General features: G+C 74.7%; 49 protein-coding genes and 1 pseudogene (1 of these 50 only partly in view). 47 read left to right on the plus strand and 3 right to left on the minus strand.

Annotation, left to right across the window (positions count from 1 at the left end):
- From HC251_RS10380 to HC251_RS10485, 22 genes are all read left to right on the plus strand, one after another.
- Positions 1-1,566, plus strand: the 3' portion of a protein-coding gene (locus tag HC251_RS10380; protein WP_219945216.1) for a penicillin-binding transpeptidase domain-containing protein. The gene continues 654 nt to the left of window position 1, outside the view; 1,566 of the gene's 2,220 nt are visible here — the last part of the coding sequence; its start codon lies off the left edge, out of view; its stop codon occupies positions 1,564-1,566.
- Positions 1,563-2,975 (plus strand): UDP-N-acetylmuramoyl-L-alanyl-D-glutamate--2,6-diaminopimelate ligase, encoded by a 1,413-nt coding sequence (locus tag HC251_RS10385; protein WP_219945217.1) that lies wholly within the window; start codon positions 1,563-1,565, stop codon positions 2,973-2,975. Before HC251_RS10380 ends, HC251_RS10385 begins: the two co-directional genes overlap by 4 nt.
- A complete protein-coding gene (gene mraY, locus HC251_RS10390) occupies positions 2,972-4,024 on the plus strand; it encodes a phospho-N-acetylmuramoyl-pentapeptide-transferase (protein WP_219945218.1) in 1,053 nt (350 codons plus the stop codon). Before HC251_RS10385 ends, mraY begins: the two co-directional genes overlap by 4 nt.
- Positions 4,025-4,061: 37 nt before the next feature.
- Complete coding sequence (gene ftsW, locus HC251_RS10395; RefSeq protein ID WP_219945219.1) at positions 4,062-5,246, plus strand: putative lipid II flippase FtsW; 1,185 nt, start codon at positions 4,062-4,064, stop codon at positions 5,244-5,246.
- 1 nt (position 5,247) lies between these two features.
- Positions 5,248-6,387: a glycosyltransferase gene (locus HC251_RS10400; RefSeq protein WP_219945220.1), complete on the plus strand. Its 1,140-nt coding sequence runs from the start codon at positions 5,248-5,250 to the stop codon at positions 6,385-6,387.
- Positions 6,388-6,463: 76 nt separating this feature from the next.
- Positions 6,464-7,924: a UDP-N-acetylmuramate--L-alanine ligase gene (gene murC / locus HC251_RS10405; RefSeq protein WP_219945221.1), complete on the plus strand. Its 1,461-nt coding sequence runs from the start codon at positions 6,464-6,466 to the stop codon at positions 7,922-7,924.
- Positions 7,921-8,862 (plus strand): UDP-N-acetylmuramate dehydrogenase, encoded by a 942-nt coding sequence (gene murB, locus HC251_RS10410; RefSeq protein ID WP_219945222.1) that lies wholly within the window; start codon positions 7,921-7,923, stop codon positions 8,860-8,862. Before murC ends, murB begins: the two co-directional genes overlap by 4 nt.
- Positions 8,859-9,674 (plus strand): cell division protein FtsQ/DivIB, encoded by an 816-nt coding sequence (locus HC251_RS10415; RefSeq protein ID WP_219945223.1) that lies wholly within the window; start codon positions 8,859-8,861, stop codon positions 9,672-9,674. The genes murB and HC251_RS10415 overlap by 4 nt, the downstream gene beginning before the upstream one ends.
- 122 nt (positions 9,675-9,796) lie before the next feature.
- A complete protein-coding gene (gene ftsZ, locus HC251_RS10420) occupies positions 9,797-10,888 on the plus strand; it encodes a cell division protein FtsZ (protein ID WP_219945224.1) in 1,092 nt (363 codons plus the stop codon).
- A gap of 180 nt (positions 10,889-11,068) precedes the next feature.
- Entirely contained in the window at positions 11,069-11,734 is a 666-nt protein-coding gene (locus HC251_RS10425) for a polyphenol oxidase family protein (RefSeq protein WP_219945225.1), read from the plus strand.
- The gene (locus tag HC251_RS10430; protein ID WP_219945226.1) at positions 11,731-12,411 is read left to right on the plus strand and encodes a YggS family pyridoxal phosphate-dependent enzyme; all 681 of its coding nucleotides are present in this window, start codon (positions 11,731-11,733) and stop codon (positions 12,409-12,411) included. Before HC251_RS10425 ends, HC251_RS10430 begins: the two co-directional genes overlap by 4 nt.
- Before the next feature lie 21 nt (positions 12,412-12,432).
- Positions 12,433-13,062, plus strand: a complete 630-nt coding sequence (locus HC251_RS10435) for a cell division protein SepF (protein WP_219945227.1) — start codon at positions 12,433-12,435, stop codon at positions 13,060-13,062.
- 9 nt (positions 13,063-13,071) lie between these two features.
- Complete coding sequence (locus HC251_RS10440) at positions 13,072-13,338, plus strand: YggT family protein (protein ID WP_219945228.1); 267 nt, start codon at positions 13,072-13,074, stop codon at positions 13,336-13,338.
- Between the two features lie 62 nt (positions 13,339-13,400).
- Positions 13,401-14,498 (plus strand): DivIVA domain-containing protein, encoded by a 1,098-nt coding sequence (locus HC251_RS10445; RefSeq protein WP_219945229.1) that lies wholly within the window; start codon positions 13,401-13,403, stop codon positions 14,496-14,498.
- A 76-nt stretch (positions 14,499-14,574) separates the two neighbouring features.
- The gene (locus HC251_RS10450; RefSeq protein WP_219945230.1) at positions 14,575-15,387 is read left to right on the plus strand and encodes a hypothetical protein; all 813 of its coding nucleotides are present in this window, start codon (positions 14,575-14,577) and stop codon (positions 15,385-15,387) included.
- A gap of 82 nt (positions 15,388-15,469) precedes the next feature.
- Entirely contained in the window at positions 15,470-16,192 is a 723-nt protein-coding gene (locus HC251_RS10455) for a TraR/DksA C4-type zinc finger protein (protein ID WP_219945231.1), read from the plus strand.
- A gap of 10 nt (positions 16,193-16,202) precedes the next feature.
- The gene (gene lspA, locus HC251_RS10460; protein WP_219945232.1) at positions 16,203-16,793 is read left to right on the plus strand and encodes a signal peptidase II; all 591 of its coding nucleotides are present in this window, start codon (positions 16,203-16,205) and stop codon (positions 16,791-16,793) included.
- Positions 16,790-17,728, plus strand: a complete 939-nt coding sequence (locus HC251_RS10465; RefSeq protein WP_219945233.1) for an RluA family pseudouridine synthase — start codon at positions 16,790-16,792, stop codon at positions 17,726-17,728. The genes lspA and HC251_RS10465 overlap by 4 nt, the downstream gene beginning before the upstream one ends.
- 149 nt (positions 17,729-17,877) lie before the next feature.
- Positions 17,878-19,191: an ABC transporter substrate-binding protein gene (locus tag HC251_RS10470; RefSeq protein WP_219945234.1), complete on the plus strand. Its 1,314-nt coding sequence runs from the start codon at positions 17,878-17,880 to the stop codon at positions 19,189-19,191.
- Positions 19,192-19,282: 91 nt separating this feature from the next.
- Positions 19,283-20,173, plus strand: coding sequence for a carbohydrate ABC transporter permease (locus tag HC251_RS10475; RefSeq protein ID WP_219945667.1), 891 nt, complete (start codon positions 19,283-19,285; stop codon positions 20,171-20,173).
- Positions 20,174-20,232: 59 nt separating this feature from the next.
- A complete protein-coding gene (locus tag HC251_RS10480) occupies positions 20,233-21,102 on the plus strand; it encodes a carbohydrate ABC transporter permease (RefSeq protein ID WP_219945235.1) in 870 nt (289 codons plus the stop codon).
- Between the two features lie 19 nt (positions 21,103-21,121).
- A complete protein-coding gene (locus HC251_RS10485) occupies positions 21,122-22,351 on the plus strand; it encodes an ABC transporter ATP-binding protein (protein ID WP_219945236.1) in 1,230 nt (409 codons plus the stop codon).
- A gap of 48 nt (positions 22,352-22,399) precedes the next feature.
- Here the strand turns inward: HC251_RS10485 and HC251_RS10490 are convergent, their stop codons facing one another.
- Complete coding sequence (locus HC251_RS10490; RefSeq protein WP_219945237.1) at positions 22,400-22,843, minus strand: Rrf2 family transcriptional regulator; 444 nt, start codon at positions 22,841-22,843, stop codon at positions 22,400-22,402.
- A 422-nt stretch (positions 22,844-23,265) separates the two neighbouring features.
- Between HC251_RS10490 and HC251_RS10495 the strand changes: the two genes are divergently transcribed.
- The 6 genes and pseudogenes from HC251_RS10495 to HC251_RS26215 form a co-directional block, all read left to right on the plus strand.
- Complete coding sequence (locus tag HC251_RS10495; RefSeq protein ID WP_219945238.1) at positions 23,266-24,366, plus strand: alkaline phosphatase family protein; 1,101 nt, start codon at positions 23,266-23,268, stop codon at positions 24,364-24,366.
- Between the two features lie 85 nt (positions 24,367-24,451).
- Positions 24,452-24,994, plus strand: a complete 543-nt coding sequence (locus HC251_RS10500) for a bacterial proteasome activator family protein (protein ID WP_219945239.1) — start codon at positions 24,452-24,454, stop codon at positions 24,992-24,994.
- Positions 24,995-25,141: 147 nt separating this feature from the next.
- Positions 25,142-28,777 carry a DNA polymerase III subunit alpha gene (gene dnaE / locus HC251_RS10505; protein ID WP_219945240.1) on the plus strand — a complete coding sequence of 1,212 codons (3,636 nt, stop codon included), beginning with the start codon at positions 25,142-25,144 and terminating at the stop codon, positions 28,775-28,777.
- A gap of 177 nt (positions 28,778-28,954) precedes the next feature.
- A complete protein-coding gene (locus tag HC251_RS10510; RefSeq protein ID WP_219945241.1) occupies positions 28,955-29,623 on the plus strand; it encodes a hypothetical protein in 669 nt (222 codons plus the stop codon).
- 42 nt (positions 29,624-29,665) lie between these two features.
- Positions 29,666-30,289 (plus strand): nitroreductase family protein, encoded by a 624-nt coding sequence (locus HC251_RS10515; protein WP_219945242.1) that lies wholly within the window; start codon positions 29,666-29,668, stop codon positions 30,287-30,289.
- Between the two features lie 771 nt (positions 30,290-31,060).
- Positions 31,061-31,285, plus strand: a pseudogene (locus HC251_RS26215) (transglycosylase family protein); the annotation flags it as partial.
- Positions 31,286-31,474: 189 nt separating this feature from the next.
- On the opposite strand, the gene HC251_RS10525 reads toward HC251_RS26215, so the two are convergent.
- Positions 31,475-31,966, minus strand: coding sequence for a nitroreductase family deazaflavin-dependent oxidoreductase (locus tag HC251_RS10525; protein WP_219945243.1), 492 nt, complete (start codon positions 31,964-31,966; stop codon positions 31,475-31,477).
- Between the two features lie 64 nt (positions 31,967-32,030).
- Between HC251_RS10525 and HC251_RS10530 the strand changes: the two genes are divergently transcribed.
- Together HC251_RS10530 and HC251_RS10535 are read left to right on the plus strand one after the other, a co-directional pair.
- Positions 32,031-33,956, plus strand: a complete 1,926-nt coding sequence (locus HC251_RS10530) for a 2-oxoacid:acceptor oxidoreductase subunit alpha (RefSeq protein WP_370651279.1) — start codon at positions 32,031-32,033, stop codon at positions 33,954-33,956.
- On the plus strand, positions 33,956-34,984 hold the full coding sequence (locus tag HC251_RS10535; protein ID WP_219945244.1) for a 2-oxoacid:ferredoxin oxidoreductase subunit beta: 1,029 nt from the start codon (positions 33,956-33,958) through the stop codon (positions 34,982-34,984). Before HC251_RS10530 ends, HC251_RS10535 begins: the two co-directional genes overlap by 1 nt.
- Before the next feature lie 40 nt (positions 34,985-35,024).
- Here HC251_RS10535 and HC251_RS10540 read toward each other — a convergent pair whose 3' ends face one another.
- Positions 35,025-36,236: a DUF1015 family protein gene (locus tag HC251_RS10540; protein WP_219945245.1), complete on the minus strand. Its 1,212-nt coding sequence runs from the start codon at positions 36,234-36,236 to the stop codon at positions 35,025-35,027.
- 241 nt (positions 36,237-36,477) lie between these two features.
- Here HC251_RS10540 and HC251_RS10545 point away from each other — a divergent pair, with 241 nt between their 5' ends.
- The 17 genes from HC251_RS10545 (at position 36,478) to HC251_RS10625 (ending at position 57,642) form a co-directional block, all read left to right on the plus strand.
- A complete protein-coding gene (locus HC251_RS10545) occupies positions 36,478-36,972 on the plus strand; it encodes a hypothetical protein (protein WP_219945246.1) in 495 nt (164 codons plus the stop codon).
- A gap of 19 nt (positions 36,973-36,991) precedes the next feature.
- A complete protein-coding gene (locus HC251_RS10550) occupies positions 36,992-39,481 on the plus strand; it encodes a hypothetical protein (protein WP_219945247.1) in 2,490 nt (829 codons plus the stop codon).
- Positions 39,482-39,511: 30 nt separating this feature from the next.
- Positions 39,512-40,276, plus strand: coding sequence for an HAD-IIA family hydrolase (locus tag HC251_RS10555; protein WP_219945248.1), 765 nt, complete (start codon positions 39,512-39,514; stop codon positions 40,274-40,276).
- Between the two features lie 56 nt (positions 40,277-40,332).
- Positions 40,333-40,953 carry a phasin family protein gene (locus tag HC251_RS10560; protein WP_219945249.1) on the plus strand — a complete coding sequence of 207 codons (621 nt, stop codon included), beginning with the start codon at positions 40,333-40,335 and terminating at the stop codon, positions 40,951-40,953.
- Between the two features lie 66 nt (positions 40,954-41,019).
- Positions 41,020-41,829: a TlyA family RNA methyltransferase gene (locus tag HC251_RS10565; protein WP_219945250.1), complete on the plus strand. Its 810-nt coding sequence runs from the start codon at positions 41,020-41,022 to the stop codon at positions 41,827-41,829.
- On the plus strand, positions 41,826-42,665 hold the full coding sequence (locus HC251_RS10570; protein ID WP_219945251.1) for an NAD(+)/NADH kinase: 840 nt from the start codon (positions 41,826-41,828) through the stop codon (positions 42,663-42,665). Before HC251_RS10565 ends, HC251_RS10570 begins: the two co-directional genes overlap by 4 nt.
- An 80-nt stretch (positions 42,666-42,745) precedes the next feature.
- The gene (locus tag HC251_RS10575) at positions 42,746-44,377 is read left to right on the plus strand and encodes a DNA repair protein RecN (protein ID WP_219945252.1); all 1,632 of its coding nucleotides are present in this window, start codon (positions 42,746-42,748) and stop codon (positions 44,375-44,377) included.
- A gap of 71 nt (positions 44,378-44,448) precedes the next feature.
- Complete coding sequence (gene steA / locus HC251_RS10580) at positions 44,449-45,645, plus strand: putative cytokinetic ring protein SteA (protein WP_219945253.1); 1,197 nt, start codon at positions 44,449-44,451, stop codon at positions 45,643-45,645.
- Between the two features lie 28 nt (positions 45,646-45,673).
- Complete coding sequence (locus HC251_RS10585; RefSeq protein ID WP_219945254.1) at positions 45,674-46,822, plus strand: copper transporter; 1,149 nt, start codon at positions 45,674-45,676, stop codon at positions 46,820-46,822.
- Positions 46,819-48,477, plus strand: coding sequence for a lipid II flippase MurJ (locus HC251_RS10590; RefSeq protein ID WP_219945255.1), 1,659 nt, complete (start codon positions 46,819-46,821; stop codon positions 48,475-48,477). Before HC251_RS10585 ends, HC251_RS10590 begins: the two co-directional genes overlap by 4 nt.
- On the plus strand, positions 48,474-50,732 hold the full coding sequence (locus tag HC251_RS10595) for a hypothetical protein (RefSeq protein ID WP_219945256.1): 2,259 nt from the start codon (positions 48,474-48,476) through the stop codon (positions 50,730-50,732). Before HC251_RS10590 ends, HC251_RS10595 begins: the two co-directional genes overlap by 4 nt.
- Entirely contained in the window at positions 50,729-51,580 is an 852-nt protein-coding gene (locus HC251_RS10600) for a hypothetical protein (protein WP_219945257.1), read from the plus strand. Before HC251_RS10595 ends, HC251_RS10600 begins: the two co-directional genes overlap by 4 nt.
- The gene (locus HC251_RS10605) at positions 51,577-54,003 is read left to right on the plus strand and encodes a hypothetical protein (protein ID WP_219945258.1); all 2,427 of its coding nucleotides are present in this window, start codon (positions 51,577-51,579) and stop codon (positions 54,001-54,003) included. Before HC251_RS10600 ends, HC251_RS10605 begins: the two co-directional genes overlap by 4 nt.
- A gap of 34 nt (positions 54,004-54,037) precedes the next feature.
- Entirely contained in the window at positions 54,038-55,717 is a 1,680-nt protein-coding gene (locus tag HC251_RS10610; protein WP_219945259.1) for a CTP synthase, read from the plus strand.
- Between the two features lie 4 nt (positions 55,718-55,721).
- Entirely contained in the window at positions 55,722-56,291 is a 570-nt protein-coding gene (locus HC251_RS10615; protein WP_219945260.1) for an NUDIX domain-containing protein, read from the plus strand.
- Positions 56,288-57,247 carry a site-specific tyrosine recombinase XerD gene (locus HC251_RS10620; protein WP_219945261.1) on the plus strand — a complete coding sequence of 320 codons (960 nt, stop codon included), beginning with the start codon at positions 56,288-56,290 and terminating at the stop codon, positions 57,245-57,247. Before HC251_RS10615 ends, HC251_RS10620 begins: the two co-directional genes overlap by 4 nt.
- 77 nt (positions 57,248-57,324) lie before the next feature.
- Complete coding sequence (locus tag HC251_RS10625) at positions 57,325-57,642, plus strand: TraR/DksA C4-type zinc finger protein (RefSeq protein WP_219945262.1); 318 nt, start codon at positions 57,325-57,327, stop codon at positions 57,640-57,642.
- The last annotated feature ends 29 nt before the right edge of the window (positions 57,643-57,671 follow it).

Below are 57,671 nucleotides of genomic sequence, written 5' to 3' on the forward strand. Positions count from 1 at the left end.
TCGGTGCCGGGTCGCTTCTCCATCCTCGCCCGCACCGTGGACGACGACGTCGCCGCCGCCGTCGCCGAGCTCGACCTCCACGGCATCGGGACCTTCCAGGAGTACGAGCGCATCAACCCCTCCGAGGACATGGCCCGCTCCATCGTGGGAGGGGTCACCGAGGACGGGGCCGACGGCACCTCCGGCCTCGAGCTCCAGCTCGACGAGGCCCTGACCGGCACGCCCGGCGAGGTCGTCTACGAGAAGGCCAAGGTGCCCGGGGGTGGCACCATCACCGGCACCCGCCGCCACATCGAGCCGGCCCGCCCCGGCGCCGACGTCACCCTCACCCTCGACCAGGTCCTCCAGTACGAGGCCGAGAGGGTCCTGGCCGACCACCTCGAGCGGGCCGGGGCCATGGGCGGCACCGCCATCATCAGCCGCCCCTCGACCGGTGAGATCCTGGCCATGGCCAACCTGGCCGAGACCGACGAGGGCGGCTTTGCCCCGACGCCCGACAACGTGGCCCTGACGTCGGTGTACGAGCCCGGGTCGGTCAACAAGATCATCACCGTGGCCGCCGCCATCGAGCTGGGGATCGTCACGCCGGACACCACCATGTTCGTCCCCGACAGCCTGCAGGTCGGCGACCACGAGTTCACCGACTCGCACCCGCACGAGACCACCGAGTGGTCGGTGACCGACATCTTGGCCACGTCGTCGAACGTGGGCACGATCATGCTGGCCAAGGAGGTCGGGACGGCGCGCATGGACGAGTTCCTGCGCCGCTTCGGCTTCGGCACCGACACCGGCCTCGGGTTCCCGTCCGAGTCGGCCGGCATCATGCTGCCGCCCGAGGAGTGGGACCGGCAGAGCACGGCGATCGGCTCGATCCCCATCGGGCAGGGCGTCGCCGTGACCGCCCTCCAGATGCTGCAAGCGTTCAACGTGCTGGGCAGCGACGGGACCTACGTCCCCGCCCGCCTGGTCCGGGCCATCACCGGTCCCGACGGCGAGGCCCAGACCGTCCCCTCGGGTGAGCCGCGGAGGGTCGTCTCCCCGGAGACGGCGGCGGCCGTCCGGGCCATGATGGCCCAGGTGGTCTCGCGGGGGACGGGCCAGACGGCCGCCATCCCGGGGTACTCGATCGCCGGCAAGACGGGGACCGCCCGCAAGCCCCAGGCCGGGGGTGACTACGAGGACGAGGAGGGCCAGATGCACTACATCGCCACCTTCGCCGGCCTGGTGCCCGCCGAGAACCCCGACCTGTCGATCATCATCGTGGTCGACGAGCCCGACCCCTCCCGCTCGATCTACGCCGCCGACGTGGCCGCCCCCGCCTTCGCCGACCTGGCCCGCGTCGCCCTGCGCCGCCTGGGGATCCCGCCCTCGGCCGGGGGCGACGTCACCGACGTGCCGGACATGAGCGAGTCGGCCCGGGCGATCGACGACACCCCGGTCCCGGGGGTCCCCCGCCGCGAGGACGAGGGCGCCGAGGCCGACCCGGCGGGGACCGTCGCCGAGGACGACGAGCCGGTCGAGGGGGCCGGCGACGGCGACCCCGACGACCCTGTGGACGGCGGGTGAGCGAGCGCACCCTGGCGGGCGTCGTCGAGGCGGCCGCGACGGTCGGACCGGCGGAGCTCGTGGGGGACCCCGACGTCGTCGTCACCGGGACCACGCACGACTCGCGGGCGGTCCGGCCCGGAGACCTCTACTGCTGCGTGCCCGGCGCCCGCACCGACGGCCACGACCACGCCCCGGCCGCCGTCGCCGCCGGTGCCGTCGCCCTCCTGTGCGAGCGACCGCTCGGGCTGGGGGTGCCCGAGGTGCGGGTCCCGTCGGTGCGACGGTCCATGGGGCGGGCGGCCGCCGTCGTCGCCGGCGACCCGTCCCGCCGGCTCGTCGTGCTCGGCATCACCGGGACCAACGGCAAGACCACCGTCGTCCACCTGCTCACCTCGATCCTCGAGGCGGCCGGGTGGCCGGCAGCCACGATCGGCACGCTCACCGGTGCCCGGACCACCCCCGAGGCGCCCGAGCTCCAGGCCCGGCTGGCCGAGGCGCTCCGCGACGGGGCCCGGGCCGTCGCCATGGAGGTCTCGTCCCACGCCCTCGACCTCCACCGCATCGACGGCACCCACCTGGCTGTGGCCGGGTTCACCAACCTGAGCCCCGACCACCTCGACCACCACGGCACGATGGAGGCCTACTTCGGCGCCAAGGCCCGGCTCTTCACCCCCGAGCTGACCGAGCGGGCGGTGGTCTGCATCGACGACTCCCACGGCCGGCTCCTGCGCGACAGCGCCCAGGTGCCCACCCTCGGCGTCGGGCTCGACGACGTCGACGACCTCCGCCTCGGCCCGACCGCCAGCCGGTTCCGCTGGCGGGGCCACGAGGTGGAGGTGCCGCTCGTCGGCCGGTTCAACGTGCGCAACGCCCTCGTCGCCGCCGAGGTGGCGGTGGCGGCGGGCGTCCCCGAGGACGCCGTCGGGCGCGGCCTCGCCGCCGCGCCCCCGGTGCCGGGGCGGATGGAGGCGGTCGACGCCGGCCAGGACTTCGCCGTGATCGTCGACTACGCCCACACCCCCGACGGCATCGAGCAGGTCATCGCCACCCTCCGGGAGGTCTCCCCGGGGCGGATCACCATCGTCTTCGGGTGCGGGGGCGACCGCGACGCGACCAAGCGGCCGCTCATGGGCGAGGCGGCGGCGGCGGCCGACCTCGTCGTCCTCACGTCGGATAACCCGAGGAGCGAGGACCCAGGTGCGATCATCGAGGCCGTGCGAGCTGGCATCCCCTCCGACACCGCCCTCGTCGTCGAACCGCAGCGGGAGCTCGCCATCGGACGGGCGCTGGCCGCAGCCTCGCCCGGCGACACCGTCCTCCTCGCCGGCAAGGGACACGAGACGACCCAGGACCTCGGCGACCGGGTCGTCCCCTTCGACGACCGGGCCGTGGCCCGCCGCCTGCTCGTCGAGGGGGCCGGCCGGTGATCGCCCTCCTCATGGCCGCCGGCGTCGGCCTGGCCACCTCGCTCGTCGGGACCCGCTTCCTCATCGTGTGGCTGCGCCAGCGGGGGATCGGCCAGCCGATCCACGAGGACGTCCCCGACGCCCACCGCACCAAGGCCGGCACGCCGACGATGGGCGGCATCGCCATCGTCGCCGGGGCGACCATCGGCTACCTCGTCTCCCACACCCGCCCGGGCATGTCGTTCTCGACCTCCGGCATCCTCCTCGTCCTGCTCGTGATCGGCGCCGGGGTCGTCGGCGGCCTCGACGACTGGATCAAGGTCTCCCAGGAGCGCAACCTGGGGCTCTCCAAGGCGGCCAAGAGCATCGGGCTCCTGTCGGTGGCGATCGGCTTCGCCGTCGCCGCGGTGGCCTTCACCGACGTCCACACGAACCTGTCGTTCACCCGCTTCGACAACTTCGAGGACCTCGACCTGGGGCCCGTGCTCTGGGTCGTGTGGGCGGTCCTGCTCATCGTCGGCTGCACCAACGCCGTCAACCTCACCGACGGGCTCGACGGCCTGGCCGGGGGGTCGGCCATCTCCGGCTTCGCCGCCTTCACCGTGATCGCCTTCTGGGCCTACCGGAACAACGGCCAGCCCGGGGCCCTCGCCAACTACCAGGTCCCCGACGCCCTCGACGTCGCCACCGTGGCCGCCGCCCTCGCCGGCGCGACCACCGGGTTCCTCTGGTGGAACGCCACCCCGGCGCGGATCTTCATGGGGGACACCGGGTCGCTCGCCATCGGCGGCGGCCTGGCCGGCATGGCGCTGCTCCTCAACACGCACCTGCTGCTCCCGCTGATCGGCGGGCTGTTCGTGTTCGAGACGCTGTCGGTGATCGTCCAGGTCGCCGGGTTCCGCCTGTTCAAGAAGCGGCCCTTCCGCATGGCCCCGATCCACCACCACTACGAGTTCGCGGGCTGGCCCCAGACGACGATCATCGTCCGCTTCTGGATCCTCGCCGGGCTGTCGACCGCCATCGCCCTCGGCCTCTACCTCGCCGACTTCATCCATCTCACCGGCCAGTGAGCGCCACGCCCGTGATCGAGACGCCGGAGGCCACCCCGTGACCGTCGCCCTGCACCGCCCCGGCGCCGCCCGCCGCCCGGCCCGGACCGTCGACCGCACCTGGTCGCCCCCCGGGGCGCGCACCGGGACCTCGACGATCCTGCTCGCCCTCGTCGCCGTGCTCGTCCTCTTCGGGCTGGTGATGGTGCTGTCGTCCTCCTCGCTCGTGGCCCTGGAGGAGACCCGCTCGACGTGGTCCTACGCCAGCCGCCAGGCCGTCTGGGCCCTGCTCGGCATCGTGGGGATGGGCGCCGCCGTCTGGTCCGACCGGCGGCTGTGGCGGCGGTGGTGCCGGGTCGCCCTGCTCGGCGTCGTCGGGCTGCTGCTCGTCGTGTTGGCCGTGGGGCCCCGGATCAACGGCGCCCGCCGCTGGATCGCCCTCGGCCCGATCCAGCTGCAGCCCTCGGAGCTGGCCAAGGTCGCCGTCATCTGCTTCGTGGCCGACCTGCTGGCCAAGCGCAGCCGCGAGGTCCACGACCCCCGGCGCGCCGTGTGGCCCGTCGTCGGCGTCCTGGGCGTCGTGTGCGGGCTCATCCTGCTCCAGCCCAACCTCGGCACCACCCTGGTGATCGTGACCGTGGCCCTGGCCATGCTCCTGGCGTCGGGGGCCACCATGCGCCCCCTGGTCGTCGTGGGCGGGGTCGTGGTGGCCGCCGCCGGCCTGCTGGTGTGGTTCGAGCCCTACCGCCGCCGCCGGCTCTTCGCCATGTTCGACCCGTGGTCGAACGCCTCGACCACCGGGTACCAGGCGATCCAGGCCAACGTGGGCCTGGCCGACGGCGGTCTCACCGGCCTGGGCCTGGGCCAGTCGCGGGCCAAGTGGGGGTACCTGCCGTTCGCCCACACCGACTTCGTGTTCGCCATCATCGGCGAGGAGCTCGGGCTGATCGGGGCCCTCGCCACCGTCGCCCTCTTCGTGGCCATCGCCTTCGTCGGCGTGCGTGCCGCCCTCCAGGCGTGCGACCGCTTCAGCACGCTGGTGGCGGTCGGCATCACGACGTGGCTCGTGGCCCAGGCGTTCCTCAACATCGGCGTCGTCATCGGGCTGCTGCCCAACACCGGCGTCCCGCTGCCGTTCGTCTCCTACGGCGGCAGCTCGCTCCTCGTCACCATGGTCGCCGCCGGGATGCTCCTCAACATCGCCCGCCACCCGCGGGCCGAGCTGCCGGACGGCGGGCGCTGAGGTGGCGACCCCCGAGAACACGACCCGCGTCCTGATCGCCGGGGGCGGCACGGCCGGCCACCTCGTCCCCGGCCTGGCCGTGGCGGCCGCGCTGGTCGACGCGGGGGTGGCGCCCGAGGAGATCCACTTCGTCGGGTCCAACCGGGGCGTCGAGGCCCGGATGGTGCCGGCCGCCGGGTTCGCGCTCGACGAGGTCCCCAGCCGGGGCCTGCCCCGCTCGATCGGCCCGGCCACGCTCAAGGCGGCGTGGGGCCTGCTCGGCGCCGCCCGCCGCGGTATCGCCATCGTCGGCGCCCGCCGCCCGGGCGTCGTGGTGTCGCTGGGCGGCCACGCCGCCCTCCCGGGGGTCGTGGGGGCCGTCGCCCGTCGGGCGCCGCTCGTGCTGATGGAGCAGAACGTCCGGGCCGGGGCGGTCAACCGCCTCCTCGCCCGCTTCGCCCGGGCCAGCGCCGTGTCCTTCCCCGGCACCGACCTGCGCCGGTCCCGTGTCACCGGCAACCCCCTCCACGCCGACCTGGTCGCCGCGGCCGAGGCCCGCCGCGGCCCCGGGGGGGCGGCGGCGCGCGACGCGGCCCGCCGGGAGCTGGGCCTGCCCCTCGACCGCACCGTCGTCCTGGTCACCACCGGCTCGCTCGGCTCGAAGCGGGTCAACGACGCCGTCCTGGGCCTGGTCGAGCGGTGGGCCGGGCGCGACGATGTCGCCATCCGCCACGTCACCGGCCGGCGCGACCACGACGCCGTCCTCGCCGCCGCCCCGCCGCCCGGCGCCGCCCTCCAGCACGACGTGGTGGCCTACGAGGACCGCATGCCGCTCGCCCTGACCGCCGCCGACGTCGCCGTCACCCGGGCCGGTGCCGGCACCTGCACCGAGCTGGCCGCCTTCGGCGTTCCGGCGATCATGGTGCCCCTGCCGATCGCCACCCGGGACCACCAGGCGGCCAACGCCGGGGTCCTGGCCGCGGCCGGGGCGGCCGTGGTCGTGCCCGACGCCGAGCTCGACGTCGACCGGCTCGAGGCCGAGCTGGCGCCCCTCGTCGCCGACGCCGGACGCCGGGAGGCGATGGCCACGGCCATGGCCGGCCAGGCCCGCCTCGACGCCGCCGCCCGGGTCGCCGAGGTCATCCTCGAGGTCGCCCGGTGACCCGCCCGCCCGACGCCGGGACGATCCCGGGCGCCCGGGCGCCCGGATCGGTCCCCCGGACGACGGGGGTGGGGCGATGACCGGCGCGACCGACCCGACCGACACCGGCGCGCTCGACCTCGACGGGCCGCCGCTGCACGTCCACATCGTGGGCGTGGGCGGCGCCGGCATGCGCGCCATCGCCACCGTGCTGGTCGCCATGGGGCACCGGGTCACGGGCTCGGACATGAAGCCGTCGCCCGGGCTCGACCGCCTCCGGGCGCTGGGCATCGACGTCCACGTGGGGCACCGGGGCGAGCAGGTGGGCCACGCCGACCGGGTCGCCGTCTCGACCGCCATCCCGGCGTCCAACCCCGAGGTCGTCGCCGCCCACGAGGCGGGCATCCCGGTGCTGAGCCGGGCCCAGGTCCTGGCGGCCATCACCCGGGTCCGCCGCACCCTCTCGGTGTCGGGCACCCACGGCAAGACGACCACCACGACGATGCTCGCCCTGATCCTGGTGGAGGCTGGCCTGTCGCCCTCGTTCATCATCGGGGGCGACGTGAACGAGATCGGCTCCGGGGCGGTGTGGGAGGACGGGGAGCTGTTCGTCGTCGAGGCCGACGAGAGCGACGGGACCTTCACCGAGCTCGCCAGCCACCTGGCGGTGGTCACCAACGTCGAGGCCGACCACCTCGACCACTACGGCGACCTGGCCGGCATCGAGGCCGCCTTCGACCGGTTCGTCACCGGCGCCGACGTGGCGGTCGTGTGCGTCGACGAGCCCAACGCCGCCGCCCTCGCGGCGCGCCACGGCACCACCACCTACGGCACGGGCGAGGGGGCCGACTACCGCATCGTCGACGTCTCCGTCGACCGGGTCGGCACCCGGTTCGCCGTCGAGCACCACGGCGACGTGCTCGGGCGGATCGACCTGCCCATCCCGGGCCTGCACAACGCCCGCAACGCCACCGCCGCCCTCGTCGCCGCCCTCCTCGTCGGGGCCCCGTTCTCGGCCGCGGCGTCGGCCCTCGGCCGCTACGCGGGCGTGGCCCGGCGCTACCAGTTCCGGGGCCGGCTCGACGGCATCACCTTCGTCGACGACTACGCCCACAACCCCGGCAAGGTCGCCGCGGTCGTCGGCACCGCGGCCCAGGGCGGGTGGGGGCGCGTCGTCGTCGTGTTCCAGCCCCACCGCTACTCGCGCACCGAGGACCTGTGGCGCGACTTCGGCCCCTCGTTCGCCGGTGCCGACCTGGTCGTGATCACCGACGTCGACGGGGCGGGGGAGCAGGCCCGGCCGGGCGTGACCGGCCAGCTGATCGTGGACGCCATCGCCGCGTCGGACCCCGGGCGCGACGTCGTCTACCTGCCCGACCGCACCACGCTCGCCGCCGAGCTGGCCGAGGTGCTGCGGCCGGGCGACCTGTGCCTGTCGCTCGGCGCCGGCGACATCACCGGCCTGGCCGACGAGGTCCTCGCCGCCCGGGCCCGGTCCGACGCCGACGCCGCCGGGCCGGCCGCCGACGACGGTGAGCCCGACGGGGGGACCCGATGAGCCCCACCGGCACCGCGGTCGACCGCGCCGCCGCCGTGCTCGGCGACCGGGCCCGCCCCGACGCCGACATCGGCGCCCTCACGACCTACCGGGTCGGCGGGCCGGCCGCCCTCCTCGTCGAGGCGGCCGACGAGGCCGACCTCGTCCTCGTGGCCCGCGCCGTCGCCGCCAGCGAGCTGCCCACCCTCGTCATCGGGAAGGGGTCCAACCTGCTGGTGGCCGACGCCGGCTTCCCCGGCATCGCCGTCGTGCTGGGCCCCGGTCTGGCCACGGTGGAGGTCGCCGGCACGGTCGTCCGGGCGGGCGGGGCGGCCAGCCTGCCGGTCGTGGCCCGCCGCTCGGCCGCCGCCGGCCTCACCGGCTTCGAGTGGGCGGTGGGCGTGCCGGGGTCGATCGGGGGCGCCGTCCGCATGAACGCAGGCGGGCACGGCTCGGACATGGCCGCGACCCTGCAGAGCATCCGCGTCGTCGACCTGTCGGCGGGGGAGGATGGTGCGATGCCGGCGACGCTCCCCTCCACCCAGCTGGCGCTGGGCTACCGGACGTCGAACGTCGCCCCCTCGCAGGTGGTGGTCGGGGCCGACATCGCCCTGGCCCCCGGCGACCGGGCCACGGCCGAGGCCGAGATCGCCGCCATCGTCCGCTGGCGCCGCGAGAACCAGCCCGGGGGGCCCAACGCCGGGTCGGTCTTCACCAACCCGCCGGGCGACTCCGCCGGCCGCCTCGTCGACGCCGCCGGGCTCAAGGGCCTGCGGCGGGGGAGCGCGGCGGTGTCCGACAAGCACGCCAACTTCATCCAGGCCGACGCCGGCGGCTCGGCCGACGACGTCTTCGCCCTCATGGTCGAGGTGGCCCGCCGGGTCGAGGCCGCCCACGGCGTCCGCCTCCACCCCGAGACCCGCACCGTCGGCCTGACCTGGCCCGAGGACCTCTCGTGAACGGGTCGCGGACCGAGGTGCGCGAGTGGCGGCCCCCGACCGAGGCGGTCGCGGCCACGCCCCACCCCCGCATCCGCGCCCGCCGGGCCGAGGTCGCCCGGGGCCGGGGTCGGCGCCGCATGCGGCGCGTCACGGCCCTCCTCGGCGTGATCTGCGCCGTCGTGTGGACCCTCGTCGGGCTCCGCAGCCCGCTGCTCGACGTCGACCGGGTGCAGGTCGTCGGGGCCGAGCGCACCGACGTCGCCGCCATCGAGCGGGCCGGGGGCGCGACGCGGGGCACGCCGATGATCGAGGTCGACCTGGACGGGGCCCGCCGCGGGGTGGCCGCCCTGCCGTGGATCGACGAGGTCCGCACCACCCGGCTGTGGCCGGGCACCATCCGCATCGTCGTCAGCGAGCGCACCGAGGTCGCCACCGTCGCCCACGACGACGGGTGGGCCCTCCTCGACGCCGAGGGTCGGGTCCTGGCCGTCGTCGAGGACCAGCCCGACCTGCCCGCCCTCGCCGGCGAGCGGGCGGCCGCGCCCGGGGCGACGCTCGATGGCGACGACCGGGCCGCCCTCGCCGTCCTCGGCGCCCTGCCGGGGTCGCTGCGGCGGGCGGTCGAGGGCACCGACCAGGGGCGCGACGGCCTCGAGCTGGTGCTCGACGACGGCTTCCGGGTGGTCCTGGGCGACGCCCGCCAGCTGGCCGCCAAGGCCCAGGCCGCCGTGGCCGTGCGCCAGCACGCCGCCCCCGCGGGCGACGCCTGCCGCATCGACGTCCGCGTCCCGACCGCCCCGGTCTTGACCACGGGGAGGGGCTGTGCGTAGGGTCTCGACCGCTACAAGAACTTTACATAACCCTATACCTCGACTCGAGGTCGAGGGTGACACCTCGATGGTCGGCCCGTGTGGCCGACCGTCCCGCGCGTCCCGAGAACGGAGCTTCCCCCATGGCCGGTAATCCGCAGAACTACCTGGCGGTCATCAAGGTCGTCGGCGTCGGTGGTGCCGGGTGCAACGCCGTCAACCGGATGATCGACGCCGGGCTGAAGGGCGTCGAGTTCATCGCCGTCAACACCGATGCCCAGGCGCTCCTGATGAGCGACGCCGACGTCAAGCTCGACATCGGGCGCGACCTCACCCGCGGCCTCGGCGCCGGGAGCGACCCCGACGTGGGGGCGGCGGCGGCCGAGTCGCACCGGGCCGAGCTCGAGGAGGTCATCAAGGGCGCCGACATGGTCTTCATCACCGCCGGCGAGGGCGGCGGCACCGGCACCGGCGGCGCGCCGGTCATCGCCGAGATCGCCAAGTCCCTCGGCGCCCTGACCATCGGCGTGGTGACCCGCCCGTTCGGCTTCGAGGGCCGGCGCCGCTCGGTCCAGGCCGAGCAGGGCGTCCAGAAGCTGAAGGAGCGGGTCGACACCCAGATCGTCATCCCCAACGATCGCCTGCTCACCGTCTCCGACGACAAGACCTCGGTGGTGAACGCCTTCAAGATGGCCGACGAGGTCCTCCTCCAGGGCGTCCAGGGCATCACCGACCTGATCACCACGCCGGGCCTCATCAACACCGACTTCGCCGACGTGAAGATGATCATGAGCAACGCCGGCTCGGCGCTGATGGGCATCGGCTACGCCTCCGGCGACGGCCGGGCCCTCAACGCCGCCCGCAACGCCATCTCGAGCCCGCTGCTCGAGGCGTCCATCGAGGGCGCCCGCGGCATCCTGCTGAGCATCACCGGCGGGAGCGACATGGGCCTGTTCGAGGTGAACGAGGCGGCCGAGGTCATCCACGGCGTGGCCCACCCCGACGCCAACATCATCTTCGGCACCGTGATCGACGACGACATGGGCGACGAGGTGCGGGTCACGGTCATCGCCGCCGGGTTCGACCGGTGGGAGGAGGGCCGCACCCGGCCCCGCACCCACGAGATGGAGGAGTCGAGCGGGCCCGTGCCCGTGACCGACCTCTTCGGCGGCGCCGACGACGAGACCGACGGCGACGGCGACGACGACTTCGACGTGCCCTCGTTCCTCCGGTAGGCAGGGCCCGATGAGGGCCCGAAGCCAGGTCGCAGACCGGCTCCTCACCTTCGCTCTGGTCGGACCGGACCCCTCCGCGCCGCGGCGGGCTGCGCTCGCCGGCTCGATCCGACCCAGGCGGGGTGGAGGGGCTGCCGCCAGCGCGGAACGGACTCGACAGGCACGGCACGAAGGATCCCCGTGGCACTCCGCCCCCACCACCTGACCACGACGCGCGCCGCGGGGGACCTGGCCGTCACCGGGCCGCCGGCCGAGGTCGCCGCCCGCCGGCGGGCGGTCGTCGACCTGCCGTGGACCTGGCTGACCCAGGTCCACGGGGCCGCCGTCGTCACCGTCACCCGGCCCGGCCAGCACGCCGGGGCCGAGGCCGACGCGGCGGTGACCGCCGTGCCCGGCGCCGCCCTCGCCGTCACCACCGCCGACTGCGTGCCCGTGGTGCTGCTCGGCGCCGAGGGCCGCGCCGTGGGCGTCGCCCACGCCGGCTGGCGCGGTCTCCTGGGCGGGGTCGTCGGCGCCGCCGCCGAGGCCATGGCCGCCCTGGGGGCACCCCCGGTCGAGGCGGTGCTGGGCCCGTCGATCTGCGCCCGCCACTACGAGTTCGGCGCCGCGGACCTCGACCGGGTCGCCGCCCGCTGGGGCGACGAGGTGCGCGCCACCACCACCGACGGGCGGCCCGCCCTCGACGTCGCCGCCGGCGTGCGGCGAGCCCTGGCCGAGGCCGGGGTCGAGACGGTGACCGCGGCTCCGTCCTGCACCGCCGAGGCCCCCGGTGACTACTGGTCGTTCCGCGCCCGGGGCGACGCCGGCCGGATCGCGACGGTGGCGTGGCTGGAGGAGGAGGCGTGATCCCCGTCGCCGTCACGGCCGAGGAGGTGGGGGCCCGCATCGCCCGGGTCCGCACCCGGATCGAGCGGGCGGGCGGCGACCCGGCCGCGGTCACCGTCGTCGGGGTGACGAAGGGCTTCGACGCCACCGCCGTCCACGCCGCGGTGGCCGCCGGGCTGGTGGACCTGGGGGAGAGCTACGCCCAGGAGATGGTCACCAAGGTCGACGCCGAGGAGGCGGTGCGCTGGCACTGGGTCGGCCGCCTGCAGCGGAACAAGGTCCGCCAGGTCGCCGCCCACGTCGCCCTGTGGCACAGCGTCGACCGGGCCGCCCTGGGGGCGGAGATCGCCCGGCGCGCCCCCGGCGCTGCCGTCCTGGCCCAGGTGAACACCTCGGGCGAGGGGACCAAGGGCGGGTGCCCGCCGGGGGAGACCGCAGCCCTGGTGGCCGACCTCCGGGCCGAGGGGCTCGACGTGCGCGGGCTGATGACGGTGGCGCTCCGTGGTCCCGAGGGGGCGACGGCGTGCTTCCGGACCCTCCGCGGGCTGGCCGACGACCTCGGCCTCTCCGAGAGGTCGATGGGCATGTCCGACGACCTCGAGGCCGCGGTGGCCGAGGGCGCGACGATGATCCGCGTCGGCACCGCCCTGTTCGGGCCGCGGGCGCAGGGCGCGGGCCCCGCCGCGATCGACGGTTAGGCTCCGATCCCAGGAGGTCAGATGGCGACCATGTGGCGCAAAGCGATGCTGTACCTCGGGCTCGGACCCGACGAGGAGTACGACGACTACGACCCCGGCTACGACGACCCGGCCCCGGCCTCGGGCACGGTGCGCCAGTCGCCGGCGTCGTCGCCCATGCTCCACGAGCCCGAGCCCCACCCGCAGCAGTCCGCGGTGGGCGCGGTGCGACCCATGGCCCCGGCCCGGCCCGAGTCGGGCCCGTCGGACTTCGCCACCCAGGTCGGTGGCGGGATGGGCGGCGGCATGGGTGGGGGCATCGGTGCGGTGACGCCCAGCTCCGGCCTGGGGGGCGCCCGCCCCCGGCCCAAGGTCGTCCGCCCCATGCCCGTGGCCTCGACGGCCCGGCCCCGGGTGGTCGTGCCGACCTCGTTCAACCAGGCCCAGACCCTCGCCGACACCTTCAAGGGCGGTCAGCCGGTCGTGATGAACCTGCGCCAGGCCGACCGCGAGGTCTCCCGCCGCCTCATCGACTTCTCCAGCGGCCTCTGCTACGGGCTCGGCGGACGCATGGAGAAGCTCGACGGCCAGGTGTACCTCGTCAGCCCGACGAGCGTCGAGGTCACCGAGGACGAGCGCCAGCGCCTGCGCGACCGTTCCTACGAGGACTGACCCCGCCCCGTGGGCGCCCTCACCTCGATCCTCTGCATCGCCAGCCTGGCGGCCATGCTCGTGCTGCTGGCCGCCGTCGTCACCAGCTGGTTCGCCGTGCAACCGGGCACGGCCCTCGAGTCGGTGGCCCGCGCCCTGCGGGGGGTGACCGAGCCCGTGCTGGCGCCGCTGCGCGGCATCCTCCCCCAGCCCCGGCTCGGCGGCGCCCCCATCGACGTGTCGCCCGTCGTCGTGATGGTCGCCCTCTCGGTGCTGCGCCTGCTCCTGGGCTGCTGACGCCCGGGGGAGGCGCCCACGGGTCGGTTCGCGGCGGGCCCCCGGTGACTACGATCCCTCGGATGGACATCTCCTCCGGCCTCTCCGGCACCAAGGAGTTCCGCATCGTCAAGCGGGGCTACGACCCCGACGAGGTGAACGCCTTCCTCGACCAGATCGCGCTGGGGGTCGGCGAGCTGAAGCGGAAGCTGGCCGACGCCGAGGACGCGGCCAAGGCCGCCCGGCGGGCGGCGGAGTCCACGCCCCCGCCGGCGCCGGCGCCGGCCCCGGCCCAGGACGCCGAGGCCGAGGAGATCCACCGGGCCCTGATCCTCGCCCAGCGCGCCGCCGACGAGGAGGTGCGCAAGGCCACCGAGGAGGGCGAGTCGCTGGTGGCCTCGGCCCGGAAGCAGGCCGAGGAGCTGCGCGCCGACGTCGAGGCCGAGCTGGCCCGCCGGCGCGACGAGGGCCGGGCGGGGCTGCTCGCCGAGATCGAGGAGCTCGAGCGGGTCCGAGACTCGCTGTCCAGCGACGTCACCGTGCTGGAGCGCCACGTGGAGGAGCAGCGCGAGGTGGTGCAGGCCGCCATCGGCGAGCTCCAGTCGCTGCTGGACCACCCCGAGGCCTTCCGGGTGGCCACCGAGACCGGCGTGAGCACGACCTCGCCCCCGATCGATCGCGATCCGACCCCTGCGCCCGCGCCGGTGCCCGACGACGTGGCCCCCCCGACCGGGGAGGCCGAGGGGGTGGACCTGCCCGGGAAGGCCGACCTGTCGGCTGCCCTGGAGGACGCCGACGACGAGGCGCCCGAGCCGCCTCCGCCGGCGCTGCGCTCCGACGGTGCCCCCCCGGCGCCGCCGGCGGCGACCGACCGCCCGCCGCCGCCGGCCGAGGAGACCGTCCGGATCGGGTCGCCGCCCCCGCCCCCGCCCCCGCCGGCCCCCGATCTGTTCTCGGGTCCGCGCGGGGGTGACGAGGACGACCGGGACCTGGGTCCGCCCACCGAGGCCGTCGCCACGGTCGGGGCCGCCGACCCCGACGAGGACGCCTTCCTCGCCGAGCTCCGCAAGGCGATGCTCGACGACGAGCCCCTCGGGCCCCGGGACGCGTCGATGCCGGGTGGCCCCGACGACGACGCCGCGGGCGGTCGCGCCCGCCCGCGGTTCGGCCGCCGGCGGTAGCCGCCGCCCCGGGGGCAGGGATCGCCCCGCGCGGCGGCGAAAACAGGGTGCGTCCATCGTCCCCTGAGAGGTCATCGTGCTGGTCGTCTGCGCCCTCGCCCTCGTCGCTGCTGCTGCGTTCTTCCTCGTCGTCGGTCTGGCCGGTGGCGACATCGGCGACCTCTACCTGTCGATGGTGCTGTGCGTCGCCTCGCTGGTCGTGGTCGCCGTCTCGGCCCGGGTGAGCCGGGCTCGCCCGGAGCCCGCGTCCGACGGCGCGCCCCATCCGCTGCCCCCGGCGGGTGACGACCCGACGCCGGAGCCGTCGGCCCGTCCCGTCCTGGCCCTGGCCACGGCGGGGGCACGGGGCTCCGGCGGCGCCGAGGAGGCGTCGATCTGGGCCGCCGGCCCGAGCGCTCCGCCCGACCTGGCGCCGGCGTCGGGCTCGGCCCCGGCGGGTGCCGGCGCGCCCGACGGCGCCCCTCGACCTGGGCCCGAGCCTCAGGCCGAGCCCGAGCCCGAGCCTGCGCCTGAGGTCGAGCCCGCGGCGGCGACCGTCGACGTCACCGACGCCCCGTTCCCGATCGCCGACTACGACGCCCTCGACGCCGCCCAGATCCTCCCCCTCGTGCCGAAGCTGTGGCCCGAGGAGGTCCCGGTCGTCGCCGAGCGCGAGCGCACCACCCGGGCTCGCCCCGCTGTCCTCGACGCCCTGGCCGAGGCGGCCGGCGACCCGGCGCTGGCCTTCCCGATCGCCGAGTACGAGAGCCTCGACACCGAGCAGATCACCGGGCTGCTGGCCCGGCTCGACGCCGCCGATCTGGCGACGGTCCAGGTGGCCGAGCGCTGCGGACCGGCCCGGGCCGGTGTCCTGGTGGCGGTGGCCGACCAGCTCGCCGCCCGGAAGTAGGCACCCGCTGCCAGAGGCATCCGCGCCGGCCCGGGCGTGGGTGGGTAGGCTGCGGCACCTTTGCTCCGGTCGGAAGGGTGTCATGGCCTCGTCACGCAGCGCACGCACCGCCAAGGCCGCGCCCGTGCCCCGGGCCACGGGGGGCCGGGCGACGTCGGCCAAGAAGAAGGCGGCCACGAGCGCCGCGGCGAAGCCGGCCCCGACGAAGGCCGCGGCCAAGAAGGCGCCGGCGAAGAAGGCCGCGAGGGCCGCAGCGAAGACGGCGCCGGCGACGAGGGGCCCCGCCACGAAGGCCCCGGCGAAGAACGCAGCGGCGAAGAAGGCGGCGGCGAAGGACGCAGGGGGGAGGAAGGCGGCCGCCAAGAAGGCGCCCGCCAAGAAGGCCCCGCCGGCGAAGGCGCCGGCGCGTCGGGCGGCCGGGCGGCGCTCGCCGTTCTCGGCCGCCTTCCTGCGGGCGCAGCGGGCGGCCCTCGAGGAGGAGCGGGCCACCTACGTCAACCAGGCCGAGACGCTCCGGGCCGAGGCCGACTCGCTCGTCGCCGACATCGACCCCGGCGACGTCCAGTTCGACGAGGAGTCGGGCGAGGGCGACACGCTGGCTGTCGAGCGCGAGCGCGACCTGGCCCTGTCCGCCCAGGCCCGCCAGGCGGTCGAGGAGATCGACCACGCCCTGGCCAAGTTCGACCTCGGCACCTACGGCATCTGCGAGGTGTCCGGCGAGCCGATCCCGACCGAGCGGCTCGAAGCCATCCCCTGGGCCCGCGAGAAGGTCGAGTACAAGGTCGGGGGGCTGGGCCGTCGCTGAGCCAGGCCCGATGAGGGCGGAGGACGAGGCCCCCGCGCCCGCCCGGCCCCGGCGCGCCCGGCGGCCGCACGTGGCGCGCGCCCCGTTGGTCGCCGCCGTCGGCGTGGGGCTCCTCGTCGTCGACCAGCTGTCCAAGCACTGGGCCCTCAACCGGCTGTCCGACGGCCGCGTGGTGGAGGTGGTGGGCTCCCTCCAGCTCCTCCTCACCTGGAACACGGGGGCGTCGTTCAGCATCGGGTCCGACCTCGAGCTGGGGCCCTACATCGCCCTCCTGGCCCTCGTCGTCGTGGCGTGGCTCCTCTGGTCGGGGCACAGCGCCACCCGGCTCGGCGCGGTGGCGGCGGGCATGGTCACCGGCGGCGCCCTCGGCAACCTGGTCGACCGCGCCCTGCGCAGCGGCCCGGCGGGCGCCGAGGCCGGCTTCCTGGGCGGCGCGGTCGTCGACTTCATCGACCTCCAGTGGTGGCCGATCTTCAACGTGGCCGACGTCGGTGTGGTCGGCGGCGCCCTCCTCCTGGTGCTCGCCTCCGTCATCCACGGCGACCCCCACGACCAGCGCGCCGCCCGCGGCGACGGACCGGACGGGGCGGGCGGGTCGTGAGCACCCGCGCCGAGGTGGTGCCTCCCGCCCTCGGGGGCCAGCGGATCGACCGGGTCGTGGCCCTGGTGGCCGACGTGTCGCGGGCCGAGGCGGCCGCCCTCGTGGTCGGGGGCTCGGTGCGCATCGACGACCAGCCGGTCACCAAGGTGTCCGAGCGCGTCGCCGAGGGGAGCACCGTCGAGGTCGACGTCGACGACGCCGTCGTCGACACCGCACCCGGGCCCGACCCGGCGGTCGAGGTGCGCACGGTGCTGGTCGACGACGAGGTCATCGTGGTCGACAAGCAGCCCGACCTCGTCGTCCACCCCGGCGCCGGCCACTCGTCGGGGACGCTCGTCGGCGGGCTCCTGGCCCGGTTCCCCGAGCTGGCCGGCGTGGGGGACCCGGAGCGACCCGGCATCGTCCACCGCCTCGACCGCGACACCTCGGGCCTGCTCGTCGTGGCCCGGACGCCCCGCGCCTACGAGAGCCTGGTGGCCCAGCTGAGCGCCCGCACCGTCGAGCGCCGGTACCTCGCCCTGGTCGCCGGGCACCCCGACCCCGCCCGGGGGCTGGTCGACGCGCCCCTCGGCCGGTCGCCCCGCCAGCCCACCCTGATGGCCGTCCGGGCCGACGGCAAGGAGGCGCGGACCCGCTACCAGGTGCTCGAGCGGTTCGCCGACCCCAGCCCGGTGGCCCTGGTCGAGTGCCGCCTGGAGACGGGGCGGACGCACCAGATCCGGGTCCACATGCGGGCCATCGAGCACCCGATCGTCGGCGACCCCCGCTACGGGGGCGGTCGGACCCGGGTGACGTGCCCGCGCCCGTTCCTGCACGCCGCCGACCTGGCCTTCCTGCACCCGGCGACGGGGGAGCGGGTGGCGGTGACCTCACCCCTCCCGACGGACCTCCGCTCCGTGCTCGAGGGCCTGCGGAGCGTGGCGTCGGGGGGCTGATCGGCCCCCGACCGCCGGTCCGCGCCGGTGGGGAGGTTTGCCTCCCCCGTCAGGGGGAACCGTGGCACCCGTCGGCGTGACGCCCGCCACGTCGGTGGCGTCGCCGGCCCCGCCGCACCCGCCCCGGGCCGACCCCTCCGGAGCCCTCGTTGCCCGCACCCCCGCCCCGATCTCGTCGACCGCACGGCCGCCGCCTCCTCGCCGTCGTCGTGGCGGCCGGCCTGGCCGTGGCGGCCACCGCGTGCGGCGGCGGGGACGAGGGCGGCACGCCCGTCCTCAAGTGGTACGCCCGCGACGAGGCCGGCGGCATCTTCGGGGCCGCCATCGAGGACTGCAACGCCGCCGCCGAGGGCCGCTACCGGATCGAGCTCCAGGCCCTGCCGTCCAACGCCGACGAGCAGCGCGAGCAGCTGGTGCGCCGCCTGGCCGCCGGGGACTCCGACATCGACCTGATGAACATGGACGTCATCTGGACCGCCGAGTTCGCCAACGCCGAGTGGATCCTCCCGTGGCCCGAGGACCAGGTCGAGGAGGCGACCGAGGGGCGGCTCGACATCGCCGTCGAGAGCGCGACCTACGAGGACACGCTGTACGGGATCCCGCTCAACACCAACGCCCAGCTGCTCTGGTACCGCACCGACCTCACCGAGGAGCCGCCGGCGACGTGGGACGAGATGCTCGCCGCCGCCGACGAGCTCGAGCAGGAGGGCAAGCCCCACGTCATCTGGGAGCAGGGCCAGCGCTACGAGGGCCTCGTGGTCTGGTTCGCCTCGCTCCTGGCGTCGGCCGGTGGGGCCATCTTGAACGAGGAGGGCACCGAGGTCAGCCTGGACGACGGGCCCACCCGCCGGGCCCTCGAGGTGCTGTCGGAGTTCGCCCGCTCGTCGCACGCCCCGCCCGCGCTGGCCACCGCCCAGGAGGACCAGGGCCGCCAGGGGTGGGAGTCGGGCAGCGCCGCGTTCATGGTGAACTACGGGTTCGTCTGGCCCAGCGCCAACGAGCTGGCGCCCGACATCGCCGAGAAGATGGCGTGGGCGCCGTTCCCCTCCGTCGAGCCCGACGTCGACTCCACCGTCGTGGCCGGTGGGTTCAACATCGGCATCGGCGCCTACGGCGACCACCCCGACCTCGCCGTCGAGGCCGCCACCTGCCTGGCCAACGAGGAGAACCAGACCCGCAACGCTCAGGACGCCGGGCTGCTGCCCGTCACCGAGGCCCTCTACGACGACCCCGAGGTCACCGAGGCCGAGAACGACGCCGGCATCAAGCTCTTCCCCTACGCCGCCGAGATGAAGGAGGCCCTCGACCGGGCCACCCTCCGGCCCCGCACGCCGTTCTACAACGACGTCTCGCTGGCGATCATCAGCATCTTGCACCCTGCGTCCGACATCGATCCGGAGGCCGACGTGGACAGGCTGCGCGAGGCCATCGAACAGGCCCTGGAGGGGGAGGGGCTCTTGTGACCGGCACCCACCAGGCCGTCCCGCCCGTCGGCGCGGAGGAGGAGCGGTGACGGCGACGACGCCCACGGCGGCCACCGCGGCCCGGGCGGGGATGGCGAAGAAGGGGACCTCCGCCCGGGCCCGGTCGGAGCGGAAGCTGGGCTGGATGCTCTGCGCCCCGGCCGTGTTCGTGATGCTGCTGGTGACCGCGTACCCGATCGCCTACGCCGTCTGGCTCTCGATGCAACGCTACGACCTGCGCTTCCCCGAGGAGCGCGGGTTCGTCGGCGTCGACAACTACGAGGCCGTGCTGGGGAACTCCCTGTGGTGGCGGGACCTGGCCAACACGGCGATCATCATGGTCATCTCGGTGGCGATCGAGCTGCTGCTCGGCTTCGCCCTGGCCTTCGTGATGCACCGGGCCCTCTTCGGGCGGGGGCTGGTGCGCTCGTCGATCCTCGTCCCCTACGGGATCATCACCGTCGTGGCCGCCTTCGCCTGGCGGTTCGCCTTCGACCCCACCACCGGCTTCGTCAACGGCATCACCGGGCTGGAGAACAGCTGGTTCACCGAGACGTGGAGCTCCTACCTGGTCATCATCCTCGCCGAGGTCTGGAAGACGACCCCGTTCATGTCGCTCCTGCTGCTGGCCGGGTTCACCCTGGTGCCGGACGACGCCGTCAAGGCGGCGCGGGTCGACGGTGCCTCGGCGTCGTACCGCCTGCGCAAGGTGATCATCCCGCTGATGAAGCCGGCGATCCTGGTGGCGCTGCTGTTCCGCACCATGGACGCCTTCCGGATCTTCGACTCGGTGTTCGTCATGACCCGGGGCGCCCAGGGCACCGAGAACGTGTCGATCCTCGGATACAAGACGCTCGTCAGCCGGCTGAACCTGGGGCTGGGGTCCGCCGTCTCGGTCCTGATCTTCGCCTGCGTGCTGATCATCGCCTTCCTGTTCGTCAAGGGCTTCGGCGCCAACCTGTCCCAGCAGAGGGGTGAGTAGATGAAGGACGAGTCTGCGAAGCCGACCCGCTCAGGGCGGCGGGCGGGGTCGGAGGACTGATGGCGGCGCCCGGCTCGAGGGAGGCCAAGGACAAGGTGTTCTGGGGCTTCGGCATCCTGCTCGTCATCTTCTACGCCCTGCTGCCGGTGGCCTGGATCGTCTCGCTGTCGCTCAAACCGGCCGAGGAGGTGGCCACCGAGGGCGAGGGGTTCCTGGGCGGGTTCTTCCCCAAGGACCCCACCCTCGAGAACTACACCGGAGCGGGCGGCGTGCTCAAGGACGAGCAGTTCCAGGCCGCCCTGCGCAACTCGATCGGCATCGCCCTCATCGCCACCCTGCTGGCTGTGGTCCTCGCCACCTTCGCCGCCTACGCCATCGTCCGGCTCGACTTCCCGGGCAAGGCGCTGGTCATGTCGGGGGCGCTGGCCATCGCCATGTTCCCGCAGATCTCGGTGATCGGCCCGCTGTTCAACATGTGGCGCGACCTCGGCCTGTTCGACACCTGGCCGGGGCTGATCATCCCCTACATGACCTTCACCCTCCCGCTGGCCATCTGGACCCTGTCGGCGTTCTTCCGGGAGATCCCCTGGGACCTCGACAAGGCGGCCCGCATCGACGGGGCCAGCCCCTTCCAGGCCTTCCGCAAGGTCATCGCCCCACTGGCGGCGCCGGGCATGTTCACCTCGGCGATCCTCGTGTTCATCTTCGCCTGGAACGACTTCCTCTTCGCCACGTCGCTGACCTCGACCAACCGGGCCCGGACCGTGCCCGCCGCCATCACCTTCTTCACCGGCTCGTCGCAGTTCACGTTCCCGACCGGGCAGATCGCCGCCGCCTCGGTCCTCGTCACCGTCCCCATCATCGTGATGGTCCTCATCTTCCAGCGCCGCATCGTGTCCGGGCTCACGTCCGGCGCGGTGAAGGGCTAGCCCCAGGAGGCACGCACCCATGGCCGAGATCGCGCTCGACAAGGTCTCCAAGGAGTACGGCGACGGCTTCGCCGCCGTGAAGGAGGCCGACTTCACCATCGGCGACGGCGAGTTCTTCATCCTCGTGGGCCCCTCGGGCTGCGGGAAGTCGACGCTGCTCAACATGATCGTCGGGCTCGAGGACATCACCTCGGGCGAGATGCGGGTCGACGGCGAGCGGGTCAACGACGTCGACCCCAAGGACCGCAACATGGCGATGGTCTTCCAGAGCTACGCCATCTACCCGCACATGACCGTGCGGGAGAACATGGAGTTCCCGCTCAAGCTGCGGAAGGTCCCCAAGGAGGAGATGCGGTCGAAGGTCGAGGAGGCGGCCCGCATGCTCGAGCTGACCGAGCACCTCGACCGCAAGCCCGGCAACCTCTCCGGTGGCCAGCGCCAGCGGGTCGCCATGGGCCGGGCCATCGTCCGCGAGCCGGTGGCCTTCTTGATGGACGAGCCGCTGTCCAACCTCGACGCCAAGCTCCGGGTGCAGATGCGCACCACCATCTCCCGGCTCCAGCAGCGCCTGGGGACGACCACCATCTACGTCACCCACGACCAGGTCGAGGCCATGACGCTGGGCGACCGGGTGGCGGTCATGCGTCGGGGCGTCGTGCAGCAGGTCGACTCGCCCCGGATGCTCTACACCCACCCCGCCAACCTGTTCGTGGCCGGGTTCATCGGCTCCCCGTCGATGAACCTGCTGCCGGCGCAGCTGGACGGGTCGCGGCTGTCGCTCCCGATGCTCGACCTCGACCTGCCGGCCTCGGTCACCGACCGGCTGGCCGCGGGGGCGGGGGGCGAGGTCATCGCCGGCATCCGCCCCGAGAACTTCGAGGACGCGTCGCTGGTGGGCGACCGCGAGGCGCCCGGCGGCACCTTCACCGCCGCCATCGACGTCATCGAGTGGCTGGGCTCGGAGCTGTTCGCCCACTTCGAGGTCGAGGGTTCGGCCGCCGACCAGCTCTCGGACCTGGCCGCCGACCTCGAGAAGGTCGCCATCAGCGTGAGCGGCGAGGGCAGGACCGAGGTCACCGCCCGGCTCGACGTCACCAGCGACGCCCAGGAGCGCGAGGACACCGAGCTCTGGATCGACGCCCGGGCCATCCACCTCTTCGACCCCGAGTCGGGCCGCTCGCTCCTCAGCGTCCCCGGCTCCGAGGCGCAGCCCGCCGACGCCGACGCCCCCGCCCTGGCCAAGTCCTGACCCGGCGCGGCCACGGACGGTGCCAGGCACCATCCGTGCGACGGCCGGCTACGTCGCCGGCTCGGGCCAGGGGGCGTTGCCGGCGGTGATGGCGGCGATGTCGGCGAGGGTCCGGGCCTCGAGGAGGGTGCGCATCTGGCGCCCGGCGTCGGCCCACACCGCGAGCAGGACGCACTGGCCCTCGTGGTCGCAGGCCCCGTTCTGGTGGGGCTCGCCGAAGTCGCCCACCACGATGGGGCCATCGACGGCCGACACGATCTGGGCCAGGGTGATCTCGGCCGGCTCCCGGGCCAGCACGTAGCCGCCGCCCACGCCGCGCTTGGAGCGGACCAGGCCGGCGCCCTTGAGGGCGAGGAGGATCTGCTCGAGGTAGGGCTGGGGCAGGCCGGTGCGCTCGGCGATGTCGCGCACCGAGGTCGGCGCCTCCTCCGGGTGGAGCGTGAGCGACAGCAGCGCCCGACAGGCGTAGTCACCGCGCGTCGACACCTTCACGCCGGCCATCGTACGGGTCCAACCCCCGACGCGGGGCCGGGGCCACCGGACCCCGTGCGGGCCCGGCCGGCGAGGCGTGGTCGAGTGGTCCGACGGGTGGCCGGCGAGGCGTGGTCGAGTGGTCCGACGGGTGGCCGGCGAGGCGTGGTCGAGTGGTCCGACGGGTGGCCGGCGAGGCGTGGTCGAGTGGTCCGACGGGTGGCCGGCGAGGCGTGGTCGAGTGGTCCGACGGGTGGCCGGCGAGGCGTGGTCGAGTGGTCCGACGGGTGGCCGGCGAGGCGTGGTCGAGTGGTCCGACGGGTGGCCGGCGAGGCGTGGTCGAGTGGTCCGACGGGTGGCCGGCGAGGCGTGGCCGAGTGGCCCAACGGGATAGGGTCACGCCGCTCCCGGCTCCGTCCGGGCCGACGGAAGGGGTCCACGCCGTGGGTGACCATCCTCTGATCCCGGACTACGGCGGCGCGTGCATCGCCAGCCTGGTGCCGGCCCTGCTCGAGCCGGGACCGACCACGCCCCCGTGGCTGCCGGCCGCCGCCGTCGAGGCCGACCAGGTCGTGCTCCTCGTCCTCGACGGGCTGGGGTGGGAGCAGCTCCAGGACCGCCGCCACCTCGCCCCCACGCTGACCGCCATGGCCGGCGGGGCGATCACCACGGTGTCACCGTCGACCACGGCCACCGCCCTGACGTCCATCGCCACCGGCCTCACGCCGGGCGAGCACGGCGTCGTCGGCTACCGGGTGGCGGTCGAGGGCGAGGTCCTCAACATCCTCCGGTGGTCGACCGCCCAGGGCGACGCCCGCCGCCAGATCGATCCGGAGCAGTTCCAGTCCCACCCCGCCTTCGCCGCCCACCGGCCGGCGGTGGTCACCAAGGCCGAGTTCGCCTCGTCCGGGTTCAGCGGCGCCCACCTCTGCCAGGTGCGGTTCAACGGCTACCGGGTGCCGTCCACGATGGTCACCGAGGTCGGGCGGCTGCTGCGCGGGGGCGAGCCGTTCGTGTACGCGTACTACGACGGGGTCGACAAGGTCGCCCACGAGTACGGGCTGGGGGAGCACTACGACGCCGAGGTCGCCTTCGCCGACCGGCTGGTGGCCGACGTCATGGCCGTCCTGCCCCCCGGGGCCGCCGTGGTGGTGACGGCCGACCACGGGCAGGTCCACGTCGGGGACAACGTCGTGAAGCTGCACCGCGACCTGGTGCCGCACATCGCCCTCCAGTCGGGAGAGGGGCGCTTCCGCTGGTTGCACGCCCGCTCCGGTCGGGCCGCGGCGCTGCACGAGGCGGCCACCGCCCACCACGGCGGCGACGCCTGGGTGGTCACGCGGGACGAGACCATCGAGCAGGGCTGGTGGGGCCCCGTCGTCACCGACGCCGCCCGGTCCCGGCTGGGCGACGTGGCCCTCGTCGCCCGCGAGCCGGTGTCGTTCCACGACGACGCCGACTCGGGCCCGTTCGTGCTCATCGGCCGCCACGGCTCGCTGACGCCCGCCGAGATGCTCGTCCCGTGCCTGGTGGGCTCGGCCTGAGGCCACCCACCGGTCGGCGATCCGGTTGGCACCGGCGGGGCGGGGAGAGCCCGTACCCTGGCCCCCCCAACGTCCGAGGAGATCGATGAGCGACGCCGAGCCCACCCCCGCCGACGACAGCACCGTGCACGGTGAGCTGGTCGAGACGTCCGCCGACGGCGAGGAGCGTCGGGAGGCGGTCGAGGAGCCGGCCAAGCTCATGCGGATCGGCTCGATGATCAAGCAGCTCCTCGAGGAGGTCCGCAGCGCCGACCTCGACGAGGCCGCCCGCGTCCGCCTGCGGGAGATCTACGAGACGTCCCTCCACGAGCTGGGGTCGGCCCTGTCCGACGACCTCAAGGAGGAGCTCGACCGGGTCGCCATCCCGTTCGGTGACAACGGCGAGCCGCCGTCGGAGGCCGAGCTCCGGATCGCCCAGGCCCAGCTGGTCGGCTGGCTCGAGGGGCTCTTCCACGGCATCCAGGCCACCCTCTTCGCCCAGCAGATGGCGGCCCGGGCCCAGCTCGAGGACATGCGGCGCCAGCTCGGCCCCGGTGTGGGCGGCGGCCAGGGCGGGCCCAGCCCCAGCGGCGTCCCCGGTGGACGCCCGGGCACCCTGGGCGAGCCCGGGCCCGGGACCTACCTGTAGGAGGCGCCCGTCGCCCGGCCGCCGGTGCGGTCGGGCGGGGGCGCGTGGTACCGTCCCAAACCACAGCGATGTGATTCGTCCACAGCCTGTGGACGGGTCCTGTGGACGGCGCTGTGGACCAGGCGACACCGGTCCCGAGGAGGCCCCGTGGGCGACTCGTTCACCCACCTGCACACCCACACCGAGTACTCGATGCTCGACGGGGCCTCGCGCATCGACCAGGTGGTGGCGGCGGCCGCGGCCGACGGCCAACCGGCCCTGGGCATCACCGACCACGGCAACATGTACGGCGTCTTGCCGTTCTACAAGGCGTGCCGCGACCACGGGATCACGCCGGTCCTCGGGTTCGAGGCCTACATGGCCCACGAGCACCGGTCCGAGCGGATCCAGACGCGGGGCAAGGTCGACGACACCGGGGGCGAGGGCGACGGCGGGAAGAAGGCCTACTACCACCTGACCCTGCTGGCCGAGGACAACACCGGCTACCGCAACCTGATCCAGCTTGCGTCGCGGGCCTTCATGGAGGGCTACTACCGCAAGCCCAAGGTCGACTGGGAGACCCTCGCCGACCACAGCGAGGGCGTCATCGCCACCACCGGGTGCCTGGGCGGGCACGTCCTCCAGTCGCTGCTGGCCGGGGACCACGCCTCGGCGCTCCAGAAGGCGGCCCGGCTCCAGGAGATCTTCGGGCGCGACAACCTCTTCGTCGAGCTCCAGGACCACGGCATCCCCGAGCAGCACCGCACCAACCCGCAGCTGGTCGAGATCGCCAGGCGGATCGGCGCACCCCTCCTCGCCACCAACGACAGCCACTACACCCACGCCGCCGACGCCGAGGGCCACGACGCCCTGCTCTGCGTCCAGACCGGTGCCCTGATCAGCCAGAGCGAGCACGAGCGCTTCAAGTTCAAGGGCGAGGGCCACTACCTGAAGTCGGCCGCCGAGATGCGGTACCTCTTCCGCGACCTGGAGGTCGCCTGCGACAACACCCTGTGGGTGGCCGAGCGGGCCAACGTCGAGATCGAGTTCGGCGACTCCAAGCTCCCCAGCTTCCCGCTGCCGGAGGGTGTGGCGTCGGACACCGACTACCTCAAGCAGCTCACCTTCGCCGGGGCCCGGGAGCGGTGGGGGGCCGACCTGCCCGACAAGGTCGTCGAACGGCTCGCCTACGAGCTCAAGGTCATCGACGACATGGGGTTCTCGGCCTACTTCCTCATCACCTGGGACCTCATCAAGCACGCCCGGGACATGGACATCCGGGTCGGCCCCGGGCGGGGCAGCGCCGCCGGCTGCGCGGTGGCGTACTGCCTGCGCATCACCGACATCGACCCGATCAAGTACGACCTGCTGTTCGAGCGCTTCCTCAACCCCAGCCGCATCTCGATGCCCGACATCGACATGGACTTCGACTCCCGGTACCGGGACGAGATGATCCGCTACGCGGCCGAGCGCTACGGGCGCGACCACGTCGCCCAGATCGTCACCTTCTCCACCATCAAGGCCCGGGCCGCGGTGCGCGACGCGGCCCGGGTGCTGGGCTTGCCCTACGCCGTCGGCGACAAGGTGGCCAAGGCCATGCCGCCGCTGGTGATGGGGCGGGACACGCCGCTCTACGCCTGCCTCGAGCAGCACGAGAAGTTCGTCGACGGCTACCAGCGGGCCGCCGAGCTGCGGAAGATGTATCAGGAGGACCCCGAGGTCCACCGCGTCGTCGACGTGGCCACGAGCCTCGAGGGCCTGCGCCGCCAGGACGGCATCCACGCCGCCGCCGTGGTGATCACCGACCAGCCCCTCACCGAGTACCTGCCGATCCAGCGCAAGCCGGGGCCGGGGCAGACGCTCGAGGAGGCGCCGGTCGTCACCCAGTACGAGATGAACAACGTCGAGGAGCTGGGGCTCCTCAAGATGGACTTCCTCGGGCTGCGGAACCTCGACGTCATCACCGACGCCCTGGCCCTCATCAAGGACTTCCGGGGCATCGACGTCGACATCGACGATCCGCCGCTGGAGGACGAGGCGACCTACGCCATGCTCCGCCGGGGCGACTCGATCGGTGTGTTCCAGTTCGAGGGGGGCGGCCTCCGCCTGCTGCTCCGCCGCATGGCGCCGACGTCGTTCGAGGACATCGCCGCCCTCGTGGCCCTGTACCGCCCGGGTCCCATGGGCGTGAACATGCACAACGACTACGCCGACATCAAGAACGGGCGGAAGGAGGTCGAGTACTTCCACCCCGACGCCAAGGAGATCCTCGAGGACACCTTCGGGCTGATGATCTACCAGGAGGCGATGATGCGGGTCGCCCAGACCTTCGCCGGGTACTCGCTGGCCGACGCCGACAACCTCCGCAAGGCGTGCGGCAAGAAGAAGCGCGAGGTGATGGAGCTCGAGCGGCACAAGTTCGTCGACGGCTGCGAGGCCACCGGCTACGGCCGTGACCTCGGCGTCCACCTGTTCGGCATCATCGAGAACTTCGCCGACTACGCCTTCAACAAGTCGCACTCCTACGGCTACGGGTTCGTCTCGTACCAGACCGCCTACCTCAAGGCGAACTACCGCATCGAGTACCTGGCCGCCCTGCTGACCAGCGTCAAGACCAACCTCGACAAGGCGGCGGTCTACCTCAACGAGTGCCGCACCTCGAAGATCCCGGTGCTCGTGCCCGACGTCAACCGGTCGAAGGCGGACTTCGGCCCGGCCCGGCTCGACGACGGCACCGAGGTCATCCCCTTCGGCCTGTCCGCGGTGCGGAACGTGGGCGCCGCCCTGGTCGACCAGCTCGTCGCCGAGCGGGACGCCAACGGGCCGTTCGCGGACTTCTACGACTTCTGCGACCGCGTCCCGCTCGCCGTGCTGAACAAGCGCACCATCGAGTCGCTGATCAAGGCCGGCGGGTTCGACTCGATGGGCCACCCCCGCCAGGGCCTCCTCGACGTCCACGAGACGATCATCGACATGACCGTGTCCCGGCGCCGCCAGGAGGACCAGGGCGTGATGTCGCTGTTCGACACCATGCTCTCCGGGGGGGCGGAGGGAGCCGGCGACGGCGGGTTCGACGACCGCCCCGCCATCCCCGAGCGCGAGTTCGACAAGACCGTCAAGCTCCGCTTCGAGAAGGAGATGCTCGGCCTCTACGTGTCCGACCACCCGATCATGGGTCTGGAGGACGCCCTGCGGCGCCGCACCGAGATCACCATCCGCGAGCTCATCGAGCAGGCCGAGGCGGTCGAGGCCGGCGAGGTGGTCGACGCCCCACCCGTGACCCGGGGTCGCGACGGGCGCGAGCGGGAGCGGGTCGTGAACATCGGGGGCGTCATCACCAGCCTCCAGCACAAGTTCACCCGGGCCAACGACCGCATGGCCGTGTTCGTCCTCGAGGACCTCGAGGCCAGCCTCGAGGTCACCGTGTTCCCCCGCACGTTCGAGACCATCGGCCACCTGCTGGCCGACGACCTCGTCGTCACCATGAAGGCCCGGCTCGACACCCGCGACGACCAGCCCAAGCTGATCGCCATGGAGGTCAGCCCGTGCGAGGACCTGTCCGACTCGCCGCCGCTCCGGGTCCGGGTCGCCCCCCACGTCCTGTCCGACGCCAAGGTCAAGGACCTCAAGGACGTCCTGGTCAAGTTCCCCGGCGACTCGAAGGTGTACCTCCACGTCGGCGAGCAGGTGGTGATGCTCCCGACGGCGTGGTCGGTCGAGCGCGGCGCCGGCCTGGTGAGCGAGCTGCGGGCCCTCTTCGGCGCCGAGTGCATCGTCACCGAGCGGGCCCTCGCCGGCGTCTGACCGCACCCTCCGGGCGGCCCCGGGCCCGGCCCCCGCCCCGCCGCCCGGCGCCGGCGCGCCCGGCCCGGCCGAGAAGGGGCCGAGAGGGGCCGAGAAGGGGCTCGGTTTGCGCTGGGAGGCTGGGGCGACTGGACTTGTCAGGCCCACTGCACCCGCTCCCGGGGGTCGAACGACGCCATGGCCATCGAGGTCGACACCAAGGATTGCACCGCTCTCTCCGACGCCGAGCTGGCCGAGATGGCCGACCTCTGCGCCGCGGGACCGCGGCCGTACGAGGCCGGCCTGCTCTCGAAGCTCGTCGAGGACTGGGTGCTCGTCACCCTCGCCCGCGACAACGGGCGCATCAAGGGCTTCTCGTTCTGCACGCTCGAGCGGATCGGTGGCACGCCGAGCGTCCTCATCGGTCTGGCCTCGATCAAGCGCACCGCCAAGCGCGACACCGTGCTCCGCCAGATGATGACCGACCAGCTGCGCCGGGCCGTGCTGGCCTTCCCCGACGAGGACGTCCTCGTCGGCACCCGGCTGGCCAACGCCTCGGGGTTCGAGGCCTTCCGGGCCCTCACCGACATCGTCCCCCGCCCCGACTACGTCGCCACCGGCGAGGAGCGGGCCTGGGGCAAGCGCCTGGCCAAGCGCTTCGGCGTGCCCAGCGGCGCCTACGACGAGCGGGCCTTCAAGGTCAAGGGCGGCGAGATCCCCGCCCTCGTCTTCGACCACGACAGCGCCAAGCCCGAGTCCATCCCCGCCGACGTGGTCGCCCTCTTCGACGACATCGACGAGGACGAGGGCGACGCCCTGGTCGGCTTCGGCTGGGCCCTGGCCGACGACCTGGTCAAGCTGCTCTAGCCCGGCCGCCGGCGTCCGCGCCGGTCCGTCGCCCCACCTCTCGTGGAGCTGTCCGAGGCGCGCCGTCGCCGCCGCATGGTCCGGGCCTTCGGCCCCGACCCCGACGCGCCCCAACCGATCGCGCCGGCCACCGTCGACGCCCTGCTCGACGCCGCCCGGCGGGCCCCGTCGGCCGGCAACACCCAGGCCGTCCGCTTCCTCGTCCTCGACACGCCCGAGGCCGTCGCCGGCTACTGGGACCTGACCCTGGCCCCCGAGCGCCGAGACGGGTTCGCCTGGCCGGGCCTGCTGGTCGCCCCCGTCCTGGTCGTGGTGCTGGTGGACCCGGGGGCCTACGTGGCCCGCTACGCCGAGGCCGACAAGGCCAGGACCGGGCTGGGGGAGGGGCCCGACGCCTGGGCCGTGCCCTACTGGTGGGTCGACGGTGGGGCGGTCGTCCAGAACCTGCTGCTGGCCGTCGTCGACGCCGGGCTGGGGGCGTGCCTCTTCGGCCTGTTCGCCCACGAGGAGGCGGTGCTCGCGGCCCACGCCGTGCCGGCCGGGTGGCGCGCCGTCGGGACCGTCGCCCTCGGCCACCCGGCCCCGGATCGGCCCGGTCGCTCGGCCTCCCGGGCGCGGCCCCGGCTCGACGCCGTGGTCCGCCGCGGACGGTGGGATCGGGGCTGACGGTCCCGGGGACGCGGGCCACCCGGTCCGGGATCGGCCGTCGCAACATTGCGATCGAGTGACGACAATGACGCTCTGACCAGGCCTTCCATGGAGGCGTGACCCAAAGCACGTTGCGAAAAGGTTACGAAAGGGACGAAACGGGGCCACACTCGACCGTCGCCGATCCTCGTGATCGCCTTCACGAAGGCACGAGGCGGCGTCCGAACCCCGATCCCACAAGGAGCCGTCCCCCCCATGGACGCATCCCGCAAGGAGCGCTCGACCGAGCGCCCTCCGAGTCCCGAGGCGCCCAAGAGCGCCCGCCGCCTCCACCGGGGGCGGCTCGCCCTCGGCGCCACCGCCGTGGGCCTGCTGGCCACGGCCACCGCTCTGGCGCCGGCGGCGGCCGACGTCATGCGGGCCGACACCTCGACCCGGAGCGACGCGACCATCGCGGCCCAGGTCGACGCCGACGCCGATGACCTCGCCCCGTCCCCCGAGGACGTGATCCGGGCCGAGGCCCTCGAGGCGCGCTACACCCGCGCCGCCGAGCACCGCCGCAACGTGGCCGTCTGGACCTGGGTCGAGGCCGACCGCCAGGCTCGGATCAAGCTGGTCCTCGACACGGTCACGTGGAACGAGGCCGTCCGGGCCAACGCCGAGCGCCAGGCGGCCGCCGAGGCGGAGGCTGCGGAGGCCGCCGAGGCAGCGGAGGCGGCCGAGGCGGCCGAGGTCGCCGAGCCCGCTCCCGCGCCCCAGTCCGCCCCCGCCCCCTCGGGCGGCGGTGGCCAGTGGGACGCCCTCGCCCAGTGCGAGTCGGGCGGGAACTGGTCCATCAACACCGGCAACGGCTACTACGGCGGGCTGCAGTTCAGCCTGCAGACCTGGCAGGGCTTCGGCGGCTCGGGCATGCCCCACGAGAACAGCCGTGAGGCCCAGATCGCGGTGGCCCAGCGGGTCCTCGCCTCGCAGGGCTGGGGCGCCTGGCCGTCCTGCTCCAGCCAGCTCGGGTTGCGCTGACCCGGCCCTGATCGTCCGGCCCCCGCCGGACCCCCTCGACCGCACCTCCGGGTGCGATCGATCGGACGACCCGATCGCCCCTCCCCCCCGGCGATCGGGTCGTCTCGCGCCCGGCCTCGGGTCGGCCGAACGTCGTCGGGCCGCCGGGTGCGGACCACGACGGGCCCGGCACCTCGTCGTCCGTCAGCGGCGCGGGTGGAGGCGGAAGACCCGCAGCTGGCGGTCGACCCGGCCCTGGTAGGCGTCGAAGGTCGGCCACACCCGCAGGGCCCGGGCCCAGGCGTCGTCGCGTGCCCCGCCCTCGAGGAGCTCGGCCGTGACCGGGACGTCCCTGCGGCCGTAGCTGATCGACGCCGCCGGCGCGGCGAGCAGGTTGCCCGTCCACGCCGGGTGGGTGTCGCGCCCGAAGTTCGACCCCACGACGAGGAACGTGCCCTCGGGTTCGGGCACGCACATCAGGGGCGTGGTCCGGGGGAGCCCGCTCCGGCGGCCGGTCGTGGTGAGCACCAGGCCGGGGAGCAGGCCGCGCGAGAGCAGCACCCTCCCCCCGGTCAGTCGGTGGAGCACCCTGTCGACCGGCGGCACGACGTGGGGCGCGACCTTGGCGAAGGCCGGGCTGCCGGCGACCTTCTGCGTCGCCCTGCCGATGGGGGACCCGACCGAGAACAGAGGCATCCCGTGAGGCTACGTGAACCGGTTCACGTGACATCCGTCGCAGGTCCCCCCGCGCGACGGTACGGTGACCGGGCTGTCAGCGTCGACGCCACAGGGGGCACACGTGACCGCCACCGAGACCGAGCCAGGACCCAACGCCGAGCCCGTGGCGCTGGACCGCGTGATCATCCGCGTCGCCGGCGACTCCGGTGACGGGATGCAGCTGACCGGCGACCGCTTCACCGACGCCAGCGCCGTGTTCGGGAACGACCTGGCCACGCTGCCCGACTTCCCGGCCGAGATCCGGGCCCCGGCCGGGACCCTCGCCGGGGTCAGCGCCTTCCAGGTCCAGATCTCCGACCACGAGATCACCACGCCGGGCGACAGCCCCGACGTCCTGGTCGTCATGAACCCCGCCGCCCTCCGCAAGGAGCTCACCCGGCTCGAGCCGGGCGGGACCCTCATCGTCAACACCGACGCCTTCGACGAGCGCAACCTCACCAAGGCCGGCTACCGGGCCGACCCGCTGGGCGACGGCAGCCTCGACGGCTACACGGTGTACGAGGTGCCGATGACGAGCCTCACCAAGGAGGCGGTCCAGCCCCTCGGGGTCAAGCCCCGCGACGCCGAGCGCTCAAAGAACTTCTTCGCCCTGGGGCTGCTGTCGTGGATGTACACCCGGCCGCTCGACCCCACCGTCCGCTGGGTCGAGACCAAGTTCGCGACCAAGGAGAACGTCCGCGACGCCAACCTGGCCGCCCTCCGCGCCGGGCACGCCTTCGGCGAGACGGCCGAGCTGTTCGACCACCCGTACCGGGTGAAGCCGGCGGCTCTGGCCGCCGGCACCTACACCAACATCACCGGCAACTCGGCCCTGGCGTGGGGGCTCATCGCCGCCAGCCAGCTGTCCGGGCTCCCGATCTTCCTGGGCAGCTACCCGATCACGCCGGCCTCGGACATCCTCCACGAGCTCAGCCGGCACAAGGAGTTCGGGATCCGCACCCTCCAGGCCGAGGACGAGATCGCCGGCATCAGCTCGGCCATCGGCGCCGCCTTCGGCGGCCACCTCGGCGTCACCACCACCAGCGGGCCCGGCCTGGCCCTCAAGGGCGAGGCCCTGGGCCTCGCCGTCAGCCTCGAGCTGCCGCTCCTGGTGATCGACATCCAGCGGGGCGGCCCCTCGACCGGCCTGCCGACCAAGACCGAGGCGTCGGACCTGATGCAGGCCATGTACGGGCGCCATGGCGAGTCCCCGGTGCCGATCGTGGCGGCCAAGAGCCCGTCCGACTGCTTCGCGGTGGCCATCGAGGCGGCTCGGATCGCCCTCAAGTACCGGACCCCGGTGATCCTCCTGTCCGACGGCTACCTGGCCAACGGGTCCGAGCCGTGGCGGCTGCCCGCGGTGGAGGACCTGCCCGAGATCGCCGTCCCCTTCGCCACCGAGACCAACCACACCGGCGACGACGGCGACGCCGTGTTCTGGCCCTACCTGCGCGACCCCGACACCCTGGCCCGGCCCTGGGCCGTCCCCGGGACGCCGGGGCTCGAGCACCGCATCGGCGGGCTCGAGAAGGAGGACGGCTCGGGCAACATCAGCTACGAACCCGCCAACCACGAGCACATGGTCGAGCTGCGGGCGGCCCGGGTCGCCGGCATCGCCCGTGACATCCCGCCCACGCCCGTCACCGGCGACGTCGACGACGCCGACGTGCTCGTCCTCGGCTGGGGCTCCACGTGGGGCGCCATCGACGGCGGGGTCAACCGGTGCCGGGCCCGGGGCATGAAGGTCGCCCACGCCCACATCACCCACCTCAACCCGTTCCCCCCCGACCTGGGTGCGCTGCTCGCCCGGCACCAGCACGTGGTGGTGCCGGAGATGAACCTGGGCCAGCTGAGCCGGCTGATCCGGGCCGAGTACCTGGTCGACGCCCGGTCCGTCACCAAGGTCAAGGGCGTGCCGTTCACGGCCGCCGAGATCGAGGCCGCCATCGCCAAGGAGCTGGGCCAGTAATGGCAGTCACCGAGACCCCCGTCGACGCCCCGACCACGACCGCCAAGGACTGGTCCAGCGACCAGGAGCCCCGCTGGTGCCCGGGGTGCGGCGACTACTCCATCCTCAAGGCCGTCCAGATGCTGATGCCCCAGCTCGGGGTGCGGCGCGAAGACACCGTGTTCCTGTCCGGCATCGGGTGCGCGGCCCGCTTCCCGTACTACATGGACACCTACGGGATGCACACGATCCACGGCCGGGCCCCGGCCTTCGCCACCGGGCTGGCGATGGCCCGCCCCGACCTCGACGTGTGGGTCGTCACCGGGGACGGCGACGCCCTGTCGATCGGCGGCAACCACCTGATCCACGCCCTGCGCCGCAACGTCAACATCACCATCCTGCTGTTCAACAACCAGATCTACGGGCTCACCAAGGGCCAGTACTCGCCCACCAGCGAGCGGGGGAAGGTCACCAAGTCGACCCCGTTCGGCAGCCTCGACGCCCCCTTCAACCCGGTCAGCCTGGCCCTCGGGGCCGAGGCCACCTTCGTGGCCCGCACCCACGACATGGACCGGGCCCACATGATGGAGACGATCCGGCGGGCCCACGACCACCGGGGCTCGGCCCTGGTCGAGGTGTACCAGAACTGCAACGTCTTCAACGACGGGGCCTTCGGCGCCATCACCGCCCGGGCCAACCGCGAGTCGATGCTCATCCCGCTCCGCCACGGCGAGCCGATCCGCTTCGGGGCCGACGCCGAGCGCGGCGTCGTCCTCGACGGCCAGGCGGGGGCCCGCATCGTCGAGGTGGCCGACGTGGGCGAGGACGCCCTCCTCGTCCACGACGAGGCCCGCCAGGACCCGGGGCTGGCGTTCATGCTCAGCCGGCTGGCCACCGGGCCCCACGAGCCCACGCCCATCGGCGTCTTCCGGGCGGTCGAGGCCCCCGACTACGCGGCCGAGACCGACCGCCAGATCGACGCCGCTCGGGCCAAGAAGCCCGGCGACCTGGCCGCCCTCCTCCGCAGCCGCCCCACCTGGGACGTCTGAACGACGGAAGGGGTCAGACCCCCTCCGTCGCAACGCCTCGCTAACAGGCCCGGAACACCACCCCGGTGCGGGGCTTGGGGTGGAAGAAGGTCGTCTTGGCCGGCATCCGCTCGCCGGCGTGGGCGTTGGCCTCGATCTGGGCCACCGTCGCCGGCCGCAGGAGGATCCCGGCCCCGGCGTCGCCCTTGGTGATGGCGGCCTGGACGTGGTCGACGCCGTGCTGGAACCGCACCGCCACGGCGCCGACGCCGTCGAGGGCGTGACCGACCCGGGCGCTGTCGAGGTCGGCGACCCCGGCGAAGGCGTCGGGCCGGGGCCGGAGGAGGCGGGCTCCGCCCTGGGCGTCGACCACGGCGACGGCCCCCGTCTCGGCCATGGCGGACAGGACCCGGCCGCCGGCGACGGCGTCCCCGTCGAGGGGGTCGCCGACCGGGGTGAAGCCACGCTCGGCGAGGATGGCCACGAGGGCGTCGGCGTCGACCCCGTCGACGAGGCGGTGGATGGGGCGGACGTGGAGCTCGTCCTCGCTCAGCTCGACGACGAGGCACATGAAGGCGTCGCTGGCCAGCTCGGCGTCCGGTCCGGCCGCGGCGCGCCGCTCGTCGCGGTGGGTCAGGGAGGTCTCGTAGCGGTGGTGCCCGTCGGCCACGACGACGGGCTGGGATCCGACCAGCTCGGAGACGGCCGCCAGGCGGTCGGGGTCGGTGATCCGCCAGACGGCGTGGCCCACGCCGTCGTCGTCGGTCCACTCGGCGTCGGGGGCCCCGCTCGGCTCGATCAGGGCGGTGAGCCCGGCAGCCAGGCTCAGCATCCAGACGGGGGAGAGGTTGGCGCACGTCGCCCGCATCAGGTCGAGGCGGTCGGTCTTGGCCTTCTTGGTGGTGTGCTCGTGGGGGAGGATCTGGCCCTCGTCGGGCCGGGACAGCTCCAGGGCGCCGATGACCCCGAGGGTGCGCGCCGGGCGGCCGTGATCGTCGACGAAGGTCATCCGGTACACGGTGTAGCTGGGCTCGGGGTCGGTGACGAGCGTGCCGTCGGCCTGCCAGCCGGCGAACACCTCGGCAGCGTGGACGTAGCGGTCGACCCCGTCGGACTCGAGCGGCAGGTCGAAGTGCACGGCGTTGCGGTCGGACCGGGCGACCAGGGCGGCGCGGTCCTCGTCGTCGATGACGTCGTAGGGCGGGGCGGTGACGGCGGCCGGGTCGAGGTCGGCGCGGTAGCGGATGCCGGCGAAGGGCTGGAAGGGGGGCACCGGTCCATGGTGCCAGGTGGCCCGGGCATCGCCCCTCGTCCGGCCCGGCGCCCCCGTCCGCCCGCCCCGAAACCCCTGTGTGTGGTCGGGTCATCGCTGTGCGTCGAGCTTCTCGCCGGTCAGCGTGGGTCTTTTGGCCTGTTGCACGACACAACCCTGTCGCGGCGCGCCGGTCACCCGATCGGGGGGCCCACGGGACGACGGACATCGTCGCCCGGACGTCGCACCAAGGAGCAGCACCATGCGCACCCCTCACACCCGAACCCCACGAGCCCCCCGACCCACCCGCACGATGGTCGTCTCGGCCGTCGCCGTCTTCGTCGGTCTCAGCATCGGCGTCGCCGCCGCCCTGTGGTCCTCCGACGCCACCGGCGGCGGCCAGGCCGAGGCCCGCACGGCCGAGACCGTGACCGTCGCCGCCGCCACCGGCACCGCCGACCTCTACCCCGGCTTCACCGACGGCGACCTGACCTTCACGCTGGACAACGACAACCCGTACCCGATCACCTTCACCAGCGCCGATGCCGGCACGGTCACCTCGAGCGACGAAGCGGGCTGCCCGGCGTCGCTGGTCACCGTGGACGACGCCACCGGCCTGGAGCTCGACGTCGCCGCCGAGGCCACCACCGCCACCCTGACCGTCGCCGACGTGGTGAGCCTGGACGTCTCGGCCGAGGACGAGTGCCAGGGCGTGGTCTTCTCGATCGAGCTGACCCTGTCCGGCTCGCAGGTCTAGGACCGAGGGTCCGACGGCCATGCCCCCGGCCGGGTTCGCCCTGAGGGTCGCCGTCGTCCACCGCCTCCTCGTCGGAGCGGTGGTGGCGGCGGCCCTCGGTGCCGCCCTGGCCCCGGGCGATCCGCTCGCCACCTGGCTCGCCAGCTGGTCGGGGGGATCGATCGGCCACGGGAGCGCGGCGGTGCAGACCCTGGCGTCCGGCGCGCCGCCCACCGTCGCCGCCGTCGGTCGCCAGGTCAGCGTGCAGTGGGACCCGCTCACGCTGTCGGGGGGCACACCCGTCGCGACCTACCTCGTCCGACGCTCCAGCGTCGCCGGGGTCGAGCAGCCCGTCGGCGCCGGGTGCGAGGGACCCGTCACCGGCCTGTCGTGCGTCGAGGCCGACGTCCCGGCGGGGGACTGGCGCTACACGGTCACGCCCGTGCTGGCGCCGTGGATCGGCGGCGAGAGCCCCCCGAGCGCGCCCATCACGGTCCGCGCCGCCCACCTGGTGCTGGCCGAGCCGACCACGATCGGGGCCCTGCCGGCCACCCTGACGGGCACCGTCTCCGGCTTCACCGGCGGCACCGCGATCAGCTTCCACCTCGACGGCCCGACCGGCCCGGCGCTCGCCGGGACCCCGGCGGTCGTCGGCCCGGGCGGCACTGCGACCGTCTCGGTGACGATCCCGGCCGGGACCGACGACTCCCCTCACGACGTGGTCGTGACCGGGGCCGACGGGCTCGTCGCCGCCGCCGCCGTCACCGTGGTCGACAGCCCGACCCTGACCGCCCTCGAGGCCTTCGACGTCGACGGGAACGGCCGGCTCGACCGGGTCACCGCCACCTTCGACGAGGCCCTGGCGCCCTACTCCGCCGGGACGGCCCCCTGGACCCTCACCTCGCCGCCCGTCGGCGCGTCGCTCTCCTCGGTCGCCGTGTCCGGCGCCGTGGCCACCCTCGACCTGCACGAGGGCACGACCGTCACGACCGCCGTCGGAGGCTTCCGCGTGGCCCTGACCAGCGATGCCTCGGGGGTGCGGGACGCCCACGGCCACCGGAGCACCTTCCCGGCCACACCGGTCCAGGACCGGGCCGCCCCGATCCCGACGGCGGCGCCGCAGATGCTCGACGTCGCCCCCGCCGACGGCAAGGTCGACCGGGTCGCGGTGCGGATGTCCGAGAGCCTCGTCGCCACCGCCGCCGGCAGCCCGGCGGTGACGCTGGTCGGCGCCCCCTCGGGGGCCACCGCGGGCGCGGTCACGGTCGCCGGTCCCGACCTCACCATCGCCCTCGCCCCGGGCCCCGGCGCCCCCGACACGAGCGTCGGGTCGTCCACCGTCGCCCTGGCCGCCACCGCCGGGGTCGGCGACGCCGCCGGCAACCCGGCGTCGTTCGGCCCGACGACCCCGCGCGACGGGGCGGCGCCGTACCCGGTCGACCGTCTGGCGTTCGACGACGACGGCGATGCCCGCATCGACCGGGTGGCCGTCACCTTCTCCGAGCCGCTGGCGCCCTGGTCGGCCCCGACGTCCGTGTGGGACCTGGGCACCGTCCCGTCGGGTGGGGTGCTGGCATCGGTCTCGGTGGCGGGCCGCACCGCCACGCTGACGCTCGCCGAGGGCGCCGGGCCGGCGTCGACCACGGTGACGCCCGCGTTCCACATCGGGATCGCCGCCCACCCCCAGGGGGTGCGCGACGCGGCCGGCAACCAGGCGGCCGTCACCGGTGGCCCGGCCACGGCCGTCGCCGACCGTGCCCCCCCGGTCCCCCTCGCGACGACCCTGCTCGACGTCACCGAGGACGGACGCGTCGACCGGGTCGTCGTCGTCTGGACCGAACCCCTCGCACCGGGCGCGGTCGACGTCGCCCCGTGGACCCTCGCCCACGTCCCCTCGGGGGGCGCGCTGACGGCGGTGAGCGTGGCGGGGTCGACGGCGACGCTGACGATCACCGAGGGCGCGGGGGCGGCCGACACCGCCGTCGGCGCCATGACCGTCGCCCTCACCCCCAGCCCCGCCGGCGTCGCCGACGCCGCCGGCAACCGGGCCGGGTTCGCCGCCGTGGCCCCCACCGACGGCGCCCGGCCGGTGCCGGTCGCCGTCGGGGGGCTCGACGGGGCGGTCGACGGGAGCATCGAGCCCGGCGACACCCTCACCGTCACCTTCTCCGAGCCGTTGGCGGCGGCCTCGGTGCCCACGGCGACGACGCTGCTCCTGGACGACGCCCCCGGCGGGGGCAACGACACCCTGGACCTGCCGGGTGTCCTCTCGGGGCGGCGGGACACGGGGTCGACCGAGTACGTCATCGGCAACAACCGGTCCGCCGCCTTCACCGGCGTCGTCGCCCTGAGCCCGGACGGGACGTCCGTCATCGTCACCGTCGGTTCGTGCGCCGGCAAGGGCTGCACCTCGCTCGGCACGGCCACCGCTCCCGGTGGCCTCTCGGTCCTCGCCGCCCCCACGCTGACCGACGTCGGGGGCCTCGCCCCCACGACGACGGCGAGGACGTTCTGGGTGCGCATGTTCTGAGCGGTGGGGCCGGGGTGCCAACCTCGGTCGATGGACCGATCGCCCTGGGCCCTCGACCTCGACGGTGTGATCTGGCGGGGGGACGAGCCCGTCCCCGGCTCCGCCGCGGCCGTGGCCGACATCCGGGCGGCGGGGGCCACCGTCGTGTTCGTGACGAACAGCTCGGCCCACACGATCGCCGAGGTCGAGGCCAAGCTGGCCCGGCACGGGATCGACGGGACGGGGGCGGTGCGGACCTCGGCCCAAGCCGCGGCCACGCTCGTCGCGCCGGGGGAGCGGGTGCTGGTCTGCGGGGGCGACGGGCTCACCGAGGCGGTGACCGCGGTCGGTGCGGTGGCGGTCGTGAACGACGGCACCGACCCGGGGCCGGTCGACACCGTGCTGTGCGGGTACTGGCGGGCGGTCGACCACGATCGCCTGCGCTGGGCCTCCACGGCAGTGCTCCGCGGCGCCCGCCTGCTCGCCAGCAACGACGACGCCACCTACCCGGCGGCCGACGGCCTGGTCCCCGGCGGCGGGGCCACCCTCGCCGCCGTCGAGCGCGCCACCGGGGTGACGGCGACCGTCGCGGGCAAGCCCCACCGGCCCATGGCCGACCGGATCCGGTCCGAGCTGGGCCCGACGGGGACCGTGGTGGGGGACCGGCTCGACACCGACGGCCTCCTCGCCCGCGTCCTGGGCTGGCGCTTCGGGCTGGTCCTGAGCGGCGTCACTCGTTCCGCCGAGGGGGCCGAGCCCCGCCCCGACGCCGTCGCCGCCGACCTGTCCGCCCTCGTCGCCGCGTCGAGAGCCTGACGCGAGCAGAGTGCAAACTCTTGCAAGCAGGACAGGGGAGGGGTACCCTTGCGTCCATGGCTGACAACCCCTTCAAGCGGTACCTCGATGCCGGCATCGCCTTCACGTCCCTCACCCAGTCGAAGGCCCAGGCCATCGTCGAGGACCTGGTGAACGCCGGGGAGGTGCAGACCGAGCAGGCGCAGACGGCCGTGGCCGAGCTGCTCGAGCGCAGTCGCCAGAACACCGAGCGCCTGCTCGACACCATCCGCAACGAGGTGCGCGAGCAGGTCGTCTCGCTCGGCCTCGTCGGCCAGGCCGAGCTCGCCCGCCTCGAGAAGCGGATCGAGGAGCTCACCGGCTACGACACCGCCACCGCGGTGCGCAAGGTCGCCGGCAAGAAGGCGGCCGCCACCCGCGAGGGCCGCCCGACGCCCCGCGCCGCCACAGGTGCGGCCACCGCCACCGCCACCAAGGCGGCGGGCTCGACCAAGAAGGCGGCCAAGAAGGCCACCGGGACGACCAAGAAGGCGGCCAAGAAGGCCACCGGCACGACCAAGAAGGCGGCCAAGAAGGCCACCGGGACCACCAAGAAGGCGGCCAAGAAGGCCACCGGCACGACGAAGAAGGCGGCCAAGAAGGCGCCGGCCAAGAAGGCGCCGGCCAAGAAGGCCACCGCGGCCAAGAAGCAGGCCTGACCCGCTGACCGGACCCCGAGCCTCCGCGCGGTCGACGCGGCGAGCCGTGCCGCGCCGGGCCCCGGGGTGAGCGGACGCCGCCGGGCCCTCGACGCCGAGCTCGTCCGCCGGGGCCTGGCCCCCGACCGGGAGGCGGCGCGGTCCGCCATCGCCGCCGGCGACGTCCTCGTCGGCGGGGCACCGGCCACCAACCCCGGCCGCCAGGTCGACCCGGGCGACGCCGTCGCCCTCGTCCCACCCCGCCCCCGCTACCTCAGCCGGGCGGGGGAGAAGCTCCACGCCGCCCTCGACCGCTTCGGGCTCGTCGTCGCCGACCGGCTCGCCCTCGACGTCGGGTCGTCGACCGGGGGCTTCACCTCGTGCCTGCTCGCCCACGGCGCCCGCCACGTGGTGGCGGTGGACGTCGGGCGGGCCCAGCTCCACGAGAGCCTGCTGGCCGACCCCCGGGTGACGTCCCGCGAGCGGACCGACGTCCGGTCCGTCGCGCCCCTCGCCGAGGCGCCCACCATCGTGACCGTCGACGTGTCGTTCACGTCGCTGCGGACCGTCCTGCCCGCCGTCCTCGCCCTGGCCGCGCCGGGCGCCGACCTCGTCGCCCTGGTGAAGCCCCAGTTCGAGGCGCCCAAGGAGGTCGTCGACCGTGGCCGCGGCATCGTGCGGGACCCGGACGCGTGGGCCGCAGCCCTCACCGGCGTCGCTGCCGCGCTCGGTGCCGCCGGAGCCGCCATCATGGCCGCCATGCCCTCGCCCCTCCGCGGTCGCGACGGGAACCTCGAGTTCCTCCTCCACGCCCGGGCCCCCGGCCCCGGCGTGCCCCCGAGCGTGCTCGACGCCGACGCCCTGGTGGCCCTCGCCCACGAGCAGGGGGAGGCGTGAGCGCCGTCGCCCTGCGCCGCCACCCCGAGCGGGACGAGGCCGCCGACCTGGTGGACGTCATCTCCCGCTGGCTCCGCGGGCGGGGCCACGAGGTCGTCGACGACGTCGCCGGGGCCGAGCTGGTCGTCAGCGTCGGCGGCGACGGCACCATGCTGCGGGCCGTCGACGAGGCCGCCCGCCACGGGGTCCCCGTGCTGGGGGTCAACGTCGGCCAGCTCGGCTACCTCACCGAGGTCGACCCGGCGCAGTGGCAGGTGGCCCTCGAGCGGTGGGAGGCCGGCGGGGCCGCGGTCGTCGAGCGGATGCTGCTCGCCGTCCGGGTCGAGTGCGCCGCCGGGCTCGCCATCGCCCCGGACGGCGACGACGCCCCCGAGCCGCTGCCCGACGGCTCCTACCTCGCCCTCAACGAGGTCGTCCTGGAGAAGACCCCGACCGGACGGATGGTCCGCATCGGGGTCGTCCTCGACGGCGAGCCCTTCACCACCTACGCCGCCGACGGCATGATCGTCGGCACCCCGACCGGCTCCACCGCCTACGCCCTCTCGGCCCGGGGCCCGATCGTGGACCCGACCCACCGGGCCCTCGTCCTGGCGCCCGTGGCGCCCCACTCGCTCTTCGACCGGGCCCTGGTCCTGACGCCGACCACCCAGGTCCGCCTCGAGGTCGAGGGCGACCGCCCCGCCACCGTCTCGATCGACGGTCGCAGCGCCGGCCAGATCGACGTCGGCGACGCCATCGTCGCCACCGCCGCCGGCCAGCCGGCGAGGCTGGTCACCTTCGGCGACCGCAACTTCCACGGGATCCTGAAGGCCAAGTTCGGCCTCAGCGACAGGTGAGGCCGACTGCCGCCGGGCCGGTCGGACCGGTTCGCGGGCCATCCGGCTCGGCGGATGCGTCCGTGGGGTAGAGAGGGGTGATGCTCGTCGAGCTGGCCGTCACCGACCTCGGGGTCATCGACCGCGCCCGGCTGGTGCTCGGACCCGGGCTGACCGCGCTGACCGGCGAGACCGGGGCGGGCAAGACGATGCTGGTCGAGGCCATCGCCCTGCTCCTCGGCGGCCGGGCCGACCCCGCCCTCGTGCGTCCGGGCGCGGCCGAGGCCGTCGTGGAGGGCCGCTTCGCCGACGGCGACGACGAGGTCGTGCTGACGCGCGTCGTGCCCCGCGACGGACGCTCGCGCGCCTACCTCGACGGGCGCATGGCCACCGCCGCAGCGCTGGCCGAGCGGGGTCGCGAGCTGGTCGACCTGCTCGGCCAGCACGCCCACCAGGCCCTGCTCACCACGGCCGCCCAGCGGGAGGCCCTCGACCGGGCCGCCGGGATCGACCTGGCCCCGCTGGCCGCGGCCCGGGCCCGGGTGGCCGAGATCGACCGGCGCCTGGCCGCGCTGGGGGGCGATGCCGGGGCCCGCGCCCGCGAGATCGACCTCCTCCGCTACCAGCTGGCCGAGCTGGAGGACGCCGGCGTCGGTGATCCCGACGAGGACACCGCCCTCGACGCCGAGGAGGACGCCCTGGCCGACGCCACGAGCCACCGGGAGGCAGCGGCCACCGCCGCCGAGGTCGTCGGAGCCGAGGGCGGGGGCCGCGACGCCCTGGCCGCCGCCCACGCCGCCGTGGCCGGGCGGGCCCCCTTCGCCGACCTGGCCGACCGCCTGGCCGCGGCGCTGGCCGAGGTCGAGGACCTCGCCGGCGAGCTGCGCGACGCGGTCGACCGGGTGGTCGACGACCCCGAGCGCCTCGCCGTGGTGCGGGAGCGGCGCCAGCTCCTCGTCGACCTCATCCGCAAGTACGGGACCGCTCGCGCCGGGCCCGACGCCGCGCCGGCCACCGGGGCCGGGACCCTCGGCGACGTCATCGCCTACCGCGACGAGGCCTCCGACCGCCTGGCCGACCTCGAGGCCCACGACGAGCGGGCCGCCGCCCTCGATGCGGAGCGGGCCGAGGCCGTGGCCGCCGTGGCCCGGGCCGAGGCCGCGGTGGGCGCGGCCCGTCGCACCGCCGCCCCCCGGCTGGCCCGGGCCGTGACCCGCCACCTGCGCGACCTCGCCCTCCCCGGCGCCGAGGTCCGGGTCACCGTGGGCGACGCCGACCCGGGCGACGACGTCGCCGTGCTCCTCGCCGCCGATCGGGGCGCCCCCGCCCTGCCCGTGGCCAAGGCCGCGTCGGGCGGCGAGCTGGCCCGCACCGGGCTGGCCCTGCGCCTGGTGCTGACCGCGGACCAGCCGACCCTCGTGTTCGACGAGGTCGACGCCGGCATCGGGGGCGAGGCCGCCGTCGCCGTGGGCCGGGCCCTGGCCGCCCTGGCCCGGGATCGCCAGGTCCTCGTGGTCACCCACCTGGCCCAGGTGGCGGCCTTCGCCACCGCCCAGATCGGGGTCACCAAGCGCTCCACCGGCGGCCGGGCCACGTCGGAGGCGGTGCTGATCGAGGGCGACGACCGGGTGGTCGAGCTGTCCCGGATGCTCTCGGGCACCCCCGACAGCCCCCGAGTGCGGGAGGCCGCCGCCGAGCTCCTCGCCACCGCCGCCGCCACCCGCCCCGGCTGACCGCCGGGACGGGGGAGCCGACCCCGGATCGGGAGCGGGGGGTGAACTTCGTGTGACGTAGGATCGCCGAAATGGCCGAGGACGACAGCGGAGACGTCGGCACCGACGTCCACCCTCCGCCCCCGACCGAGGCGTGGCCGGCCGTGGTGGGGGTCGCCCGGGTCGGGAAGCGGACGAAGGACCTGGCCAAGCGCATCCTGCCCGGAGAGATCGCGGTCATCGACCACGAGGACCTCGACACCGTCGCCACCGAGAGCCTGATCGCCGCCGGCGTGGTGGCCGTCGTCAACGCCTCGTCGTGCATCTCGGGGCGGTACCCGAACGCCGGGCCCCTCCTGCTGTCGGCGGCCGGCGTGGCCGTCCTCGACGGGGTCGGCTCCGGCGTGATGGAGGCGGTGGCCGACGGGACGCCGATCGCCATCGACGGGGACCGGGTCGTGGCCTTCGCCGAGGAGGTGGTCGACGGGACCGAGGTCGCCCGGGGCCACCGCCAGGACATCGGCACCTTCGGCGTCGTCCTCGAGAAGGCGCGCACCACGATGGGCGCCGAGCTCCAGCGGTTCGCCGAGAACACCCTCACCTACATCCAGCGCGAGGGCCACCTGCTGGTCGACGACCCCGACATCCCGGAGATCGACGTCGACTTCCGGGGCCGTCAGGTCCTCGTCGTCGTCCGCGGCGTCGACTACAAGAAGGACCTCGAGCTGCTGCGGCGCAGCGGCTACCTCAAGGAGCAGAAGCCGCTCCTCGTCGGCGTCGACGGCGGGGCCGACGCCTTCCTCGAGATGGGCATGACGCCCGACGTGATCATCGGCGACATGGACTCGGTGAGCGAGCGGGCCCTGCGCAGCGGCGCCGCCCTGGTCGTCCACGGCTACGCCGACGGGCGGGCGCCCGGCTCGGAGTACCTCGACGAGCTGGGCCTCGACCACGCCGTGTTCGCGTCGGTCGGGACCTCCGAGGACATCGCCATGCTCATGGCCTACGAGCGGGGCGCCGAGCTCATCGTGGCCGTGGGCACCCACTCGCACATGGTCGACTTCCTCGACAAGGGTCGACCGGGGATGGCCTCGACGTTCCTGGTGCGCCTGAAGGTCGGCCCCATCCTCGTCGACGCCAAGGGCGTGAACCGCCTGTACACGACCCACGTCGGGACCCGTGACCTCCTGCCGCTCGTGCTGGCGGCCATCATCACCATGATCATCATCGGCGTGGTGAGCGAGCCGATCCGCACCGTCGTGCGCGGCCTGGTGCTGCCCCTCCGATGACCGCCTGCCCCGGGACCCGCCCCCTCCGATGATCAACATCCGCTACCACATCGTCTCGATCACCGCGATCTTCCTCGCCCTCGGGATCGGCACGCTCCTCGGCAGCACGTTCCTCGATCGGGCGACCGTCGACCAGCTCGACCGGAACATCCGCAACGCCGAGGCCCGCATCGCCGACACCGAGGCCGAGAACCGCCGCCTGCAGGAGCTGGTCGACCGGGCCAACGGCCGCGACCTGGGGCTGATCCGGGCCAGCGAGGCGCTCCTCGCCGGCCAGCTGACCGACCAGCCGGTGCTGATCGTGGCCGCGCCCGGCGTCGACCAGGGCACCCTCGACACCCTCCGGCTGATCCTCGACAACGCCGACGCCGACCTGCGGGGCACCCTCGCGCTGCGCGACGACCTGGCCTTCGTCGACGGGGTCGACGCCGACCTGGCCGAGGAGCTCGGCCTCGACCCCGACGACGTCGAGGGCTCGGAGGTCACCGACCAGCTGGTGGCCGCCCTGGTGGCGGCCGGGGCGCCCGCCGACCCCGGCGAGGCCGCGGACCCGGGCACCGAGGAGCCGGGGGCCGGGACCACCACGACGGTGCCCGACGGCGCCACCACCACCGGGCCCGACGGCGCCCCGACCACCGCGCCCGAGGTCCCGGCCACGACCGCACCCGACGACGGCGGGACCGCCGGCGACGACGGCACCGGCGTCGGTGACGACGCCGCGGCCCCCGACGGCGAGTGGCCCGACGTCGTGCGAGCCCTCCTCGACGCCGACCTGGTCCGACTCGATCCCGGCCCGGCCTACACGGCCGACGATCCGATCCTCGAGCGCACGGGCTACCGCTACGTCTACGTGACCCAGCCCGGGCTCGAGCCGGAGGCCGACGAGCTGCTCCTGACCCTCCTGCCCGCGGAGGAGACCGACCCGCCCCTGCCGGCGGTGATCGTCAGCACCACCGTGCCGCCGCTCCCCGAGGGGGCCGAGGAGCCGCCGCCGACGGCCGTGACCCTGGTGCGCACCGACGCCAGCCGGGCCGAGCTGTACGACACGGTGGACGACATCGACACCTTCCTCGGGCTGTCGTCGACGGTGACGATCCTCCAGGCCGAGGAGGGCACGGCGGCGGGTCACTACGGCCAGGGCGAGGAAGCCACGGCGCTGGCGCCGGCTGGCACGTGACGCACGCGGGCGCGCCCGCGGGCGAGGTCGGGCCGGCCCGGCCCGAGGGCGAGGGTCCCGGCACGGTCCGGGCCGCGGTGGGGATGGGGGCCATCACCGCCGTGTCGCGGGTGGTGGGCTTCCTGCGCGTCCTGGTGGTGGCGGCGGTGCTGGGGTTCAGCTCCCTGGGGGACGCCTTCCAGTCGGCCAACTCGCTGTCGAACGTGCTGTTCGAGCTGCTCGCCGCCGGCGCCCTGTCGGCGGTCCTGGTCCCCGCCTTCGTGCGGCTCCTCGACGCCGGCGACGACGAGGGGGCCGAAGAGGTCGCCGGCGGGGTCCTGGGCCTGGCCCTCGTCGGCCTCGGTGGGCTGGTCCTCGCCGCCGTCCTGGCCGCCCCGCTGCTGGGGCGGCTCCTGACCCTCTCACCCGACGCCGTCGAGCAGCGCGAGCTGGTGACGTTCCTGCTTCGCCTCTTCCTGCCCCAGGTGGTGCTGTACGCCGCCGGGACGGTCGCGACCGGGGTCCTGTACGCCAAGCGCCGCTTCCTGGCCACCGCCGCCGCGCCGATCGGCAACACCATCGTGATGGTGGCCTCGCTGGCCGTGTTCCGGTGGGTCGCCGGCCCCGACCCGGGGCTCGACATCTCGACGGGGGAGCAGTGGATCCTCGTCGTGGCCGGCACCGGCGGCGTGGTCGCCTTCGTCGGGATCCTCCTCGTCGCCTGCCGGGCGTCGGGGTTCCGCCTCCGTCCCCGCTGGCCGGGACGGGACGCCCGGGTCGCCGAGGTGGCCCGGTCGGCCGGGTGGGGCGTCGTCCTCCACAGCTGCGCGGGAGCGATCCTCGGCGGCGCCATCGTGGCCAGCTCCGGCGTCGACGGTGCCGTCGTCGCCTACCAGACGGCCTGGGTCTTCTTCCTCGCCCCCTACGGGATCCTGGCCCAGCCGATCCACACCGCCATCCTCCCCGAGCTCGTCACCGAGGCCCGGGGCGACGACCTGCGCCAGTTCCGCACCTCGGTGCGGTGGGCGCTCGAGCGCATGGCCCTGACGGTCCTGCCCGTGGCGGTGGCCCTGGCCGCCCTGGGCGGGCCCGCCATGCGCATCGTCGCCTCCCTCGTCGACAGCACCGCCGACGGCGACAGCTTCCTCGGGGCCGCCCTCGCCACCTTGGCCCTCGGCCTGTTCCCCTACAGCGCCTTCCTCCTGCTGGCCCGGGCGTACTACGCCCTCGGCGACAGCCGCACGCCCGGTCTCGTCTCCCTCGTGGTCGCCGCCACCGGGCTCGCCGTGCTCGCCGTCGGTGCCCCCCTCACCGACGGCACCGCTCGGGTCACCGTCCTCGGGCTGGCCCACTCGTCGGCCTACCTGGTGGGGATGGTGATCCTGCTCGTCGGGTTGTCGCGCCGAGCGGGCGGGTCGGTGCTGCCCACCGCCGTCGTGGCCATGGCCGTGGTCGCCGCCGCCGTCGCCGTGATCGTGTGGTTCGCCAGCGACAGGCTCCTCTCGAGCCGCACCGGCATGGCGGCCGACGCCGTGGTCGCCGGCGGGCTGAGCGTCGTGGGTGCCCTCGGGCTCCTCATCGCGTACCGCGTCTCCGGGCTGCGCTCCCGCCTCACGCCCCGCCACGCCGACCCGACGCCGGCCGGCGAGGGCGCGGTGGACTCGGTGCTGCCGTGACCCGCCGACGGCTGGCGGCGGCGCTCGTCGCCCTCGTCTCCACGCTCGGCGTGGGGCTGACGGCCCCCGCTCCGGCCGCGGCCGGCGACCTCGACGGGTCCGTCGCCGTCGAGCGGGTGGTCATCGTCTCGCTGCCCGGGGTGTCGTGGTCCGAGGCCCGGCGGGCCGACATGCCGGTCCTCGACGGGCTCGTCGACGAGGCCGCCGTGGGCGTGATGTCCAGCCAGATCGGTCGGGGCCCGGCCAGCACGACGGCGGCCTACCTCACCATCGGTGCCGGAACCCGAGCCGTCGTGCCCGGCATCGACACTGGCGTCGCCCTCAACCCCGACGAGCTCCACGGCGGCGTGCTCGCCACCGACATCCTGCGCCGCCGCCTGGGCAGCGCCGTCCCCGGCATCGCCTACCTCCCGGTGGGGGCGGCCCTCGACGCCAACGCCGACTCGCCCTACGGCGCCGTCCCGGGGACGCTCGGGGACGCCCTCGCGCGCGCCGGCATCACCTCGGCGGTGATCGCCAACGCCGACGCCGCCGAGGGCTTCCCCATCGACGAGCCCCCGCCCGACGGTGCCTTCTCCCGCAGCGCGGCGACCGCCCTGATGCGGAGCGACGGCATCGTCCCCGAGGGCACCGTCGGGCGCGACCTCCTCCTCGAGGACCCCGACGCCCCGTTCGGCCGGCGGTTCGCCCGCTCGCGGGTCCTCGACGCGTTCGACCGCTCGTGGCTGCCGGACCGCCGGGAGGTGGTCCTCCTCGAGGCGTCCGACCTCAGCCGGGCCGCGGCCTACGGGTCCCGCTCGACCCCCGAGCAGCGCATCGCCCTCCGCCGCGAGGCCCTCGAGGACGCCGACGCCCTGCTGGGCGACGTCCTCGATCGGGTCGACCCCCGCACCGACGCCGTCCTGGTCCTCTCGCCGGTCGCGCCCGGCGGCTCGGGCCTGGTCGCCCTGCGGGCCCCCGGGGTGGAGCCCGGCCTCCTGCGGTCGGCGACCACCCGACGGGCCGGGTACGTGCTGCTGGCCGACGTCGCCCCCACGGTCCTGACCCTGGTGGGGGAGGAGCCGCCGACGTCGATCGAGGGCCGACCCTTCGCCATCGAGGCCGGGTCCGGCGACCGGGTCGGGGACCTGATCGACCAGGGCATCGCCGCCCGGTCCCGCGACGACCGGCTCCCCGTGGTGGTGCAGGTCATCATCGCCGCCCTGGCCCTCCTCGTCCTCGGCGTCGCCGCCGGCGAGCGGCTGCCGGCCCGGCTGAGGCCCGCCCTCGGGCCGGCCGCGGTCGGGATGCTCGGCGTCGTGCCCGGCACCTACCTGGCCGGCCACATCGACGACGGCCGCCAGGGGTTCGGGACCTACGCCGCCGCCGTCCTCGCCTGCGCCGTGGTCGTGGCGCTGGTGGGGTGGCTGTTCGAGCGCCGCTGGCCCGGCACCGGGATCCTCGTGGGCCTGGGCTCGATCCTCCTGGTGATCGGCGGCGACGTGCTCGTCGGGGCGCCGCTCCAGGTCAACACCGTGTTCGGCTACTCGACCGCCGTGGCCGGGCGCTTCGCCGGGCTCGGCAACCTCGCCTTCGCCCTCTTCAGCGCGGCCGCGCTCACCTTCGCCGTCGCCCTCGTCGAGCGCGGGGGGCGCCGGACCCTCGGGGTCGCCGGGGGACTGCTGGTCGCCGCCGTGCTCATCGACGGGCTGCCCATGCTGGGGGCCGACGTGGGCGGGGTCGCCTCCATGGTCCCGGCCTTCGCCCTGACCGCCATGGTCCTGACCGGGCGCACCGTCCGGTGGACGCACCTGGTGGCCAGCGTGGCCGCGTCCTTCGGGGCGGTCGTCGCCTTCGGGCTCCTCGACGCCTCGCGCCCGCCCGGGTCGCGGACCCACCTCGCCCGCCTGGGCGAGCACGTGGTCAACCGGCGGTTCACCTCGGTCGCCGACACCCTCCTGCGACGGGTGCACGCCAGCTTCGGGTCGACCGACGCCGCGGTGTGGGTCCTGGCCCTGGCGCTGGTCGCGGCGGCCGGCCTGCACGCCGCGGTCGTCGCCCGGGGTGGCAGCCGGTGGCTCGACCGGCTGCGGCCCCGGGGGATCACGGCCACCGCCCTGGCCGTCGGGCTCGGCGCCCTCGCCGTGCTGGGCCTGGTGGTCAACGATTCGTCGGTCGCCGTGCCGGCCACCATGCTCATCGTCATCGTGCCCGTCCTCGTCTCCCGCCGCCTGCCCTCGTGGGGGTCGTCCCCCGACGCCCTGGAGGCCCGATGACCGTGGTGCTCGCCCTGCTGGCCGGGGTGGCCGCCGCCCTCGTGCTCGAGCGGACGACCCGGGCGACCTTCGCCCAGCCCGTCCTCGACCGCGAGAACTACCGGGGCCACCACCTGCCGACCGCCGCCGGGCTCCTGCTCGTCGCCGCCGTCGTCGCCGTCGACGGGGGACGGACCGCTCTCGGCCTCGTCGGCCTGGGCGACGCCGACACCGCCGCCCCCCGCACCGCCGTCCTCCTCGCCGTCGTCGCCTTCGGGTTCCTGGGCCTGGCCGACGACCTCCTGGGCGATGCCCACGACCGGGGTCTCCGCGGCCACGTCCGGGCCGCCCTGCGGGGCCGGGTCACGACCGGGTTCGTGAAGCTGGGCGGCGGGGCCTCGGTGGCCCTGGTGATCGCCGGCGCCGTCGACGGCGACCGGCCCGGCCGGGTCCTGGTCGACGCCGCCCTCATCGCCCTGGCCGCCAACATGGGCAACCTGTTCGACCGGGCCCCGGGGCGCACCCTCAAGGTCGGCCTGGTGGCCGGCGTCCCCCTCCTCCTCGTCGCCGGCACCGCCGCCACCGGGGTGGCCCTGGCCGTGGTCGTGGGGGCGGGGCTCGGTCTCCTGCCCGGCGACCTGCGGGAGCGGTCGATGCTGGGCGACACCGGCGCCAACGCCTTCGGCGCCGCCCTGGGCGTGGCCACCGTCCTGACGGCCTCGCCGGCGGTGCGGGTCGGGGTGGCCGCCGCCCTCCTGGCCCTCACGCTCCTCTCCGAGGTCGTGTCCTTCAGCCGGATCATCAAGGCCGTCGCCCCGCTGCGCGCGCTCGACGGCCTGGGACGCCTGCGGCTGGAGGAGGGGCGATGACCCCGGCCGGCGTGGCCCGCCGGGTCGTCCTGGCCGTGCTGGCCCTCGTCACGGTGCTCGGGGCCGCCGCCCCCGCCGGGGCCCAGGACGGCGGCGACGACGAGGCCGTGGCCGGCCGGCCCGGGCGCGTCCTGGTCGTGTCGATCCCCGGCCTCACCTGGGCCGACGTGGCCGAGCACGAGCTGCCCCACCTCGAGGAGCTGTTCGCCCAGGCCGCGGTCGCCGACCTCGCCCCCCGGGCCATCGGACCCCGGGCGACGCCCGGCGAGGCCTACCTCACCATCTCGGCCGGGACCCGGGCCGCGACCGAGCCGTCCGTCGACGGCCAGGTCCTCGCCCTCGACGAGGAGAGCTCGGGATCGGCCGCGGGCGAGATCTTCTCCCGGCGCACCGGCGTCCGACCCGACGGCCCCTACGTGTCGCTGTCGTGGCCGGTGCTCGTCGCCGCCAACGCCGACGAGCCCTACGACGCCGAGCCCGGTCTGCTGGCCGACACCCTGCTCGACGCCGAGGTGACGGCGACGGTGATCGGCAACGCCGACGGCACCGAGTCGATCGGCCCCAGCTACGAGCGCCAGGTCGGGCTGGCCCTCACCGACACCGACGGGGTGGTGCCCAACGGCCACCTGGGCAAGGACCTCCTCGTCCCGGACGTGGCCCAGCCCTTCGGGCTCCGCACCGACATCGACGCGGTCGCCGACCGCTTCGGCCCGGCGTGGGCGGCCGCCGAACCCGGACCGTCCCACCCCGGCGGTGGGCTGGTCCTCGTCGAGGCGTCGGACACCGCCCGGGTCCTGCGCTACCGCTCGACGGTCGACGCCGGGCGCTACGACGAGCTGTGGACCGACGCCCTCGGCGCCACCGACCAGCTCGTCGCCCGGCTCATGGAGGACGTGGACCTGGCGCGGGACACGGTGGTCGTCGTCGCCCCCTACAACCGCAGGGGCGACCGCGACCTCACCGTCGCCGCCATGGCCGGCGCCGGGATCGATCCCGGCTACCTCCGCTCGGGCTCCAGCCAGCGGGCGGGGTTCCTGACCCTCGCCGACGTGGCGCCGACGCTCCTCGACCGCTTCGACATCCCCCGCCCCACCTCGATGGAGGGGCGCCCGGCCCTCGCCGTCGACACCTCCGACGGGCCGGCCGAGCGCATCGACCACCTGGTGTCGCTGAACGACGCCTCCCGCTTCCGGGAGCGCCTCCTCACCCCCACGACCACCGTCGTGGTCCTCCTGCTGGCCGTGTGCGTCGCCCTCGGCCTGGCCGCCCACACCAACGGCTGGAGCGCCCGGGCCCGGGGGCTGATCGCCTTCGCGGCCCTGTGGGACCTCGCCATCCTGCCGGCGTCGTACCTGGCCCGCGCCTTCCCGCTGGAGGAGCAGGGCGCCCGCTTCTACTGGCTGGTCGTCGTCCTGATCTCGCTGGCCGTCGCCGCTGGGGCCACGGCCGTGGCGCGGTGGCGCGCCCGGCCTCGGCTGGCGCTCGTCATCGTGCTCGCCGTCGTGGGTGGGGTGATCGTCGGTGACGTGGTGACCGGGTCGCGCCTGAGCCTGAGCGCCGCCTTCGGCTACTCGCCGACGGGCAACTCCCGGCTCTACGGCGTGAGCAACTACTCCTACGGCCAGATCGCCGTCCCCGCCCTGCTGCTGGCGGCGTGGGTCGCCGCCGTCCGCGCCGGGCGCACCGGCCGGGTCCTCGCCACCGCCCTCCTGCTCGCCACCGTCGTCGTGATCGGCCTCCCGACGTGGGGCGCCGACGTGGGCGGGGTGCTGGCGTTCACCCCGGCGCTCCTCGTGTTCGGGCTGGTGCTCTCCAAGCGCCGGATCCGGCTCCGCGCCCTGCTGATGGCGGGTCTGGTGACCCTGGTCGCCATCGTCGCCTTCGGGCTGCTCGACCTGGCCCGCCCGCCGGGGGACCGGGCCCACCTCGGGCGCCTGTTCGAGCGGGTGGGGGAGGAGGGTCTGGGCCCGCTGCTCTCGCTGGTGGAGCGGAAGCTGGCCGCCAACCTGCAGGTGTCGACCGAGTCGCTGTGGGTCGCGGCCATCCCGATCGCCCTCGCCCTGTGGGTCTACCTCGTCCGGTTCCCGACCCGACCCCTCCGGCGCCTGACGGCGGACCTCGAGACCCTCCCGGCCGCGCTGGCCGGCACGCTCGTGGCCGCCGTGCTCGGCAGCGCCCTCAACGACTCCGGCGCCATCGTCGGCGGCGTCGCCGCCCTCGTCCTCGCCGCCGCCCTCGTGGTCCTGCTCATGGACGTCGAGGGCGGGCCCCCGACGGCCCGGGCCGAGGTGGCGCCGCCCGACGCCGAGGGCCTGCCCGCGACCGGCGCCGAGGCCCCGCCCGACGCGGCGCGGACCGGGGCGACGCCGGCCGGGGCGGGCGCGACCGACCGGGTGCGCGGCGCCGAGCCTCCGCCGGGGTAGGGTGCGATCCCGTGGTCATCACGGCAGGAAACTCATGACGAAGCACGTCTTCGTCACCGGCGGCGTGGCCTCGTCGCTGGGCAAGGGCATCAGCGCCTCGTCGCTGGGGCGTCTCCTCAAGGCCCGGGGTCTCCGGGTCACGATGCAGAAGCTCGACCCCTACATCAACGTCGACCCCGGGACGATGAACCCGTTCGAGCACGGGGAGGTGTTCGTCACCGACGACGGGGGCGAGACCGACCTCGACCTCGGGCACTACGAGCGCTTCATCGACGAGAACCTGTCGCGGGCGAGCAACGCCACCACCGGGTCGATCTACTCCTCGGTCCTGGCCCAGGAGCGGCGGGGTGACTACCTCGGCCGCACCGTCCAGGTGATCCCCCACATCACCGACGAGATCAAGCGCCGGATCCGCGCCCTGGTCGCCGAGGACGTCGACGTCGTGATCACCGAGATCGGCGGCACCGTCGGCGACATCGAGATCCTCCCGTTCCTCGAGGCCATCCGGCAGTTCCGCCTCGACGTGGGCCGCGACAACGTCTGCTACATCCACGTCACCCTGGTCCCGTTCATCGGGCCGTCGGGGGAGCAGAAGACCAAGCCCACCCAGCACTCGGTGACCGAGCTGCGCAGCCGGGGCATCCAGCCCGACGTGATCGTCTGCCGCAGCGAGTCGCCCATCGGCGAGGGCCTCAAGCGCAAGATCTCCTCGCTGTGCGACGTGCAGCCCTCCGGGGTGGTCAACGCCGCTGACGCCGGGAACCTCTACGAGGTCCCGCTCATCCTCCACGACGAGGGCTTCGACGCCGAGGTCTGCCAGGTCCTGCGCCTCGACGCCGGCGAGCCCGACCTGACCGAGTGGCAGGCCCTCGTCGACAAGATCGAGCGGGCCGAGCGCTCGGTGCGCATCGGCATCATCGGCAAGTACGTCAGCCTCCCCGACGCCTACCTGTCCGTCGTCGAGGCCACCCGCCACGGCGGCTTCCACCACGGGGCCCGCGTCGAGATCGACTGGATCCAGGCCGAGGAGGTCGAGGGCCTGCTGGCCAGCAGCCGCCTGGCCGACCTCGACGGCATGGTGATCCCCGGCGGCTTCGGCGAGCGGGGCACCGAGGGCAAGGTCGCGGCGGCGCGCTTCTCGCGCGAGAACGGGATCCCGTGCCTGGGCCTGTGCCTCGGGCTCCAGATGATGGTCGTCGACTACGCCCGCAACGTGCTCGGCCTGGCCGGGGCCAACAGCCGCGAGCTCGACCCCGCCACCCCGTACCCGGTGATCGACCTGATGGACGACCAGCGCGACGTCACCGACAAGGGCGGGACGATGCGCCTCGGGGCCTACGTGGCCGAGCTGCAGCCGGGCTCCAAGGTGGCCGAGATCTACGGCCGCACCGTCGTCTCCGAGCGCCACCGGCACCGCTACGAGTTCAACCCGCGCCTCCGGCACCACTTCGAGGGCACCACCCTCCGCCTGTCGGGCGAGTCGCCCGACCACCGCCTGGTCGAGTTCGTCGAGCTCGACGACCACCCGTTCTGGGTGGCCACCCAGGCCCACCCCGAGCTCAAGAGCCGACCCAACCGGGCCGCCCCGCTGTTCCGGGAGCTGGTCGGCGCCGCCCTCGACCGGGCCGAGGGGCGCAACCCGCACCTGTTCGACGCCGACGCGGTCGACGCGGCCGCCGTCGCCGCCGCAGCGGCGACACCGGCCTCGGCCTAGCGGGGTGGCGGGGGACCCCACCGGGGGCTTCCGGCACCTGGGGGACGAGGTCGTCTACTCCGGCGGCCGGCGCATGCGCGTCGTGCGGGCCACCTTCGCCGCCCCCGACGGATCGACCTTCACCCGCGACGTGGTCCGCACCCAGGGTGCGGTGGCGGTCGTGCCCCTCCTCGACGACGGCGAGACCGTCCTGCTCGTCCGCCAGTACCGGGGCCCGCTGGACGCCCTGCTGCTCGAGATCCCGGCCGGGCTCCTCGACGTCGAGGGCGAGGAGCCGGCCGACTGCGCCCGGCGGGAGCTGGTCGAGGAGGTCGGGTGCACCGCCGACGAGGTCACGCTCCTCGCCCACGCCCACGTCGCCGCCGGGATCAGCGACCACACGGTCACGATCTACCTGGGGACGGGGCTCACCGAGGTGGGCCAGGACCTCCAGGGACCGGAGGAGGAGCACATGACCGTCGAGCGGCTCTCGCTGCGCGACGTCCCCCGCCTCGTGGCCGACGGGACGCTCACCGACGGCAAGACGATCATCGGCCTGCTGGCGGCGCGGGAGCGCCTCGGGCTGGGGCCGTGACCTCGCCGCCCGGCGGCGACGACCCGACGCGGGGCACCTTCGTCGCCCTGCCGCTCGAGGCCGAGGAGCTGCTGGGCTGGCTGCGGGTCGAGAAGGGCCGCTCGGCATCGACCCTGGCGGCCTACCGGACGGACCTCCGGGGGTACTGCGCCTGGCTGGCCGAGCGGGGCCTGGCCCTGCGCCAGGTGGGGGAGGAGGACATCACCGCCTACGTCGAGCACCTGAAGGCCCAGGGGCGCAAGGAGTCGACGGTGAAGCGGGCCGTGGTGGTCGTCCGCAGCCTGCACCGGTTCCTGGTGCGGGAGGGCACCGTCACCGTCGACCCGGCGTCGGAGGTCGCCGTGCCCAAGGTCCCTCGCAACCTCCCCAAGGCGCTGTCGGAGGCCGACGTGACCCGCCTCCTCGACGCCGTGGTGGGGGACGACCCCGTGGCCCGGCGCGACCGGGTGATCCTCGAGGTCCTCTACGGCACCGGGCTGCGCATCTCCGAGCTGGTCGGGCTGTCGCTGGCCGACGTCGACACCGACGACGCCCTCGTCCGGGCCTTCGGCAAGGGGGCCAAGGAGCGCATCGTGCCCCTCGGACGGGTGGCCCGGCGGGCCGTCCTGGACTGGCTCGCCCCCGGGGGCCGCGACGCCCTGACCCCGAAGCAGTGGGCCCGCCGGGGCGATGCCGAGGCCCTCCTGCTCAACCGGCGGGGAGGCCGGCTGACCCGGCAGGGCGCCTGGGGCGTGGTGCGCAAGTACGGCGAGCAGGTGGGGCTGGCCGACCAGCTCAGCCCGCACGTCCTGCGGCACTCGTGCGCCACCCACATGCTCGACCACGGCGCCGACGTCCGCACCGTGCAGGAGCTGCTCGGCCACTCGTCGGTGAGCACCACGCAGATCTACACCCTGGTCTCCCAGGAGCGCCTCTGGCAGGTGTACCGCGACGCCCACCCCCGGGCCCGCGCCTGAGGCGGAGGACCGGCCGGGTGTGACGTCGCCTGCCATCGCCCTCGGGATCCGGCCGGGTGGCCGACTACCCTGACGAGATGCTGACCGCCGACCTGCTCACCGAGCTCCGCGCCGCGCTGGAGGCCGACCGCGACCAGCTGCGGCAGCAGATCGCCGGCCTCCCCGGCGAGAGCGACTTCGACGAGAACCACGCCGACTCCGGCCAGGTGGCCGCCGAGCTGGGCGAGGGCCGGGTCCTGGCCGGCGCCCTGGGCGACCAGCTGGCCGAGGTCGAGCACGCCCTGGAGAAGATGGACGCCGGCACCTACGGCCTGTGCGAGGCCGACGGCGAGCCCATCGACGCCGGCCGGCTCGAGGCCATGCCCGCCACCCGCTTCTGCATCGACCACGCCTGAACCGCGGCGCCGGCTCGCCGACGCGACGT

The sequence above is a fragment of the Iamia sp. SCSIO 61187 genome, from assembly GCF_019443745.1.
In the GTDB taxonomy this organism is placed as follows: domain Bacteria; phylum Actinomycetota; class Acidimicrobiia; order Acidimicrobiales; family Iamiaceae; genus Iamia.

Coding starts and splice junctions, on each gene's coding strand:
- murC (WP_219945221.1), top strand. CDS start 6,464: ATGACCGGCGCGACCGACCCGACCGACACCGGCGCGCTCGACCTCGAC.
- murB (WP_219945222.1), top strand. CDS start 7,921: ATGAGCCCCACCGGCACCGCGGTCGACCGCGCCGCCGCCGTGCTCGGC.
- ftsZ (WP_219945224.1), top strand. CDS start 9,797: ATGGCCGGTAATCCGCAGAACTACCTGGCGGTCATCAAGGTCGTCGGC.
- HC251_RS10435 (WP_219945227.1), top strand. CDS start 12,433: ATGGCGACCATGTGGCGCAAAGCGATGCTGTACCTCGGGCTCGGACCC.
- HC251_RS10445 (WP_219945229.1), top strand. CDS start 13,401: ATGGACATCTCCTCCGGCCTCTCCGGCACCAAGGAGTTCCGCATCGTC.
- HC251_RS10455 (WP_219945231.1), top strand. CDS start 15,470: ATGGCCTCGTCACGCAGCGCACGCACCGCCAAGGCCGCGCCCGTGCCC.
- lspA (WP_219945232.1), top strand. CDS start 16,203: ATGAGGGCGGAGGACGAGGCCCCCGCGCCCGCCCGGCCCCGGCGCGCC.
- HC251_RS10475 (WP_219945667.1), top strand. CDS start 19,283: ATGGCGAAGAAGGGGACCTCCGCCCGGGCCCGGTCGGAGCGGAAGCTG.
- HC251_RS10480 (WP_219945235.1), top strand. CDS start 20,233: ATGGCGGCGCCCGGCTCGAGGGAGGCCAAGGACAAGGTGTTCTGGGGC.
- HC251_RS10485 (WP_219945236.1), top strand. CDS start 21,122: ATGGCCGAGATCGCGCTCGACAAGGTCTCCAAGGAGTACGGCGACGGC.
- HC251_RS10500 (WP_219945239.1), top strand. CDS start 24,452: ATGAGCGACGCCGAGCCCACCCCCGCCGACGACAGCACCGTGCACGGT.
- HC251_RS10510 (WP_219945241.1), top strand. CDS start 28,955: ATGGCCATCGAGGTCGACACCAAGGATTGCACCGCTCTCTCCGACGCC.
- HC251_RS10525 (WP_219945243.1), bottom strand. CDS start 31,966: ATGCCTCTGTTCTCGGTCGGGTCCCCCATCGGCAGGGCGACGCAGAAG.
- HC251_RS10535 (WP_219945244.1), top strand. CDS start 33,956: ATGGCAGTCACCGAGACCCCCGTCGACGCCCCGACCACGACCGCCAAG.
- HC251_RS10545 (WP_219945246.1), top strand. CDS start 36,478: ATGCGCACCCCTCACACCCGAACCCCACGAGCCCCCCGACCCACCCGC.
- HC251_RS10550 (WP_219945247.1), top strand. CDS start 36,992: ATGCCCCCGGCCGGGTTCGCCCTGAGGGTCGCCGTCGTCCACCGCCTC.
- HC251_RS10555 (WP_219945248.1), top strand. CDS start 39,512: ATGGACCGATCGCCCTGGGCCCTCGACCTCGACGGTGTGATCTGGCGG.
- HC251_RS10560 (WP_219945249.1), top strand. CDS start 40,333: ATGGCTGACAACCCCTTCAAGCGGTACCTCGATGCCGGCATCGCCTTC.
- HC251_RS10575 (WP_219945252.1), top strand. CDS start 42,746: ATGCTCGTCGAGCTGGCCGTCACCGACCTCGGGGTCATCGACCGCGCC.
- steA (WP_219945253.1), top strand. CDS start 44,449: ATGGCCGAGGACGACAGCGGAGACGTCGGCACCGACGTCCACCCTCCG.
- HC251_RS10585 (WP_219945254.1), top strand. CDS start 45,674: ATGATCAACATCCGCTACCACATCGTCTCGATCACCGCGATCTTCCTC.
- HC251_RS10600 (WP_219945257.1), top strand. CDS start 50,729: ATGACCGTGGTGCTCGCCCTGCTGGCCGGGGTGGCCGCCGCCCTCGTG.
- HC251_RS10605 (WP_219945258.1), top strand. CDS start 51,577: ATGACCCCGGCCGGCGTGGCCCGCCGGGTCGTCCTGGCCGTGCTGGCC.
- HC251_RS10610 (WP_219945259.1), top strand. CDS start 54,038: ATGACGAAGCACGTCTTCGTCACCGGCGGCGTGGCCTCGTCGCTGGGC.
- HC251_RS10625 (WP_219945262.1), top strand. CDS start 57,325: ATGCTGACCGCCGACCTGCTCACCGAGCTCCGCGCCGCGCTGGAGGCC.